We start from the raw sequence: 55,454 nt of genomic DNA, 5'->3' as shown, positions 1-55,454 counted from the left end.
ATGGGCGAGGCTGATTTCTCCGGGTTTGGGGTTGGCGCCACCGCCGACCAGTGCGGTGCTGGAGGCTGAGTGGTGAGGGTTGCGGAAGGGACGCTGGCGCCACAAGTCGATATCAAAGGGTTTGAGGATGGAATGGATGGCCGCGACCTCGATGGCCTCCTGTTCACTCAGTTCCGGCAGTATGCCCGCGAGTCGCTGGGCCAGCATGGTTTTGCCTGTGCCCGGTTCTCCAAAAAAGAGCAGATTATGGCCGCCGGCTGCGGCGATTTCCAAAGCACGTTTGGCCTGACTCTGGCCCCTGACATCCTGCATATCGAGAGTGGCACCCCGGGTTTGGGGTTGAAGGCCAGCGCTAATCTGGGGAGTTAAGGGCTGATTGCCGTTTAGATGGGCACAGACCTGCAAGAGATTATCGGCCGCCAACACCTCGGTACTGGCGCTAAGGGCCGCTTCGGCGGCATTGGCTTTGGGCACAATCAGTTTTCGCCCGCTTTGGCTGGCGGCCAGTGAGGCGCTCAAGCTGGCGGGGACTGCCCGCAGTTCGCCAGACAGGGCCAGTTCGCCCAGCAATTCGCAGTTACGCAGCTCGCCCTGGGGAATCTGTTTAGAGGCCGCCAGTATGCCGAGGGCGATCGCCAGGTCAAAGCGACCACCGTCCTTGGGGAGGTCGGCCGGGGCCAGATTCACGGTTATGCGCCGGGCCGGAAATTCAAAGTGGCTGTTGAGAATGGCGCTGCGTACCCGGTCTTTGCTTTCTTTTACGGCGGTTTCCGCAAGGCCGACGATGGCTAATTTAGGCAGGCCACCGGAGATGTGGGTTTCGACGGTGACAAGTGGCGCGTCAATCCCCAGGCGGGCTCGGCTGTAAACAACGGCTAATGACATGATTGGCTGTATCCCTGATTTTCTTCCCGTTTTTGACCCAAATAACCAAAAGGGCAGCTCTTCTTAAGCCTTTGCTTTCGAGAGCTGCCCTAAGGGCTTATTTTCTTTGGGGTAATGGGATCAGGCTAACAGCCGCTATTAATAGTCAGTATCGGGCAAAAAGCCGTATTAGCGCGCTTCCTTGATCAGGGCGGTCTAGTCGTTTTGCCGGGATTGTAATTGCTCCAGCTGGGCCTGCATCTCTTCGATTTGCTGTTCCAGGGCATCAATTTTTTCCCGGCTGCGCTGCAAGACAATGCTCTGGGCATCGAACTCGTCCCGCCCGACGAGGTTCAGGCGCTTAACAGCGGAGGTAATGATCTGCTGTATCTGGCTCTGTGCGGATGGGCCTTGTTCCATGGCGCTATGGATGTCTTTGGCGAGCTTTTGGGCGAAGTCTTGCAACATATTAATGGAATCTCTCGGTACTCAAACAGGCGCTAGTGTAAATCATGTAGCACAAAGATACATGAATCCTGTTTTTGCACCTTCTTGGCACACAGCGATTTGCACCAACTGTGAGCAAAGATTGGCGGCGAACAATATTTGCACCAGCCCTGTGCGAAAACAGCGAGCTTAAATGCACACATTTAGTTGATAACGCGCCGATACCGAGGAGGACAGGCGAATTTTAAAAGTTGGCCCGCTCTGTGCAAAGAGACATGAGTAGATTGGCGAGCAACTGGTTTCCCGAACAAAAACGGGCCTTGCCTGCCGAGTAAACACCATGAGCTATAGCTTCAGATTGGCGAGAGCCATTCGAAAGCGCTAAGAGCGGTGCCAAAACAGATAAAACATACAAGCACTTTTAATCTTGGAGAGAGAACTATGAAAAAAATGATTAGCTGCGTTTCCATGGCGGCATTAAGTATGGCAGCGGTAACCGCAAGCGCGGCCGAAATCAGTGCCAATGTTGCGCTAACCAGCGATTACAAATTTCGGGGTATTTCCCAAACCGATACCAGTCCGGCCATTCAGGGCGGTTTCGATGTGAACTTTGAAAACGGTTTTTATGTTGGTACCTGGGGTTCCAATGTGGACTTCGCCAACAGTCTTGAGCTGGATTACTACATCGGTTACAGCACCGATCTGAGTGAAGATGTATCTATCGATGTGGGTTATCTCTACTACGATTATCCGGGTTCACCTGACGAAGACGATTACGCTGAAGTTTATGGCAGTGTGTCCTTTATGGATTTCACCTTCGGTGCGAACTATTCCAATGACTACTATTTAGAGTCGGGCAAATTCTTGTACCTGTATGGCGACTATGAAATTTCTCTTCCCGAAGATTTCAGTATTGCCATTCACTACGGATTCAATGATCTGGATCGCAGCACCCGCAATGCCCGCCCCGGCGAAAACGCCTTCTTGACTGGCGGTGCGGATTCTTATGCAGACTACAACATTACCTTGAACAAATCCTATGGTGGTGTTGATTTCAGTTTGGGTTATTACGATACCGACCTGAACAAGGCTGAATGTTTTGACAATGACAGCCTCTGTGATGGTTCGTTTATTTTTACCGTTGCTAAATCACTGTAAGCAACACAGAAAAGTAAGGAGCCGGCTATGACCGGCTCCTACTCGGGGGAATTATGAAGTTAGTAACAGCAATCATCAAACCATTCAAATTGGATGCTGTACGCGAAGCACTTTCTGAAGCGGGCGTACATGGTATTACCGTGACCGAGGTAAAAGGTTATGGCCGGCAGAAAGGCCACACCGAACTTTATCGTGGTGCGGAATATGTGGTGGATTTCTTGCCCAAAACAAAAGTCGAAGCGGCGGTTGCGGATGGCGATGTCGATGTGGTCGTTGAGGCAATATCAAAAGCGGCACACAGCGGAAAAATCGGCGACGGTAAGATCTTTGTAAGCTCCCTGGAGCAAGTGATCAGAATCCGAACCGGGGAAACCGGCGAAGACGCTATTTAATCTCGCAGTAAATTCAAACTAGCAAATTTTTTTGCAGCTTTTTAGCTGTGACAGGATTCTTTTGTCTGGAGAAAACTGATGGAAACCCAAGTAACAGAGTTGGCTTACGCCCTCGATACCTTTTATTTTTTAATTTGCGGTGCCCTTGTCATGTGGATGGCGGCAGGTTTTGCCATGCTTGAAGCGGGTTTGGTACGCGCAAAAAATACGACAGAAATTTTGACGAAAAACGTCGCACTGTTTGCAATCGCTTGCACCATGTACATGATTTGTGGCTATACGATCATGTATGGTTCAGCCGATTGGCTGTTGTCCGGCATTACGGGGGACGGAGTTGCCGGAGCCGCCGAGCCTGCGAGCTATGCTCCATCGGCGGACTTTTTCTTTCAGGTTGTGTTTGTCGCAACCGCCATGTCGATTGTTTCCGGTGCTGTTGCCGAGCGCATGAAGCTGTGGGCATTCCTGGCCTTTGCTGTGGTCATGACGGGTTTTATTTACCCGTTGGAAGGTTCCTGGACCTGGGGCAGCAAAGATGTATTCGGTTTGTATAATCTGGGCGATTTAGGCTTTTCAGATTTCGCTGGCTCGGGCATTGTCCACATGGCGGGCGCCGCAGCGGCCTTAGCCGGTGTGTTGATTCTTGGCCCTCGTAAAGGCAAGTATGGCCCTGGTGATGTGATTACTCCCATCCCGGGTTGTAATCTTCCCTTGGCTACCCTGGGTACCTTTATTCTGTGGTTGGGCTGGTTCGGCTTTAACGGTGGTTCCGTACTCGCGACAGCCAGTGTTGAAAGTGCGAACAGTGTCGCGGTGGTCTTTATGAATACTAATGCGGCCGCTGCAGGCGGTTTAATTGGTGCTCTGGCGATTGCACGCTTCAAGTTCGGTAAGGCGGATTTAACCATGGCTTTGAATGGTGCTTTGGCGGGTTTGGTTGCAATTACCGCTGAGCCTTCTACACCAACGCCTCTACAGGCAACCTTATTCGGTATGGCTGGGGGGGTGATCGTGGTATTCAGTATCCTGACTCTGGATAAACTGAAAATTGATGACCCTGTTGGTGCTATCTCTGTTCACGGTGTCGTGGGCTTACTGGGTCTGCTGTTAGTGCCCATCACGAATCCTCTGACAGAAGATGGCGGTTCCAGCTTTACGGGTCAGCTTATTGGTGCAGCGACAATCTTTGGCTGGACCTTTATTGCGAGCCTGATCGTGTGGCTGATCATCGATAAAGTCTTCGGAGTACGCGTAAGCGAAGAAGAGGAATACGATGGTGTTGATCTGGCAGAATGTGGTATGGATGCGTACCCGGAATTCACCACAAAATAAGCATTTGCCGAAGAACGCAACACCTCAAGCAGGCCCCGGAATCCGGGGCCTTTGCTACTAAAGGGTATTTATTTGGATGATTTTTGAGGCTTTTCCGTGTATTGTTGCTGCCTCATAAAACAGCCAAAATCGCCTTAGCAATTCGAGCCAAACAGGAATACGGTATGAAGTTAATCACAGCGGTTATCAAACCATTTAAATTGGACGATGTACGAGCAGCCCTTTCCGAGGTTGGTGTGCAGGGTATGACGGTCACTGAAGTGAAAGGCTTTGGTCGCCAGAAAGGTCATACCGAACTTTATCGTGGTGCTGAGTATGTGGTGGACTTTCTACCCAAAGTAAAATTGGAACTCGCGCTTGATGATGCAATGGTTGAGCAGGCGGTTGAGGCGATCAGCAAATCCGCGCAGACCGGAAAAATCGGTGACGGTAAAATCTTTATTTCACCTTTGGACGAGATTATCCGAATCCGAACTGGCGAAACCGGCCCTGAAGCGGTTTAATTTATGTTTCCGCTACTGGCCATGCCGGTAGCGGATTTTATCCTTCTTTCCACTTTCCACTTTCCACTTTCCACTTTCCACTTTCCACTTTCCACTTTCCACTTTCCACTTTCCACTTTCCTCATTCTGCTCTCTTTATTTTCTTGCCTTCTGATTTTTGGCCGTTACTTTTTATTAAGCAATATTTGTCACTGCATTAAGCGAAATAAAAGCACTCTTTAAATATGATCGATCAGAGTTGCTCATAAAATTAAAAATTATAAAGGCGCGCTGTAAAGAAAATTTACGCCTGTCTAGTCTGCTGCTTTCGTAAAAGTTGACGAAAAAAGATGAAAAATGTGACGCACTGCTCTGTTGTTCATTGGTGAGCTTGTGTCGTTCAACTATACCTAAGTTAAAGGATGTGTTCTTAGGGTGTGAGACGACATGACAGTATTAAAAAGCCATAAAAAAGGTAAAGCAACTGCTAGCTTGAAGTCTGGAAAAATTCTAACAGGAGGTTTGGAATCTTTGGCGAAATTGGATAGGGAACATTCCTTCACGCCAAAATGTCGAGAGGGTATACGGGAAGAATTGGAGCGCCAGGTGCAGGAATTTCTAATGCAAGGTGGAGAAATTCAAGGGATCGCACCGGATGTTATGGCTGATCCACCGAGAAAGCCCCAAAGCAAATACGGTTCGAGACCGATCTAGCATTCGACATCGCTTAGCGTGATAAAGCGTCCTGCAGCTGCTTCACCGCTGCAGGTATTTTTTCCAAGGCATCAACTTCCAGACTGGCTTGATACTCTTTATGGGGCCAGACTTCCTGTTTACGGTTAAACCACAAACTGTGTAAGCCTGCTTGTTGTGCCCCCCAGATATCATCGTCCGGGTTATCGCCCACATGCAAGCATTCGTCGGCATTTACCTTGAAATGATTCAGGGTGTGCAAAAAGGGTTTGGCCTCCGGTTTGCCAACACCCAGCTCTTCGGCACTCACATGCAGGCTGAAATACTGATCCAATCCCAGACGTTCACTGCAGGCATTGCCATTGGTAATGGCGGCGAGATGATAGTGTTTTTTCAGTTCAGCCAGAGTCTCCAGCGCATTGTTAAAATAAACCGGCTTGTGTCGCCAATGCATAAAAAGCTCAAATACTTCTGCGCTAAGGCTTGAGGCATCATGCTCTGAAAAGTCGTAGTCCTGTAACAGCAGCGCAAGCGATTGCTGTCTGAGCTGGCTGACCTGATGTTTTAACTCCGGATTTTTTGCAAGCAGCACTTTCCATTTTTCCACGCGGGCGGCGAAAAGCGATTTCAAATCATAGTGTTCACACAGTACGGGGGCTTTTTCTTGCAGCATTGCATAGCAGTGTTTCTCGGCTTCGAGCATGACCTGTTTGGTTGACCACAGGGTGTCGTCCAGATCGAAGCAAATAAGCTTGAGTGTAGCCATGGTAAATTCTTATTCGTCTTTGGGTTTCAAGGCACGGGGGTGGGCTTTATCGTATACCTTGGCGAGATGTTGGAAATCCAGATGAGTATACACTTGGGTAGTTGAAATGTTGGCGTGCCCGAGTAATTCCTGAACGGCACGCAAATCGCCACTGGATTCCAACATGTGACTGGCGAAAGAATGCCGGAGCATATGCGGATTTACCGGATGGCCTTTGGCTAAACTCTGGCGATCGAAGCGGGCTTGAATGCTGCGCGGTTTTAAGCGGGTGCCGCGTTTGCTGATAAAGACAGCGGGCTCATCATCTTTTGCATGCAAGCTGCGCACTTGCAGCCAGTCTTGAAGTGCCCGCATTGCCAGTTTTCCAAGAGGCAGAAGGCGTTGCTTATTGCCTTTACCGCGAGCCAGAAGGGTGCCAGCTTTAAAATCAACATCGGAGAGATTCAGGTCAGTCAGTTCAGCCAGGCGCAAACCTGAAGAATACATGGTTTCCAGTATGGCGCCGTCGCGAGCCTGGAAAAAAGCATCTTCGTGATCCACGCTCATAAAGTCGGCGGTTTGATCGACGTCCATGGTTTTGGGCAGGGGCTTGCTGGTTTTCGGGGCGCTGATGCCAGCGCTTGGGTCTTGTTTTATCCATTGTTCTTTGATGGCAAAACGAAACCAGGACCGCAGTGCAGACAACAACCGCTGCAAACTGCGACCGCTTAACCCTTGCCTGTGCAGCTGGGCGACACATTGGCGAATATGGTGCGCCCTGAGAGGTTCCAAGCTTTCCAGATTTTGGCTCTCGCAGTAGCCAATAAATTTATTCAGGTCGCGGCGGTAGTTCGCCAGAGTATGGGGAGAAACCTGTCGAACCTGCTGCAAGTAATCGCAGAAGGCCTGGCTCTGTTGCGACAGGTTGTTCATGAATTATGCCGGCAGATGTTTGGGCACAATGCGATTGAGCATGTCGGCAATATAGGACAGGAACAGTGTGCCCATGCTCGAACGATAGTAATCAGAATCGCGATTACCAATGGCCAGCAGGCCAAAACAGTTGCCGTGAATCAAGGGGGCAATTGCGGCAGAGCCGACTTTGGCGGCATTATCTTCAAAGAGATAATGGATGGTGTTGCCATCGAAGTGACCGCAGCTGGCTTTGCCGGATTTGATGTGGGCGCCCAGCGGTTCACGGGCTTCGTTCAGAGTTACGATGCGGGCGGGGCCGGCATCGATATTGTCATCCTTACTGAACAGCAGCAGGGTGGTGTAATGAATTTTAAACTCGCTGTTAAAGCTGTAGAACAGAGCATCGACGATATCACCCAGGTCCTGGGCTTCCATCAGGGCGAGAACAAGGCGCTTGGTTTTATCAAACAGCTTGTCGTTGTCACGGGCATTTTCCAGCAGACTGCTCAAGCGGTGGCGCATTTCCATATTGCGATCGCGCAACACACTGACCTGACGTTCGATCAGGGAAATGGCGTTGCCACTGGCATGGGGCAGCTGAATGTCGGTGATCAGATTCGGATGGCGCAGGAAAAATTCCGGGTCGTTCTTCAGGAACTCGACAATGTCCTGCTCATCAATGGCACTTTCTATGTTGCTCATATCTTTATTTGTCCATGAAACGCCGTAATCGCGGGCCCTGTCATGATAACCGGATGATCTCGCCCTGGCCACTTGATGTTCAGGCTGCCACCGGGAAGGTTAACTTTGACCTCTTCATCCAGCAGGCCCTGCTCGCGACCACTGACCACAGCCGCACAGGCACCTGTGCCACAGGCCAGAGTTTCACCGACTCCACGTTCGAAGACGCGCAGATTGATCTCGTGAGGAGACAAAACCTCCATAAAGCCGGCATTCACTTTCTTGGGAAACTTCGGGTGGGCTTCAATTTGTGGTCCCCAGTCTTCAACGGGAGCGCTTTCACAGCTCTCGACCTGAAGAACCGCATGGGGATTACCCATGGAGACTGCACCCACTTCGATATTGCCGTGTTGCAGCTCCAGTGTGTAACGCGGTTGTTGCTGGTCGGCCTGGAACGGGATCTGGGCTGGAGCCAGCTCGGGTTTGCCCATATCAACAATGACATCACCATCTTCGTCGATCTCGGGTATCAGCACGCCGGCTTTGGTTTCTACGCGGATGATGTTTTTCCCGGTGAGCTTGCGTTCGCGGACGAACTTGGCAAAGCAGCGAATGCCATTGCCACAGTTTTCTACCTCGCTGCCATCGCAGTTAAAAATGCGATACTTGAAATCGGCATCCGGGCGGCTGGGGATCTCAACGATCAATAGTTGATCGCAGCCGATGCCAAAACGGCGATCGGCGATCTTGCGAATTTTCTCTGCACTGAGTCGGATGCGCTGGCTGACGGCGTCGATCATGACGAAATCATTTCCCAGGCCGTGCATCTTGGTAAATCTCAGTCTCACAACACTTTCCTTCTACGCTTTTAACACTCGGCTTCTAACAGGCTAACGCTCTGCGGCACAGGCAGGCTTACAGCAGCTGCTCCTGGGCCAGTAATTCGGCAATGGTTTCACGCTTGCGAACCAGATGTGCCGTGTCGCCGTCAACCAGAATTTCGGCGGCTCTTGGGCGACTATTGTAATTGGAACTCATGGTGAAGCCATAGGCTCCTGCGGACATCACCGCCAATAAATCTCCTTCAGTCAGCGCCAATTGGCGTTGCTTGGCCATAAAATCACCGGTCTCACAGACTGGGCCAACCAAGTCCCATTCCAACGTTTCTTCATGGCGTTCGGCGACCGGCAATACCTGCTGCCACGCCTGGTAAAGCGAGGGTCGGATATTGTCGTTCATGGCGGCATCAATAATGGCGAAGTTCTTGTGCTCGGTGGGCTTGAGATAGTCCACGCGGGTCAGCAAAATGCCGGCATTGGCAACAATGGAGCGCCCAGGTTCAAAAACCAGTTGTTCCTTGCGTCCGGCTGTCTTCTCGATAACCGCTTCGACAAGTTCGGCGATCGCCGGAGGCTGTTCGCCTTGATAGTTCACACCGAGGCCGCCGCCGAGATCCATATGCTCCAGTTCTATGCCCAGCGCTTCGAGCTTGTCGACCAATTGCAGGAGGCGATCCAGAGCATCGATAAAGGGAGCCAGCTCAGTGAGTTGGGAACCGATATGACAGTCGATGCCGGCGACTTTTAACGAAGGTTTGGCAGCGGCTCTCTTATACACCTCAGGTGCGCGCTTGATATCGATACCGAATTTGTTCTCTTTCAAACCGGTCGAAATATAAGGATGGGTCTTGGCATCCACATCGGGGTTTACGCGCAGGGATACGGCTGCGGTTTTACCCATCTCTTCGGCCACCTGAGCCAGGACATCCAGTTCGGCTTCGGATTCCACATTAAAACAATGGATACCCACTTCCAGAGCGCGACGCATTTCATGGGGTTTTTTACCAACACCGGAAAAGACGATCTTTTCCGCGTCGCCGCCAGCGGCCAGAACACGTTCCAGTTCGCCTTCCGAGACAATATCAAAGCCCGAGCCGAGCTTGGCGAGCTGTTGCAGAACGGCGATATTGGAGTTGGCTTTTACCGCGTAGCACACCATACCCCGGCTGCCCAGGGCATCGGCGTAGGCTTGGTATTGGCGGCGGATATGGGCCAGGCTGTAGACATAGCAAGGCGTACCGAATTGGTCGGCAATGCTGTCCAGACGGCACTGCTCCGCCATGAGCTGCTGCTCTTGATAGTGAAAATCTTGCATGATGCTATTGCTGTATCGTTATCGTTTGAAGGTATTGCCGGAATTACTCGCTTTCAGCGGGTTCTTCCTGCGGTGCGGGTTCAGGTGGAGGCAGAACCAGAGGACCTTTCTGGCCGCAGGCGCTCAGTCCGGCCAGGACCAGCAGAGCGAAAATCATTGCATAGGTTTTTTTCATAGTCGTTCTCTCAATGAGTCTATTAACGCTTCTTGCTCGCTGGCGGTAAGCGTTTGGTCATCGTCATGCCTTCTTTCTTCGCGACATGAGGCCCGTTCGCAATGTGCGGACGGGTTTTATTGTGCACGTCGCAGTATACGGTAAAGGCGGCGGTGGATATAGCTTTGGCAACATTGACCCTGTGTCTAATGTTCAAATTCGGTCATGCTACAATGCTTGGTCTGATCGAGTCGTTGATGCACGCCTTCACGGTGCAAAACGCAGAGTGCGAATTACAGAAAGACAAAAGAGACACATAGAGAGATAAGACCATGAATGAAGCTGAATTCCTAGCCGAAGCTGAAGCAACCCTGTTGGCCCTGGAAGATGCCATTGATGAGTGCGAAGGCGCCTTGGACTTTGAATCCAGCTCAGGAATTTTAACCATCGACTGTGAAGATACCGATACCCAGGTGATTGTTTCCCGCCAGCTGGCGATGCAGCAAATCTGGGTGGCTGCCAAATCCGGCGGCTTTCACTGTCAGTGGGACGATGGCCAATGGCGATGCACAACCACGGGTGAGAGCTTGCACGAGCTATTGAACCGCGTGCTGACGGAGCAATCTGACGGGCCGATAACCCTATAGACCTGAGACAAGGTCCAGAGATACAGAACAGGAAATTTTATGAGCGACCTCATCCACTACACTGAAACCGAGCACGCGATTACGCTCCGCTTCGACAATGGCAAAGTCAATGTGCTGTCCCCCGCCATGATCGCGGCCATCAACGAAGCGCTGGACCGCGCTGAAGCGGCACCGTTCAAAGCGGTTATTTTTACCGGTCGCGAAGGTATGTTGAGTGGTGGATATGACCTTGGTGTGATGCAGCAGGGCGGCATGGCGGCGGTACGGGATATGGTGGATGCGGGTTCCCGTCTGACTCGTCGTATGTTGGCGTTTCCTAAGCCGATCATTGCCGCCTGTAATGGTCACGCAATTGCCAAGGGCGCTTTTCTGTTATTAGCCTCGGACTATCGCATTGGTGTTGAAGGTGAATACAAAATCAGCTTGAATGAAGTTGCGATTGGTTTGACCATGCATCATGCGGGCATTGAGTTATGTCGAGGTCGTCTTGCGCCGGTTTATTTCAATCGTGCTATGATCAATGCAGAGGTATTTAATCCTGTGGCGGCTGTTGATGCAGGTTTCCTGGACAAAACAGTCGCCAATGAAGAAGCGCTGCAGCAAGAGGCTGCGGCCATGGCGCAGCATATGGCAACACTTAATGCCAACGCGTTTGCAGCGACAAAAGTAAAAGCGCGCAAACAGCACTTGGACGCCCTGGATTGGGCCATTGAGGAAGATAAAAAAGCATAATCAAAAGTCCATTGCTTTGCGTCGTCGTGATTACTGGAGGCAAAGCAATGGCAGGTTCGACAACCTTAAACGCTTCGCTAAAGTGGCTGCTGGTGTTCATGAGCAGCTGCTTCTTAGTGTCCTGCGGAGCGCCCCAGCATAATGTGCCCAAAGGTGCAGCAAGCACCGAACAGCTCGAAGCCTTTCTTGAAAACTATCCCGCGCTTGACGTTGAAGAAGAACTGAATAAATTTCTGTACATGAGCCCGGATATGAAAACCTTTGCCGATACCTATGTGCGGCGCAAAGGTGCAACAGGGCGTCGCCTGATTGAAGTTCACAATGCCATCAATCATCCGTCAACGGGTATGTCTTATCGGGCAGATGCCCACTACAGTGCTGAAGGGGCGTTCTCGGCAGGTGAAGCAAATTGCCTGTCTTACTCGGCGCTGTTTATTGCCATGAGCCGATACGTCAACTTGCGTGTTTCGTTTCAGGAGGTGGATTTACCACCCAGCTGGAGTCTGGGCGAAAAAGATTTATTGCTGCGTTTTCGTCATGTCAATATTGTTGCGACCCTGGCAACTGGTCGAAAGAAAATCGTCGATTTCCGTATGGACCGTTTTAGTCATTTTTATCCGAGTCGTGAAATCAGCGATCATGAAGCCCTGGCGCTTCAGTTTAATAACCTGGCGGTTGACGCCATGTTTGAAGACGATTGGCCCACGGTGTTTAAGTATCTCCACTCGGCGATTAAAGCCGACCCGAAAAAAGTGGTGGCCTGGGGCAATCTGGGTCTGGCGTTGCGGCGCATCAACCGTTTGGAATTGGCCGAGCGTGCCTATCTTAAGGCGTTGACACTGAATCGTCGGGACTACAGCGTCATGTCCAATCTGGCGAACCTTTATCGTATGACGGGCCGCCCTGACGAAGCGAGTATACTGTCCGAGAAATCATCGCGGCATCGTCAGCGTAACCCTTACTATCATTTTGCCAACGCCCAGAGAGATTATCGCGACAAGCGCTTTGACAGTGCTCTGGAAAACCTGAAAAAAGCCAAGAAACTTCAAGAGAAAGAAGGGAACTTTGAGCAGCTAACCGCTTTCATATATTGGGAGCAAGGCAAGCGCAAAGAAGCCATCTATGTGATGGAGCGCGCCTATGAATGGGAAACCAATCCACGTACCAGCGAGTTGATTGCCAAGCGATTAAAAGATTGGCAAAGGGTGCTGGACACGGGTGAGCCCGCCAAGGATTTGAGAGAACTTTAACGTCTGACCGGCACAGGAACGGTGCAGCCGCCTTCAGAATTAAGTGACACTTTATGATCAGCAAAGAAGCCCAGTATTACCCCAATGGCCATTGGCTCAGTGAAAAACAACTTCACAAGTTACGAGATTTATTGGGCAATTTCAGTTTTGAGGGCTCCGAGGCTGACAGTGACGATGTGGCCCTGTTAAAGCAACAGTATCTGAGTTTTTACAATATTGATTTCCCTGGTGAATTTCCTGAGTTGGAACTGCGCCATGACATGGGGAAAATTCACAGCGCTGAATTTGAGATTTTATGTCAGGCCTGGCGCCCATGGGACTTCAAAGCCTGGGTGGTTTTGGTTCACGGTTACTACGACCATATGGGCATTTACCAGCATATCATTCGCCATCTTTTGAAGGAGGGTTATGCGGTACTGGGCTTCGATTTGCCAGGACACGGATTAAGCACGGGTGAGCGAGCATCGATCGCCAGTTTCGACCAGTACAGTAAAGCCTTGCAAAATGTACGTGCCCTGCTCAATGAAGAGCAATGCCCCATTCATGTGTTGGGGCAGAGTACGGGCTGTGCGGCGATCATGAATGCTTTGTTGGCACAGCAAACCGATGATTTTGATAAGGTGCTGTTGCTGGCACCTCTGGTAAAGCCTTTCGGTTGGAACAGCGGGCAATGGCTTTTCAAATTACTGAATAATCGCATCAACAGTATGCCCCGCCGATTCGCCATTAACTCCCACAATATTCCCTTTATGAAATTTTTGGCGGAACAGGATGTCTTGCAGCCCAAACAGCTTTCGGTGACCTGGGTGGCCGCGATGAAAGAGTGGCTGGAGAAGGTTGAAGCGGTGAGCGAACCTTGTGACAAAGCTATCGTCATTATTCAGGGGACCGATGACAAGACGGTGGATTGGGAATTCAACCTGCCGCAAATTGAAAAAGCCTTTAGTCAGGTCAAAGTGGAGCTGATCGAAGAAGGCCGCCATCAACTGGTCAATGAAGCGTTGCGCTATCGCGAGCAAGTGTTTCGCCAAGTGAGCCAGCATCTGGCTTAAACGACCTGATTCACCATCAGCGCGACGATTCTCCCCCTGTTGCCTGGCTTTCTCCCGGGTTGATAATGGTTCTTCTACCAACGGCTCGGTCTGGCCAAACCTTCCAATAATAATCAAATGGAGGCCCTATGATTCAGTGGAGTGAGACGCATCAGAGTGTTCGCGATATGGTGCGGGATTTTGTCGAAAAAGAAATTGTTCCCCACCTCGATGATCTGGAGTATGAGGGCTTGCCGCCCTACGACATTCTTCGCAAATTCGTCAAAACCTTCGGCCTGGATGAAATGGCCAGAGCGTCTTTTGAACGTCGTATTGCGGAAGCCAATAATCCCGATAAAAAATCCGAGTCCGACAGCGGTCGCGACGCGGCCTTGAGTTTGATACCGACCATTGAGATCAGTCGTCACGCTCAAGGCTTGGTAACCGCCATGGGTGTCTCAATGGGCTTAACGGGCGGTGCCATTATGTCCAAGGGCACGTTGGAGCAAAAGAAACGTTGGGCCCTGCCTTTGCTGACCCTTGAAAAAGTTGGCGCTTGGGCCATCACCGAACCGAATTCCGGCAGTGACGCTTTTGGGCAAATGAAATCAACGGCCAAGCGCGTGGATGGTGGTTATCGTCTCAACGGCAATAAAACTTTTATTACCAATGGGCCCTATGCCGACACCATCGTGTTTATTTGTAAATTGGATGAAGAAGGTGTTCCCGCCGAGCAGCGTAAAATTGTTTCTTTTGTTCTGGATTCCGGCATGGAAGGTCTGGAGCAATCCAAACCCTTCCACAAAATGGGCATTGGTTCCTCGCCAACAGGTGAGTTATTTTTACAGGACGTTTTTGTTGAAGATGATCGCCTGTTGGGCGGCAACGTGAACAGTTATGGTCGCGGAGGGGCCAAGGCCACGTTCGCCCAGGAGCGAGCCGGTATAGCAGCGATGGCATTGGGTATTGTCGAGCGCGCACTGGAACTGTCTGTGGAATATGCCAAGGAGCGAAAACAGTTTGGTCAGGCCATTGGAGAATTCCAGCTGATCCAATTAAAACTCGCCAATATGGAAGTGGCACGGGTCAACATTCAGAATATGGTGTTTCGCTATATTGAAATGAGCCAGCAGGGTTTGCCGATGAGTATGGCGGAAGCCTCATCCATGAAATTGTACGCTGCGCAAGCTGCGATGGACGTCACAACGCAAGCGGTACAAATTTTTGGTGGCAATGGTTATATGCGCGAATATCGTGTGGAACAATTAATGCGCGATGCCAAGATTTTACAGATCTATGGTGGCACAGACGAAATGCAGGTGTTGGCGATTGCAAAAGATCTGTTGAGAGATTAACGCAAATTCCGTTACGCAGTTTTCGGTGTTGCTGCTGCATGCTCGCAGGCTGCGCACATCGTGTGCCCTTTGCTATATAATCCACCTAAAATTAAACAAAACCATAGCAAAGAGAAAACCATGTCTACATTCGAAAACGTAAGCGTTGTTAAAGCGGCCAATATCTATTTCGACGGAAAGGTTGTCAGCCGAACAGTCTTGTTCGCAGATGGCAGTAAAAAAACACTGGGTCTGATGTTGCCCGGTGAATACACCTTCGGTACGGAAGCCGCTGAACTGATGGAAGTGCTGGCGGGTCAGGCAGACATTTTGTTGCCCGGCCAGAAAGAATGGCAAACCGTAAAATCTGGCGATGATTTTAAGGTGCCAGCAGACAGCGAGTTTTCATTAAAAGTTGTTGAGCCTTTGGATTACTGCTGTTCGTATTTGTAATATCGCCCACTCATTGTTGAGGCAAGAAACAGAACCTTAAGTGGGTTTTGATTTTGGGGGTGTGAAAAGCAGGACAACCGGGGACGTAACGATCCCCGGAATAGAATGGCTCTGCTCAAGAGGCGGAGCCATTTAACATTAAAACAACACGCGACAACGCATTGTGCCTTCAATGCTCTTCAGCTGCTGCAGTGCCACATCGCTGTATTCCGCATCAATGTCCACAACAACGTAACCAACGGAATCATTGGTCTGCAAGTATTGACCAAGAATGTTGATATTGTTTTCAGAGAACACCGAGTTGATGGCAGACATTACGCCAGGCACATTCTGGTGAACATGCAATAAGCGATGAACGTCTGAATGCGCAGGCAAGGCCACCTCGGGGAAGTTAACAGCGGTAATGGTAGTACCGTTGTCGGAGTATTTGACCAGCTTCTCAGCCACTTCCAAACCAATGTTTTCCTGGGCTTCCTGAGTGGAGCCGCCAATGTGGGGTGTCAGCAGGGCGTTGTCGATACCGCGTAATGGGCTCTGGAATTCATCTGCATTACCGCGAGGCTCTACCGGGAAAACATCAATGGCGGTGCCGCCAAGCTTGCCGGACTTCAAACTTTCCGCCAGCGCTTCGATGTCGACAACCGTGCCGCGAGAAGCGTTCAAAAGAATAGCCTTGTCTTTCATTTGGGCCAATTCTTCGGGGCCGATCATCATCTTGGTCGCGGCCGTTTCAGGTACGTGCAGGCTGACGATGTCTGAACGGTTCAGTAACTCGTTCAGATTGCGAACCTGACTGGCATTACCCAGAGGCAACTTGGTGACCACATCAAAAAAGATGACCTTCATGCCGAGAGATTCAGCCAGCACACTGACCTGGGTACCAATCGAACCGTAGCCGATAATCCCCAGAGTCTTACCACGAATCTCATAGGAATCCGCTGCAGACTTCATCCAGCCACCGCGGTGACATACTGCGTTCTTCTCGGGGATGCCGCGCAACAGCAGAATGGCTTCTGCGATGACCAGCTCCGCAACCGAGCGAGTATTGGAGTAGGGTGCGTTAAAGACGACGATACCCAGTTCTTCGGCGGCCTTCAGGTCCACCTGATTGGTGCCGATGCAAAAACAACCCACGGCAATCAACTTGGGCGCCGACGCCAGAACCTTAGCGGTTAACTGGGTACGGGAGCGAATACCAACAAAGTGGGCGTCAGCCAGCTTTGCGATCAATTCATCCTCGGGCAGAGAGGTTTTCAGATATTCGATATTGGTGTAGCCGGCCGCCGTTAAAGTGTCGATGGCGGATTGGTGAACACCTTCAAGGAGCAGGAACTTAATCTTGCTTTTTTCCAGGGAAATACTGGCCATGTGAAACTCGTTACTTGCTATGGGTCGTTTTATGGGCTCTTGGCGTAAAGCGGTGGCCCTGTTTTAAGGCGCGCTATGATAGCATATGCAGCCCGTGGTGCTATTGATTTGGAGTTCTAAGCTTATGGCTGCTGAGATTATGCTGGATGGCCAGCCTTTTGCCCCTTGTGTGGAAAAGGGCGTGGGTAAGGTGGTGTGTGTAGGGCGCAATTATGCAGCCCATGCAGCGGAGCTGAACAACCCCATCCCCGAAGAACCCATCCTGTTTATGAAGCCGCCAACGGCGATCAGTCGAATCAGCCCACATTTCAGCATTCCCGGTAATCGCGGCGAATGCCATATCGAGACCGAGATTGCCATTCTGATTGGCGCCGAGATCGCCCGCGCCACTGACTTTCAGGCGAACATCGCCATTGCGGGCATCGGTATTGGTCTGGACCTGACCCTGCGCGAAGTTCAGAGCGCTCTAAAAGAGAAAGGTCTGCCCTGGGAGAAGTCCAAAGCCTTTGATGGCAGTTGTCCAGTGTCTGGATTTATCAGCCCGTCCGAAGATGAAGACTGGGCTGCCCTTGAGCTGAGCATGAAGCGCAATCATCTGGTGCAGCAGGAAGGTCGAAGTGCGGATATGCTGAATGGCATATTGCCGCTGATCGGCCATATCACCCAACATTTCACTCTGATGCCTGGCGACATAGTGCTAACCGGCACCCCGGCGGGCGTTGGTCCGATCGAACCGGGTGATCTGCTGGAATTTGAATTGAAAACCAAAGAGCAGTCGATTCAGCTGTCCTCGGAAGTGGTCGCCCGCACTTTCTAGCTGCTCACTCGGTGAGTTTATTTAACCGGGATATAACCCTGGTCGGTGAGAATGCCGCTCAGGGGGATGTCCCAGCTCTCCACTGGCAACTCGCTCAGTTCCTGCAAGCTGTGGGCGATACCTATCAGTGCTGGGCCACTACCCTCCTGTTCAGCTTTAAAAGCGAAACAGCGATCGTAAAAGCCACCGCCCATGCCCAGGCGTCCACCTGTTCGACAAAAGCCCACAAGAGGTAAAAGCACCAAGTCGAGATCTTGCGGGGCAATCGGTGTTACTTCTCCAGCAGGTTCGGGAATGCCAAAGCGGTTATCGACCAGCCGGGTGTTTCTCGCAAAGCTTCGGAATTCCATTGTCGTCGTATCCATCACTCGCGGAAGATAGCAACGCTTGCCGGCTTCAAGAATTCGCTCAATGCTCGGTTGTAAGCCCAATTCACCATCGCTGGCGATATATGCGGCAATATTCTGGCTATGCGCATAAAGCGGGAGTTTCACGAGTTGTTGTGCGACGTTCTGAGCTGCGGAGCTCTGCTGCTGCTGACTGAGTGCACGTCGTTTTTGGCGCAACGATTTACGCAGTTCTTGTCGGGTCGAAGAAATATCCTGAGACATGGAAAAGATTTGCGATTGGGAATTTTTGAAGGGGGTTAGGATTTAGGCCCCAGGGCGCCGCGGCTGACTTGGCCTTGAACCCGACGGTTCAAGGGGGGAAATTCTGCGCTGTATTAGGCTTTCCAACGTGTGGACGTGCACACCAACAGCGGCGAGAAAAACCCGATTTCTTCATTATCGGCTCGAGGACTCGTCAACGGGCGAACACCTCAGGGTTAAGCGAAGTATAGCCCATGGAGAAAGGCATACACAGGGATTTTTAGCGTGTCGAATTAAATAAAACGTTCGTATGGGGCTATTTTAAACAAACTGTAGAAGGGCTGTGCGAGGCGGGGAAATATTACTCAGCGGGCAGTTTGAGACACTGTCCGCCAAGCTTATTTGAGGGCTTTATCCAGTTTCTCAGCCAGGCGATTCAGCAGTTCATCATCCAGTCCGGCTTCGGCGGCCGACTGGCGTCGCTGCAGACTCAGCAGCTCGTGGCTGAGGTTAAGAGCAACCATGACCGCAATACGCTCCAGGCCGATAACATTGCCATTGGTGCGCACATCACGCATTCTGGCGTCGAGGTTGCGAGCGGCCTGCATCAGGGCGTCACGTTCCTCGGGAGTACAGGCAACCTGATACTCTTTGTCGAGAATTTTGACAAACTCTGTTGGGGTTGTGTTGCTCACTGTCCGCTCTCCTTGGGCTGACATAGGTTGGGCACTCATGACCAATATCTTTACCTGTCTCTTCTGTCTTGCTGCTGATCTATCTGCTTATCTTAGTCAATCCGGCAGGCACTTAAGTTGCACCGGCTTCCAATTCTTTCAAACGACCAATCATGGCCTCGACCCGACTGCGGGCTAACTCATTCTTTTCTATCAGGCGCGTTTTATCGCTATGCCATTGCTGGCGTTCCTGTTTGAGGACGTCATTTTCCTGCTGTAACAGCTGACAGCGCTGGATAAGCAAATCCAGTTTTTCTTCCAGTTTTTTTAGGTCTGCCATAGCGATATTAAGCCTAGTTGATCATGCCTACTATATTGTGCCAACGTAAATGGGTCAATGTGTTAAAGCAGTTTCTTAACAGTTTAGCCTATCCCTATAAACAGACGTGCTTTTTTGCTCATTCTTGTGAAGGGATCCGTTCCTCGAACCCGGGAAAGGCAAATCAATCGGACAAGCGTGTTAAAATGGCGCCGTTTTCACGTCGGCATTTAGAGAGATTATGTCCCAGTTATTGAGTTTTGATGAATATTGCGATTTTTTCGCTCCCATTGGTGCCCTGAACAGCCCAGCTGAATTGCATGGCATGCTGTGTGGCCAACTTAGTGGCGGTGCCCGCCCTGGGCTTGCCAAATGGCAGCAAATGGCCCTGGTGTTTCTTGATTTAGTCGACCTTGATGACAAGCTTATTAGTGCAGAATTGCGTCAGGCAATTGCCGAAATGTACAGCAACACTCTGCTGGCCTTGGAAGACGAGGCCATGGGCTTTAGTCTGGTGCTGCCCGATGAGGATACCGAGATGAGCCAGCGCCTGCAGGCTTTGTCCCAGTGGTGTCATGGCTTTCTGACCGGCTTCGGAAGTTCAGGCTTATCGGGCGAACAGAGTTTCAGCCCGGAATCCGCTGAGGCGCTCCGGGATTTTGCCGCTATCGTGCAAATCGGTACGGATGAAGATGACAGTGAGCAGTCCGAGTCCGATTTGTTCGAGGTGTGCGAATATGTTCGCCTGGCGGCAGTCAATCTGTTTTTGGAGTTTTCGCCACCCAGCGGCGAAGGGAAAAAACAGCCCGGCATTGTGCACTAGTCGTTTCAAACATTAAGGGAAGCTATGGCTATTGGCCCTGAGGAATATGCGCGCCGTCGACAGCGTTTGATGGAGTTGATGGAAGCGGACAGCATTGCAATTATCGCTGCGGCCAGTGAACAGCTGCGCTCCAACGATACCTATTTCCCGTTTCGCCAGAACAGCGACTTCTATTACCTGAGTGGATTCAATGAGCCCGATGCGGTTCTGGCACTGATTCCCGGCCGTGAGCAGGGTGAGTTTGTGATGTTCTGCCGTGATAAGCATCCGGAAAAAGAAATCTGGGACGGTTTTCGTTATGGCCCGGAAGGCGTGTGCCAACACTTTGCCGCCGATGACGCGTTCCCGATTGATGATATCGACGATATTTTGCCAGGCTTGATTGAAGGCCGAACCCGAATTTATTACGCCATGGGGCGTGATACGCAATTCGATCGCCATGTCATGGAATGGGTGAATGCTATTCGCTGTAACGAGCGAGGGGGTTCTACGCCGCCCGGTGAATTTCAGGAGCTTGATCATCTTTTGCATGAGCTGCGTTTGTTCAAAAGTGCCGCAGAAATAAAAGTTATGCAAAAGGCCGCGAGCATTTCTTCCCAGGCGCATCGTGAAGCGATGCAAGCCTGTCGCCCGGAGATGTTTGAGTATCAGCTCGAAGCTGTGTTACATCACCGTTTTGCGCAATCAGCGGCTCGTTTTCCTGCCTATAACAGTATTGTTGGCAGTGGTGCCAATGCTTGTGTGTTGCACTATGTTGAAAACCAGAAAAAAATGCGGGCCGGTGAGCTGGTGTTGATTGACGCCGGTTGTGAATATCAAAATTATGCGGCCGATATAACGCGGACGTTTCCTGTCAGTGGATGCTTCAGTGCCGAGCAGCAGGCAATTTATGAAATTGTTCTGGCCGCAAATGAAACAGCGATTGCAGAAGCAAAGCCAGGCAATCATTGGGACAAGCCCCACGAGGTATCGGTTCAGATCATTACTCAGGGGTTGCTGGATCTTGGTCTGTTGGACGGTGAACTCAATGAATTGATTGAAACGGCGGCCTACCGTCGTTTCTACATGCACAGAGTTGGCCATTGGTTAGGGCTGGATGTGCACGATGTGGGTGACTACCGAGTAGCGGATCAGTGGCGCTTACTCGAGCCCGGCATGGTCATGACCATTGAACCCGGTATTTATGTTTCTCCAACGGACAGTCAGGTCGATCAAAAATGGCGGGGTATTGGTGTTCGCATTGAAGACGACATTGCGATCAATAAACATCACTGCACGGTCTTAAGTGCCGAAGCGCCAAAATCTGTGATGGATATTGAAGCCCTGATGGCCGGACATATGCTTTAGCGCCACGAATGCAAAATAATCGATGACAGTTAAATGAGCAAAGAGAATTCGAATTTTTTCAATGTTGATATTGCCATTGTCGGTGGCGGGATGGTGGGCATCAGTCAGGCGCTGTTGCTGGCCGCTCAACACCCTGATTGGCGCATTGCTTTGCTTGAGCGATTCCCTTTTCCGAAAAATAACAATGAAGCGCTGTATCAACCAAGTTTTGATGCGCGGGCGACTGCCTTGTCGCTGGGCAGTGTACAAATTTTTCAGGCTCTGGGTTTGTGGCCAACGTTGGCGGAACATCATACGCCGATTAAAACGGTTCATGTTTCTGATCGTGGGCATTTTGCAGGCACGCAAATCTGCCATAAAAAACAGGGTGTTGATCTTCTTGGTGCGGTGATTGACAACGCTTGGTTAGGACGGGTTTTGCTTCAGGCCTTGCAGCGGGAAAATCAGATCCAATGGTTTGATGCCTGTGAAGTAGAGCAGGTTACGATGCGATCTGACGCGGCTCAACTTCAGTTTATTCGGAACAATGAAACCCAAACGATCGATACCAAGCTGCTCTGTTTGGCAGACGGTGGAGATTCCCTGCTTGCGCAGCAATTGGGTTTGCATCGTGAAGTACAAGACTATGGCCAGTCAGCATTGATCGCGACGGTAGAAACCACCAAAGCACATGGCGGTGTTGCCTATGAGCGTTTTACCGAGCAGGGTCCCATGGCATTGTTGCCTCTGGGTGAAAGTGATCAGGCGAATCGTTGTGCCTTGGTATGGACCTTACCCAGTGAAAAATTACAGGCAACTCTGGATTTGAGTGATGATGAATTGCTGGACTTGCTGCAGGAACGTTTTGGCTATCGCCTGGGGCGTTTCTGTAAAATAGGTTCGCGGCAGAGTTATCCCTTGCAGCTGCAAATTGTCCGTGAGCAGGTACGCAGTTCTCTGGTGGTTTTGGGAAATGCCGCGCACTATTTGCATCCGGTTGCCGGGCAGGGCTTTAATCTGGCTTTAAGAGATTGTGTGGCGTTGGCGGACACGCTTCGAACCGCCAGTAAAAGCAAGCGGTCATTGGGTGATCTCTCGGTGTTGCAATCCTATCTTTTGCAACAACAAAACGATCAGGATCTTACCGTTAATTTCAGCGATCAGATTGTCAAAGTATTCAGCAGCCAGAATTTACCCAAACAATTGTTTCGAAGTGCAGGCTTTGTGGCTCTGGCATTATTTCCAGAGGCGAAGCAGTTTCTTGCCAAGCAAACCATGGGGGTGGCAGGGCGCTTGTCACGTATTGCCAGTGTTGAATCTGAGAAAGCGAGTTGAGTCGTGAGCGACCATTCCCAACAAGAATTTGATATCGCCGTCGTCGGCGCGGGCCTGGTAGGTAGCACAGCTGCTCTTGCTCTCGCCAACGCTGTTCCGAATTTAAATATCGTTTTGCTGGATGCTGCCAAAGCCTGTATGGCATTGGCCGATCATAGCACCGCGACTTCGGTTGATGACTTTGATCCTCGTGTCGTCGCTCTGACGAGAGACTCCCAAACTCTGCTGCAAGAGGTGGGTGCCTGGCCGCTGCTTGAGGCCAAGCGCCTTTGCCCTTATACCGATATGCAAGTTTGGGATGCAGAAGGTACCGCGCGTATTGCCTTCGACAGCAGCGATATTCAGGAACACAATCTTGGGCATATCGTTGAAAACAAATTGCTGGTGTCGGCCTTATCCGAACGTTTGACCGGCGCGGAAAATATTACCCTATTGAATGAATGCCGTGTAAGCGAGATTCAGTGGCTTGATGGGCAACAAGAACTCAACTTGCAGCATGATTCCGATAAGCCTGTTACCCATGTGCGAGCAACACTGGTGCTTGCCTGTGATGGTGCTTTGTCTCCGCTACGTCAAATGATGCAGATTGCCACACGGGAATGGGACTATGGCCACGATGCCATTGTCACGACGGTTGAAACCGACAAAGCGCATCAGGGCATCGCTCGCCAGCGTTTTATCAGCACCGGTCCTCTGGCGTATTTGCCTCTGTCGAGAGGTGGTGAGGGGGATTCCGCTGATGAGCATTTTTGCTCCATCGTTTGGTCCTGTATCCCCGAGCGTGCTGAAGAATTGATGGCCCTGGATGATCGAGAGTTTTCCAAAGAGCTGGCGGCTGCACTGGAATTTGAATTGGGTGATGTCAAAGCGGTGGCCAAGCGTTTTCGAATTCCTTTACGCCAACGCCATGCACGGGAATATATCAAGCCCGGCTTTGCGTTGGCTGGTGATGCGGCACATACAATTCATCCATTAGCTGGGCAAGGTGTGAATTTGGGTTTAAAAGATGTCGCGGCGTTTGTTGAGCAGGTTCAATACGCTGTCACACGCGATGTGCCTGTCAGTCACTACTCTATCCTCAGACGTTATCAGCGCCAGCGCATGGCCGACAATTTGACCATGATGGCAACAATGGAAGGCTTTAAGCGCTTGTTCGGCAGCAAGAATATTTCGTTGCGTTGGTTGCGTAACGAAGGTATGCGCAGCCTGGATAAGGTAGGTGTGTTGAAAAATAAAATCGTACGTCAGGCGATGGGCTTATAGTTGGTTTGTACGCCAGCATCGCCCGACGTTTTTCTAATTGTGGCTTAGAAAACTGCGGCTTAGAATAAGCTGTAGAGTTTGTAGAGTCCGAGACAAGACACCAGAATCACCACAAAACCTCCCAGGCAATTGGCCAGCAATCCATTTTTGTAATTCCCGAGCAGGCGTTCCTGGTTCATCGCCAGCAATAGGAAAACAGCGATCAAGGGCAGCAATAAGCCATTCGCTGCCTGAGCGAAAATAATGGCCGCCAGTGGCTTGGTACCCGCAATTGCAAAGCCGGCGCCGCTCAGCAACACGGCAAACCAGATAAATTGAAAGCGTCGGTTTTTAAAATCGGTGGACCATCCCATTGCGCCACACACCGCAAACGCTGCTGCCAAAGGTGCCGTAATCGCGCTGGTCAAACCTGCCGCCAGCATACCCAATGCAAAACAATACTTAGCGGCTGGGCCCAATAGTGGTTCAAGCTGCTGGGCCAGTTGGCTTGCCTGAAAACTCTCACTCTGACCAAAAAAAGCGGTTGCCGAGGTGGCGATGATGGCCAAAGTGATCAAGCCGCCAAAGCCAATGGATAAGCCGGTATCCCAGCGACTGTGTGACAGCGCCTGATCAATATCGCTTTCTCCGGATTCCTTGAAGGCCTGGCTGACACTGCTGGCATGAAGGAAGAGATTATACGGCACGACGGTGGTGCCAATCAGGGCGATAACGATCAGCACGCTGCCATCGGGAATGCTTGGGGTGAACAAGCCCTTCAAAATACCGAGCCAATCCGGGCCGACCCAAAATAAGGTCAACAGAAAAACAATGCTCATTAAGACCACGAGGGAAATGAGGGCCTTTTCAATCAGCTTGTAATGCCCGCTGGCGAGTAAAGCAAAGGCCAGCAGTGCGATAATACCGGCGGCCAATTGATTGGAAACATCAATGGCACTGTTGATGCCCAGGGCCGCGCCGGCGATGTTGCCGGTTTGATAGGCTGCATTACCCAAACCAATCGCGGCAATAATCAAGAAGATACTCAGGCTTTTCAGTTCCGGACGGTGAAAGCTGGCGCGAACGGCTTCAGCGAGACCTTTGCCGGTAACTAACCCCAGGCGGGCGGCCATTTCCTGCAAAACTATCGTAGCGAATACCGAGAACAACAATGCCCAAAGCAAAGCGAAACCAAAGCCGGCGCCAGCTTTACTGGCGGTGGCAACGGTGCCCGGGCCGATAAACGCAGCAGCAACCAATAATCCTGGGCCAAATTTCTTCATAATTTAAGCCTTCAATAAGAATGGACTGGAAAAAGATAACCCCGGATTCTGTACGAATATACCGGGTAGTACCAGTATTAAAGAGGGAAGTTGGAAAGAAAGTGGATATGCCCCGGCTTTTTGTCGCCGGAGCAATATTCTTCGGAAGCTTGGATTAATTACAGCGTATGTAACAGGAATGGGTTGCCTGAATGCTGAGGTTCACTGCACATTTCACAGTGTTGGCCGGCGGTACGGCGAGATCAGCATTGGTGCATGTGCCGGGCAATTGAATGCTTTTTACTTCCAAAGTAATGCCGGTGTTGTTTTGAAAGGTGTTGATGTCACTTGCGTTGATTGTGTAGGAGGTGTCGCCGGTTGCCGTGATGCCCACCAGTGTGCCACTCGCGACACCTTTTTCAATAAGGCTGATGCCGCTGCCGGTTGCAATCAGTGTCAAGGCTCCAAAGGTCATTAAGCCGGTGTGTAATTTTCCGCGGCCAAGGGATTTAAATTTATAAGCCACATAAGCCAATACCCCGCCGAGCAGCACAAGCAATGGAGCACCCAGCACCGGAACTTCCTGCACAGGAGCGCCAATAACGATTTGGGCATGGGCAAAATTACTGCCAAGCAGAAGTACGAGTAAGCTCAGATTACGAAGTTTCATGATATACCCCATATTTGCAAAGCCCCGCCAGGGGCTTCATTCATTTATAAATTATGTATTTGATCTTGAATCGATCGTGTTTACGGTGTGCAATCGATTCGACAGGAATTCGTGTGTTGAATGCTTGCGCCAACGCTGCAGCGCTGTAAGCCGCCGACATTGGGAATAGGTTTGTCGCTACAGTTGCTGGCAGGAAGCGTAAGACTCTTCACTTCAAGGGTAATGCCAGTGTTGTTTTGGTAATTGTTGATCTGGCTTTGCAGGACGTTATAACTGGTGTCGGCCTGAGTATTAATGACAACAAAGTTACCTGCTGTTGCCTCTGAAGATTCGATCAGGCTGATGCCGCTTCCGACAGACAGCAACGTGGCAGACGTTGCGGCCAATAATCCCATTTTAACGCGGCTTAATTGAGCGCCTCGAAAGCGAAACGCGATGTAGCCCAGTAACCCACCCATAATCATCAAAATCGGTGCGCCCATAATGGGAACCTGCTGAGGGTCAGGTGTTCCGATAACCACCTGTGCATTGACCAATTGAGTTGAAAGGCTGAGACCGACAAGGATTGGGAAAAGGGCGGAAATGCGCGTTTTCATAGTACCCACTTAAGACACAAGGTTTAATTATTATTAGGATTCCGAACTCTATCAGATGCACTAAAGACTGTCGATGCTGGCGATATTAGTAAGCCTAAAGGATTGTTTTCTCGATCGTTCCGCAGATATTCCAGGCCGATTTCTTTTGTTTCGAGTTCGGCTTTGGGTAAATACTTTGCGGTACCGAAAAGGTGGTCGTAAAAAGAAAAAATGGTGCCGTAGTTGCTGTTCGTATATTGGCGTTCACTAAAATGATGGATGCGATGAAAGTTGGGTGTGGCCAGGACATACGACAGAGGCTTGTCCAGCCAATCCGGCAAAAGTGAATTCGAATGGTTAAAGGCAATGAGTACCATTCTGATTAATGGATGCCATATGGCGACCATAATAGGCACTCCGATTGCGACCAGAAAGGGCGCGCCTAAAAAACTGTTTACGACAATTTCCAATGGGTGGTGGCGGTGTGCGGTCGTGGCATCCACACGGGTATCGGTGTGATGAGTTGCGTGCAAACGCCATAGCCATGGCAGTCGGTGCGCAAATCGGTGTATTACATAATCCACCAGTTCGTACACCAATATGGCGGGAATAAAATAGACAATCCAGTGATACTCAGTATGCGTAAGAGGCGCTATCCAGCCCAGCTTATTGTGCAGCAGCTCGGCAATAAATTGGCTAACAGGTTTTAAGGCCGGCTCCAGAGCGAAAACGACCAATAAGGTATTGAGTGCCGCAAGAAACAAATTACCGGGCCAGCGCGTTTGAATATTTTGACTGGCTCCGGAACGCTTGTTGAAATCATCCCACAACAAAAACAGCATCATGCTGATCATGGTGCCAGCGATGAGTGCCAGTTGCTGATTGTGGAATAGATAATCGGACAAGCTCGCCTCCAATAGAATACGCAAACGATGAGCGGACTGAGCGCATTCTACCTAATTAATTCTCAGGCTTTAATGGCTTTTATTGCGTTGGAAGATGGATTTTAACCAGCCGAGAAAGCTGTTGTCCCGCATGACCCAGCGATCGAGATCAGCCTGGTTCTGTTGATAGAAGTCACCATCCTGAAACATGAGTTCGCGTTTCAGCATACGACGGTTCGGGTTAAGTGTTTTGATAACTTTGGCGGGGTTGCCACCCACAACCACATTGGCAGGTACGTCCTTGACCACAACGGCGCCGGCTGCAACTACCGAGTTCTCTCCGATGGTCACGCCTTTTCCGACTTTGGCGCCATGGCCAATCCAAACATTATCTTCAAGTACGATGGGCCTGCTACAGCGAAAAGGGCGCAGGCGATTGTAAAGCCCATGCCAGTCGCTATCGGCAATATAGCAGTCGGCTGCAAACATGCAGTTGTCACCAATGGTGATGGAAACGGCTGAGGTAATGGTAGTACCTGGTGAGAGCAGGCAGTAATTGCCAATGTTAATTTGGCCGTCCAGGTTTTTACCGCTCCAACTGGTCAGGCGTACCGGCTTGTATGAAGAGCTGATGATGTGAGCGTAATCGCCCACTTCGATGTTCCGCCCAAAAACCTCGATGCTGCGTGGCTCGAGAATAGCGGCGCCTTTGCCGAGGTGATCAAACTGTGGCCGCAGAAATTTTTCTATCCACCAGGCGTTAAACTGACTGCCGAGTTTCTTAAGCCAATAAGGGCGGTGCTCTTGTCTCACAATGATGTTCCAAAATCCAATGAGCGATAGTGGAAGAGCATAACATCTAAGCTTTCAAGCGTATGTGGTCACTTTGCACAAATACAGCGCGAAAATCCGGGAGTTTGAGCGAAGCTGCGATAGCCTGGTGCAGGTTTTGGAAAAGGGCGGGGTTTTAAGCTTGTTTTGTTTGGCATGCTTTTTGGTTAAGCCTATGGGTAAATGGATATTAAGAGGCAGACCATGAAGTACTTAAACCGTCGCGCGGTGAAACACGCAGACTTGAACCCCGCCGCCAAGCTTTTTGGTGGGGCTTTATTGAGTTGGATCGATGAGGAGGCCGGCATTTACGCCAGTTGCCAGTTGGGCACCAAGCGGTTGGTCACGAAATATATGTCGGAAATTAACTTTCTGTCTTCTGCGGTGCTTGGAGATATTGTTGAAATTGGAATCGAAACCGTCGCCGTTGGGCGAACCTCCATCAGCCTGGCGTGCGAAGTGCGCAACAAGGAAAACAAGCAGGGCATCATACGAGTGGAAAAGGTTGTTATGGTTGCGGTTGATGCCCAGGGCAAGCCCCAGGCACACGATTTTTCTTCGGAAGAAGGTTGAGCCTTTAATTGCAGTCGATTGCGCAAAAATCCCCATTGGCAATCGACAAGCCGACCGAGCATTGATTTGCAGTGGCACTGTTATTACAGGTTCCAGGCAGAGTGATACTTTTTACTTCCAGAGTAATACCACTGTTATTGTTGTAGCGGTTAAAGCCGTTGTTGCTACCACCGGAAATCAGAATGGCATGGCCATTCTGAGCATTTGTAGTGATGTTAATAATGTTGGGTGATGATGCGGTGCCAGCATGAGCTTCGGTAAGCGGGTAGAGCGCGCTGCCAATGCTGGCGATGCCCAACAGGCCTGCGAGCAAGGCAAGGCTGGATCGCCTCGCTTGCTTCGCTAAACCAAATTTATACGCAAGAAACATCATGAATCCCCCCAAAACCAGTAATAAGGGAGCTCCGAAAATGGGAATCTCCTGTGAGGCAGGAGGGCCGATAATAATTTGTGCGCTGGCCTGTTGGCCAAGGGTGAGAAGAGCAAAAGAAAAGAGTGCTTTGAAAAGTCCGTGGCGCGACATGATGACTCCCTCCCGAGGGGCTGGAATGGGTTCTGGGTTTATGGGTATACCTCTTCGTTTCCTGGCCGAGATTCTTACTCGGTAAGAAATGATCTTGTCAGCTATTGTCGCTTCGGTCTACGAACAAATTTGACGGTTTCGGGCATTGCTTTAGTCCTTTTTTAACTATTAAATGTGCCATCGAATAAACGCTGCAGCACGGCTATAGGAGAAAGAATGAGCATTGCATTGCCCGTTGATATTGATCAGATAAAAGGCTTTCTGGCCCAGGATGAAGGCGAAGCGCTTTATCAACACGCTCAGCAAAGCTGCAAGCTCGGCCCGGTGCTGGAAGTAGGCAGCTACTGTGGAAAATCTACGGTGTACCTGGGTGCGGCCTGCAAGGGCAGTGACAATATTGTGTACGCTGTTGATCACCATAGGGGGTCTGAAGAGCATCAACTGGGTGAGGAATATCACGATCCGGATCTGTACGACAGCAGTGTTGAGTTGATGGACAGTTTTAAAGTCTTTCGGGCCAGCATGCGTGCCGCTGGATTAGAAGAAACCGTCGTTCCAATCGTGGCCAGCTCTGCTGTGGCATCGAAGGGTTGGAACACCCCATTGGGCATGGTCTTTATCGATGGTGGTCATAGTGAAGAGGCGGCCCAAACTGATTATCGAAGTTGGGTAAGTCACATCAAGCCCGGCGGTATTCTGGCCATTCACGATATCTTCCCCAATCCCGCAGATGGTGGTCAGGCCCCTTACAATATCTGGAAGCTGGCCAAGGCTTCCGGGCTTTTCGAAGAACTGCCCATGGTGAACACTCTGGGTTTGTTCCGCCGTAAATAGGCGTCCCGGGCGCGGTTGGCGCCCGATTTCCTTCCTTTCTTTGACTCTCAATTTCCCAATGATATTGAAATACATTAGCGCTAATGTATTATCGGGATATGAGCTATCAAAGATCCCCTGGCCTGGGCGAGGCCCTTCGACAATTGCTGGAGATGACCGATGCGGACATGGACGATTGGTACAAACAGTTACCGTTTCCCTATCGCGCGCGCTATACCCCGATACTGAGAGAATTGGCCAGCGGCCCGAAAATTGTCAGTGCGCTCACCGAGAACCTTGCCCTGACCCAGGGAGCGGTAAGCCAAAGCCTGCGTTTAATGCTGGATGATGGTCTTATTGAGAAGCAAAGTGGCGAGGATGCTCGCCAGAGTGTCATCTCCCTTTCCAGGCAGGGTGAGCAAGCCTTGGAGGTGTTACAGCCTCACTGGCTGGGGGTTCTGAGCGCGGTTGGGCAGTTGGAAAAGGAGATACGCATTCCGCTCAGGGACACTTTGCGAAAAGCCCGCATTGCTTTGGCTGAGCAATCCTTTGCGCAGCGTGTTGAACAGTCCAAAAAAATCGCTGGTGAAACAACCGCGGTTAACACTGAAAACCCGTTTTCCATCGCCTCGGAAGATTATCGTAACTATCGGCCAAGCTATCCGGATCAATTGGGGGAAACACTGGCGAACTTGTGTCAGCAGCGTGATGTGGTGATTGATGTCGGTTGTGGCAGCGGTCAGTTAAGTGAGGTGTTGGCAAAGTACTTCAAACAGGTGATTGCTCTGGATAACAGCGCGGAGCAAATTTCGTCAGCATTTTCTCGTAACAATATCCAATACCAATTGGGTTCTGCCGAACGGCTCAGCGTCGGTGATCGCTGTGCCGATTTAATTGTTGCTGCACAGGCTGCTCACTGGTTTGATCTGGAACGCTTTTATCAGGAAGTTCGGCGAGTCGCAAAACCGCATGCTCTGTTGGCTCTGATCAGTTACGGTGTGCCGTATATCGACGACCCGGTCAATGCAGTGTTTCAGCAGGGCTATTGGCAGGATTGTTTTGGTTTCTGGCCTGAACAGCGTCGTCCGGTGGAAGACGGTTATAGCAATCTGTATTTTCCCTTTGATGAAATTGTACTGCCCAATGTCAGCATAGAAATGAGTATGTCTTTTGAGGCGTTGCTTGGCTATATCTCAACTTGGTCAGCCTACAAAGCTGCTGCCAAACGAAATGAGTTGGCAATATTTCACGACTGGTTCAAACGGCTCGGACAGCATTGGAATGCTGGAGAAGAAAAGAAAATCGTCTGGCCCATCGCTGCACGGGTGGGCACATTATAGTTGTGCGGTTATTTGAAGATGCGCCAGCTTAGGCCAGGCTGACGCTTTTCTTATTGCTAAGGGGTTTACGGTTTTGGTCGTCAATGCCCAACTGGGAGCACTGAAAGATATTCCAGGCGGGAGTGTGTTGAGTCAGGGCATCAGCTGCCAGCAAAATCGCACCGGCGGTCCAGGTCGTTTTCTCTTCAGGCCAGATAATATTTTCTTTGTATTGATAACCTGTCCAGTAAGCGCCATCTTTATTGTCGCGCCATTGATGCAGCCAGCTATACACTTGCACGGCTTTGGCATGTTCGCCGGCGGCCAATAGCGCCATGGTCAATTCGCAGGATTCAGCGATGGTAACCCAGGGCTCATCGCTGACACAGAGGCAGCCCATATTATCACGCACAAAGGTTTCCCAGCGTTCGGCGATACGTTGTTTAGCCGCATCACCTTGAATTGCACCTGCAAGAATCGGGTAAAACCAATCCATGGAAAAGCGCGCTTTGCTTTCCCAGGTGCGATCAAAATATTCAGGGTGTTCAGATAGGGCCAGCCCTAATTTTTTATAGGCTTCGATATAGTGGCCGCAATCCTGCTCGAGTTCTTCGGCAATGGCGATGGCGCATTCCAGGCTTTTGTAAACAGAAGAGCAACCGGTGACCAAGGCGTCTTTAAATGGTTGGCCATCTTCTTCAATGGCCCAGTAAATTTCCCCGGTAGGTGCTTGCATGCTGACTACAAGGTCAATGGCTTTTTTAACCGCCGGATACAGACGTTCCAAAAATTCCCGATTTCCGCTGATCCGATAATGGTGCCAAACGCCGGTAGCGATGTATGCAATAAAATTGGTTTCGCGTTTTTCTTTATAGAGCGCCTTGCCATCCTGGTAGTTGGCGTACCAGCTGCCGTCATCCAATTGATGGTCGGCCAGCCATTGATAGGCTTTTTCTGCAGCGTCAAATTCACCAGCAATCGAGAGGCCCATGGCGGCTTCAGTGTGATCCCAGGGGTCGGCTTTATGCCCCTCAAACCAGGGAATCAAGCCATCGTCCAGTTGCTGGCTTAAAATATAATCTACGGTTTTACGCAAAAATTGCTCGGGGAACAGACCTTTGCTCAGCAGTAAGCCGTCCATAATTATTTGCCCTGTTCCGTCGTCGGGTTTTTCTTGAAATACATAACAATGCTCTTACCCATTAGCGGATTGAGCATTTTATCCAGCACTCGGGTTAGCAGGGGTTGCTGCATTAGATCCCAAACCAGAAATTTATGATAATTGCGCAAAGCCCAAACCTGATCATCTTCCTGTCCCCAGTATTTGCACTTTAACCACCAATAGGGCACATGCAGTGCATGCGCCCAATGGCGGTAGTAACGTTGCCAGCCGAGGTCTTCCACTTCTCGACGAAGATGGGTGGCATTAAAAATTCGAATGTGTCCGCCCGGGGTTTTATGATATTCGTCGCTCAGGCGCCAGCAAATATCTTCCGGCCAGGCTCGGGGTACGCTGATGCCGATAACACCATCTTCTTTAACGACGCGCTGCAGTTCTTTGAGCACACCTTGAAAGTCAGGGATGTGCTCCAGCACCTCCGAGCAAATCACCTTATCGAAGCTGTTGTCCTCAAAGGGCAGTTCCAGGGCATTGGCCTGTTGGAAGCGAATGCTTTTTTCGGAATTGTCTTTGTCAATAAATTGCTCAACTCGTTCCCGGGCGATGTCGAGATCTTTCTCGCTCAGATCCACACCGATGGCTTCAACATTGGCGTGCAGATAAGCACCGATGGTGTGGCGGCCTTCGCCACAGCCAACATCCAGAAATCGCTCGCCGTCTTTAAGTTCCAGGCGCTGAAAGTTAATGGTTTGCATCGTTTAATTATTTCTCTTCGGCCAGCATCTGCAGATAGTATTGACCGAATTGTTCGGCGGCGACTTTCCAGCTAAAGCTTTGTTCAATTCGTTCCCGGCAGATTTCGCCCATGGTTTTTTGACGAGCCGGATCTTTTAATAATTCGGCAATGGCTTTTGCCAGAGCCGGAGCGTCCGCAGCCGCTACCGTGATGCCGGCATCTCCGACAATTTCGGGCAGGGCGCCGCCATCACTGGAAATCACCGGTGTGCCACAGGCCATGGCTTCACCTGCGGGCAAGCCAAAGCCTTCATACAAGGACGGAGAAACAGCGATGGTTGAGGCATTGTAATGTTGCACCAGTTCTTCTGTGCTGATGCCGGAAACAAAGCGTACGCGATCACCCAGGCCAAGCTTCTTCAATTGTTTGGCTGTGGCGCCATCTTCGCGTAATTTGCCAACCACCAATAATGTGAGCTGTGGAAATTCGTCGCCCAGCTCGGCCATGGCATCCAACAGATAACGCAAGCCCTTCAGGGGTTGGTCAGCGGAAGCGGTGGTAATCAGTTGAAAGCTTTCTTTCTCAACATCATCCCGGGGGCGGAACGTATCAGTATCAATGCCGTTGTAAATCAGACTGATATCTTTGCTGTCGATATCAAAGGCATCGGCGATGTCATGGCGCGACTGTTCAGAAACCGTAACAATGTGATTCAACTTCTGCACTACGCGCTTTTGCATGCGCAAAAAAGAATGCCAGCGTTTGACCAGCAATCGGTGTTTCCAGTTGGGCGCTGCGTCGAGAGCAAGTTGTCGATCCCGGGTAATTGGGTGGTGCACGGTGGCGACCACAGGCAGACCGCGTTTTTGAATGCTTAACAGCCCCCAGCCAAGACACTGGTTATCGTGCACTAAATCGTAACGATGACCGTGAAGTTTTAAATACTTCGCTACGCGTCGGCTGAAGGTGTAAGGTTCGGCAAAACCACCAGTGAGCATGCTCCACCATTCGAAGGTGTCACTGAAAGATTTCAAATGTCGCGGTCGTAACGCCGTCACGTGATTGGGCGCACTGAATAAATCCAGGCTGGGCATTTCAATCAGTTTCACCCGGGGGTCGAGATCGGGATAGGGTGGGCCGGAAATCACATCCACTTGATGGCCGGCGTCAACCAAGGCTTTACTGAGGTATTTGATGTAGATGCCTTGTCCGCCCACAAACGGAGCACTGCGGTAGCCCAAAAGGCAAATGCGCAATGAGCGTTGCGATGCTGACGGCGCCGCTTGAGAGCGGCCGGTTTCAAGGCTTGTCGTTAAGCTGTTCACGATAGATTTATTACGTTGTATTGGCTTGGCATTAGCGCTCATTTCGGGTGCCGGTAGGCGTGGATAAACGAGCCTGCAAATTGCTGAACAGTGTGACACAGCCTATAATCTCCCGGCAATTCCCTCATAGGTAATGACACTTACGGTCAAACCATATGGAGGGTGTCATTTTCGACCAGTTCTGTCAGGTGCGGGGGTAACATTGAGCCAAGATGAGCTCAACACGAAGTCAGACACAGAGCTGGCCGATGAAGAGGCTGCCTTCGGGCGGATGCTCAAGTTCTGGCGTTCCCAGATGGGGCTTTCCCAGGCCCAGTTGTCCGCTCGCCTTGGTACGTCAAGCCGCCATATCAGCTTTTTGGAAACCGGCCGCAGCCGCCCGAGTCGGGGTATGGTTCAGCGCTTGCAGCAGGAATTTGATCTGTCCTCCCGCGAAAGCAATCTGCTGTTGCAATCGGCCGGCTTTCTGCCCATTTCCACGGCCAACCCATCTGGCATGGGGAAGCGTCTGAAGCGACAGATGAGCTGGATGCTGTTAAAGCATGAGCCCTATCCCTCGTTTATCGTAAACAATCTCGGCGATGTGCTGATGTTTAATCGCGCCTGGTTGAGTTTAATGCGCCAAGCTGGGATGCGTGCCGGTGTTGCCTGCGAGGCTGGATTACAAATGAACATGTATCACCTGTTCTTTTCGGAAGAAGGGATGCGTCATTTGATCGAAGGTTGGGAAGATTTCAGCTGTGCCTTGCTCTTGCAGGTAAAAGAACAGCAATTGCTGACCAACGATGCCAAGCTGAATGAATTGATGGAGTGGCTGGAAGCCTATCCTGGTATTCCCGATAACTGGCCAGAGCGTGCTCGACAAGTGCGTTTCGATTCCAGCTACGATATCGAAGTGAAATTGCCGGAAAGCCGTTATCGCATGAAAACCGTTGTGACGGGAATTGAGCCGATGAATCTAAGCGCTGGGGGAACACTCAAGTTGCACAGCTATTTTCCGGGTGATGATGCGACAGAAGCCTGGTGGCGATCGGCTGCTGAAAAAGACAGCTATGAGAATCTACAGCATCCGTTATTGGCGCTCGCCACCGTTTAGTTTTGCCGGACAGGATCAGTGCTCACCGTGATCAACACGCGCATCAATCGCGTAGGCCAACAGAGACCCTACGGTCAAAATAGCAAAAATACCCGCTAAGAAGACGATCATTACAGCGGCAGTTACGGTCATTGTCTTATCCTCGACAGAGTTTCAGGGTTACTTTCTACTCTTCTAGATTACGCCGCTCGCCGGCGACTGATCTTGATATGCGTCAATAACTGTTTGGGTATCATTATTCTTTGCCTGCTGTCTTCGCTGACAAAGAATTGTGGGTGAAGTGGGGAGCGTTCAGAACACCCTGTTTCAGATTGCCCTGGTTTTTATTCATGGTCTTTGATGCGATAAAAATTACCGGCAGCGACCGCAACACAACCAGCACTATAAATAGTGCTGGTTGTGTTGCCTCGCGCGCGGTCAGTTTAGTTGGAGGTTGTGGGCGCGGGATGATGGATGGGGGATGATGGATGGGGGATTGCTTGAATTTGATCCCCACGGCTGGTGGCACAGGGTATACTGCCTGTTTTCATTGGCGCAGGCGTGAAAGAACGGTCAGTTGCCCGCCAATTCATAACATGCAATCTAATAAAAGCCCATAATATGTCTGTTGCCGAGTACCTTCCCCGAATTGAGTCTGCCCTGAACCAGTTTGCCGATGCCATGTGGAGCACGCCTCTGGTGGTACTGTTGGTGGGTGGCGGTTTATTTTTTGCCATCTACTCGCGCTTGCAACCCTATTTTTATTTGGGGCACAGCGTGGCGGTATTGCGTGGCCGCTATGACGACCCCAGTGCGCCGGGGCAGGTCAGCCATTCCCAAGCCTTGTCTACCGCGTTGGCCGGCACGATGGGGCTTGGAAATATTTCCGGTGTCGCGATTGCGATTGCTGCCGGTGGGCCGGGCGCCATTTTCTGGATGTGGGTAACGGCGGTGATCGGTGTAGCGACGAAGTTTTATACCGCTTCTCTGGCGGTCATGTTTCGCGGAAAAGACAGTCTGGGCGAAACCCAGGGTGGCCCAATGTACGTGATTCGTGAAGCCTTGCCTAAAGGCTTTTTACCGTTGGCCTATCTGTTTTGTCTGGCGGGGATGATTGGCACCTTGCCGGTGTTTCAAGCCAATCAGCTGATTCAGCTGTTGCGTGATGCCGTGGCAATCCCTTCGGGTTGGGCAAGCGCCGACTCCCATCTGGGTTTTGATTTTATTGCCAGCAGCTGTGTGGCGCTGTTGACCGTTGTCGTCATCATTGGTCGCATTCAGCGTATCGGTCGTTTGACTGTTCGACTGGTGCCGGCGATGGTCACGATTTATCTGTTGTTCACGGCTTTTGTCTTGTTCCAATACATTGAGCAGATTCCTGCGATGTTTGCGCTGATTGTCACAGATGCTTTTACGGGGCAGGCAGCAGCGGGTGGCGCACTGGGTACCGTGATTATGATTGGTGTACGACGGGGCGCCTTTTCCAATGAGGCAGGCATTGGCACGGAGTCCATGGCTCACGGTGCGGCCAAAACCGAGGAACCTATTCGTGAAGGGGTCGTCGCTATGATTGGTCCGGTTGTCGACACGCTGGTGGTATGCACGTGTACGGCCTTGATCATTTTGTTGACCGGGGTTTGGCAGGATCCCGATGCGGGTGCCGGTGTGACCATGACGGCAGCAGCGATTGAAAGTGTGTTCCCCAGTGGTGGAATTTATTTGCTGATCTTGATGGTGGCCTTGCTGAGCTTCAGTACCATCGTCACCTACTGGTTTTACGGCGCCAAGTGTTTGGGCTTTTTGATTGGTGCCGAGCGTCAGCACTACTACACACCCTGTTATATCTTTTTGATTGTTCTCGGTGCGGTGGTTTCTTTGGATGTGGTTAACGGTTTGCTGGTAGGTGTCTATGCCATCATGGCCATTCCAACAATGATTTCGAGCTTTATGCTGGCCCCGAAAGTGAACGCTGCAGCAAGGCACTATTTTAAGCGATTGCGCGAAGGCCAATTTGATTGATAGCTTGTAATAAGGTGTAACTGTCCGGTGCTTGATCTGGGCGGCATCTATCTCTACATTGGGCCTCTTACAGGGAGGTGTACTAATGGATTTGGTTTTTCACGCCAGTTTGCCGGCGTTATGGGCGGCATTGGCGAGTCCGCAGGGCATTATCGCCAGCTGCTTGTTTTGCCTGGGGGTGCTGGGTTTTCTTCTTTTGCAGGACATGGGTGAAAACCTGCGAGTTTCTCTTCTTTCTTTGGCCCTGTTCGGACTGATCGCACTTTGCTACGCCTATATTCAATACAGCCAGCCGGCTGTTCCCTTAATGGTTCAGCAAACCAAAGCCCCAAAAAATACCCACGTTTCCGCTCAAGCTCCCGGCATTATCACCCGCGGAGACGATGATCTTTCCCTGAAGGAATCCGGTTACATTTATATTGGTCGCTATCGTGACAAGCACTGGCAAAACGCGCTCTTTAATGATCCAACGGGGCCGCTCAGCACCGGCGATGTTTTACAGTTGAATAGCGCCCGCCAAATGTTTGCCTGCGCACCGTATCGCAAGGAGATGCTGGATTTGAAATTTACTTACTGCAAGGAAGTGATTGGTGAAGCGGAGGCCAATGACAATGTTCGCGTGGCCCGTCCACCGATTATTGTTGGTTTAAGCAATGTCTGGGTTTATGTCACCAAAGTGGAATCCTGAGCCGGCTTTTCACGCTGGCTCGGGTTCATATTGAAATACGGCTTCGAGAGGTTCATTAAAGGTCCGGGCTATTTTAAACGCGACTTCCAGTGAAGGTGAGTAGCGCCCGGCTTCAATAGCAAGAATGGTTTGCCGGGTAACCCCCACTTCCGTGGCCAGTGCCTGTTGGGTCATCTCGCCGTTTTCGAATCTTAAACGGCGGATCTGATTGTTAATTTTACATGTGCTCATAAGTCTCTCCGCCGGCCATTATACACCGCGGTACAGGTACCAGAGCTGTCGTCCGGCATTACTCAATTCCGCCAGAATCAATCCTATCAGCAGCAATAACAAAGGGTGCGCGAGGCTGAGTTCTTCCCGGGTGCCACCAAACTGAACCGTCAGGCCGAACTGCACCAGTGCCAGCACAATCGTGGTCTGACTGATGGTGGCGGACCAGTATGCACCCAATTGCGCCGCTTGTTGCTCGCGTTCGTCCCGGGCTTCTTCAGTATCTTTACTGGAGACGGCTGCGATCGCGATATGACAGAGCACATAGGCGACGATTGCCATATACAGCACGCTTGAAACAACGTCGTACGCTTGCTCCATATTGAACAACGCTTCATGCCCGCCCAGCAGCAGTTGCTTCACGGTGTAGCCAATCAAACCCAGCATAAGCAGCGCATCTACCCACAACACTTGTTCTCTATAAGACATCTGAATCTCCTCGCTCCTGTATGAAAATATTAACTAAATGTAAAAAATACTTAACATGCCCAAAGCTTAGGGCTTGCCTATAGCCATGTCAAATATCTTTTACATAGTGTTCGCAATATTTAACAATTCCAAAGAATGCTATTTCGGGTTTTAAAGGTGAATTTGCTGGAAACAGGCAAGGAAAGAGTACGATCAGGTGCAGAAAAAATACGGCGGGAAATGGAGAGAAAAGTGAAGAAAACAACAGAGGGCCCGCCACTGAAGGCAGGCCCAAGACCTGATCTAGGTTCGCTCGGCCAATAAGGCCAGTGCGCGTTTGGCGGCTTCGCGCACCTGATTTGGTGCTGTACCGCCGATATGGTTGCGGGCGGCAACGGAGCCTTCCAGAGTTAGTACTTCGAACACATCGTCGCTGATCTGATCGCTGAACTGTTGCAGTTCGCTCAAGCTCATTTCCGACAGATCCTTGTCGTTCTCCAGGCCATAGGCCACAGACTTCCCGACGATTTCATGGGCATCCCGGAAGGGCACCCCTTTGCACACCAGATAATCCGCCAGATCGGTTGCGGTAGAGAAGCCGCGCTTGGCCGCTTCGAGCATTACCTCTGACTTCGCCTCAATAGCCGGCACCATATCCGCGAAGGCGCGCAAGCAGTCTTTAACGGTATCCACCGCATCGAACAAGGGCTCTTTGTCTTCCTGATTGTCTTTGTTGTAGGCCAGTGGTTGTGATTTCATCAGCGTCAGCAGGCTGATCAGGTGGCCATTCACACGGCCGGTTTTGCCGCGTACCAGTTCAGGCACATCGGGGTTCTTCTTCTGGGGCATAATCGAAGAGCCGGTGCAGAAACGGTCGGGCAAATCAATGAAGTTAAACTGGGCTGACGTCCACAGCACCAGTTCTTCCGACATGCGCGACATATGGGTCAGCAGCAAGCTGGCAAAGGCGCAGAATTCAATGGCGAAGTCACGATCAGATACCGAGTCCAGGCTGTTTTCGGTGGGCTTGCTGAAACCCAGCAAAGATGCGGTCATATCGCGTTGAATCGCGTAGCTGGTACCGGCCAGAGCGGCGGCGCCCAGAGGTGACTGATTCAGACGCTTGCGGCAATCCTGTAAACGGCCAAAGTCGCGTTCCAGCATTTCATTCCAGGCCAGCAAGTGATGCCCAAAGGTCACCGGTTGAGCGGTTTGCAGATGGGTAAAGCCGGGCATGATCGTGTCGGCTTCGGAAGCGGCCAGCTTGATCAGGCCATCTTGCAAGCGGTTCATTTCCGTACTGATCAGGTCGATCTCGTCGCGCAGCCACAGGCGGATGTCGGTGGCGACCTGGTCATTGCGCGAACGGCCAGTGTGCAGCTTCTTCCCGGTGATACCAATGGCTTTGGTCAGTGCAGACTCGATATTCATATGCACGTCTTCGAGGGGAATCGACCAGTCGAAGCGGCCGGCTTCGATATCGCCCTGGACGGTTTTTAGCCCCTGAATGATGGCATCTCGCTCGTCTTCGCTCAGTACACCGGCTTCAGCCAGCATGGTAGCGTGGGCGATGGAGCCCTGAATATCCTGCTTATACATACGTTGGTCAAATTGCACCGACGCGGTAAAACGTTGTACAAAGGCATCGGTTGCCTCACTAAAGCGACCGCCCCATTGCTGATTGGTGGCGTCGTTTTGGCTATCGCTCATGGTTAAATCCTGGCTTTTTCATAATTAGTGTAAGCTGGTTGCCTGCCTTGCGGCCGGATTCCTGCTATTGGGGCTGGCATTATAGTGCCTGAAGCCGCCCATGATAACTGATCAACCATTGGACCTTTGAGCCCAGCCGAAATGTGATGAAAACCGTACAATCTTGCCTTGTTTATAGTGGCCTTCCCCGGGGGAGGGGTTGGGAGACGGTTTGTTTACGATAAAAAATAAAAAGCGCCAGCTGGAACAGGGGGTCAACGAGGCCCTGAATATCAAAGGCGATTTTTTACCGGATTTAAAAAGCCCGCCTGTGGCATTGGGCATCGTGCTCGTCTGCGAGCTGCTGGCGATTGTGCTCAGCCTGGCGGCTTTTGGCTTACAGGATTTCGATTGGCAGAAACTGGGCATGGTTTCTCTGGCGGTGCAGTGGATCGCGCTGGCGTCGCTTTTGGTGCTGGCACTGATGTCCAACTGGCTGAATCAGCGCCACCCGGCCATCGCGGGGGTAAGCTGCTTTTTGATTGTGCAGCTGCTGACCTTGAGTTTCTTTGGCTTTGTCATTGGTCAGTATGGCCACGTTTTGCAGCTCAATTACTGGCATTTGGGGCAATTTCTGCTGATTTCGATGATGATTACCGGCATTGGTCTGCGTTATATGTATTTACAGCAGCAGTACCGCAATCAACAACAGGCCCATCTGCACTCCCAGTTGCAGGCCTTACAGTCGAGAATTCAGCCGCATTTTTTGTTCAACTGCATGAATACCATTGCCTGTCTGATTGATGTTGATCCCGAAAAGGCCGAGCAGGCAGTTGAGGATCTGAGTGAGCTGTTCCGGGCCAGCCTGGCAGAGCCCAAGCTGGTGAGTGTGCGCGATGAGATTACCCTCTGTGAGCGTTATCTGGCGATGGAAAAGCTTCGCATGGGTGAGCGCTTACATACAGAGTGGGATGTGGCAGAAGAGGCCTGGCCTATGCCAATTCCGAGTTTGGTTTTGCAACCTTTGCTGGAAAATGCCATCAAACATGGTGTTCATCACCTTCCGGAAGGCGGCACTATCCAGATTCAGGTGCTGATGCAGAATGACGAGCTACACTTAATGATGAGCAACCCGCTCGCTCAAAATGCGCGTTCTTCCGGCAATCAATTGGCTCTGAATAATGTATTGGCCCGCCTGCGTGGGCATTTTGGCGACAAGGTGAAGTGGAATATCGAGCAGAGTGACGAACTTTACACAATTAATATTCGTTACCAATTGAAGAATTTATAAGCTGCTGCCGATAGCTATAATTCAACACAGTAAAAACAAGTGAGATCTAGTAATGAGCACAATCATGGATGTTTTGGTCGTCGATGATGAGGCGCTGGCCAGAGAACGGCTGGTTCGTATGATTTCCCGCATGGAAGAGTGTGAGGTCGTAGCTCAGGCAGCCGGTGCCGACGAGGCCCTTCAGGCGATTAAAGCGGCTGGCCCAGATGTTGTATTAATGGACATTTCCATGCCCGGCGAAGACGGTTTGTCCGCGGCGAAACGCATTTCCACCATGGAAGATCCTCCAGCGGTGGTGTTTTGCACGGCTTATGACAAGCACGCTGTTGAGGCTTTTGAGGCCCAGGCGGTGGGTTATTTGCTGAAGCCGGTGCGCCAGGAGCAACTGGAGCAGGTTCTGCAAAATGCGCGCAAATTGAATCGCATGCAGATCGCGGCGCTGGATGATATGAATAAAGCGGATCGTCCCAATGCCCGCAAACATATCAGTGCAAAGACTCGACGCGGTGTTGAGCTGATTCCCCTGGAAGATATATTTTATTTTCTGGCCGATCAAAAATATGTCACGGTCTACCACCGTGGGGGTGAAACCCTGATCGACGACACTCTGAAAGAGCTGGAATCCGAATTTGAAGCCAGCTTTATTCGCATTCACCGTAACGCTCTGGTTGCCCGTTCTTACATTGAAGGAATGGAGCGAGCGCCAGAAGGACATTATGTTATGCGTTTACGTGATAGTGAGGAGAAACCTGTCGTTAGCCGTCGCCACGTTAGTAAAATTCGTGCGATGTTAGCCGAGATGTAGTTTTTCTTTTTCGAATAAAAACATCACAGAAGCCTCGATTGTATCGAGGCTTTTTTGTTTTTAAAAAACGTAACTGCTGAAGCGTGACAGCAGTTGGATAACGTCGAAAACGTCGATCTTTTCGGGTGTTTTTAGGGTTTTAGTTTGCCAAAGCTGAAAAACAACCCAGTGTTTTATTTTCATTTTTGACAGTCTACTGTCTGTTTTTTGAGTGAATATTTCATTAGAGCATTTTATTTATAGCCAAAGGTTTATAAGACTTGTTTTTTTCTTGAATAAGGTCTCTATCCCTGACTTGAAATAATGTTTCGCCTAAATCCCTGTGTTAGTATCCGCGACAACAATCTGAATTCGACAGGGAGGCGAAACCAAAATGGCACGACCCAGTGTTAAAGCAGAACGCACAGAAGAAATACTCGATGCTTTCGAGAGATGTGTTGCTCGACTGGGCATCGAGGGTACAACTCTCGAGCGCATTGCTGAAGAATCTGGTTTACGCCGCAGTTTGTTGCGTTACCATGTTGGCAACCGTGACAAAATGGTTCAGGCCCTGGCGGATCGCTACATAAAAAACTCCCGCGAAGAGGCACGCAAATTTCTTGCTGCCATGCCATCTTCCAATACCAGCCTCGCCTTGCTCGATTATTTTTTTACTGACACCAGTGAAGAAGAACGACGCAGAGTTTTGGTGGCACAAGCGTTGGTTTCCGGTGTTGATTTGTATCCCGCCATCAAAGAACAAATGACCCAATGGCACCGTAACTTTGTTCTTGTGCTGTGCCAGGTTATTCGGGTTGATTATCCTGAGGCCAGCGATACTGATCGCAGTGAAGTTGCCTGGGGCATTGTCAGCTTGTTGTTCAACGTTCAATTGCTGGCGGCATTGAGTTCCAATGAGGAATTTCTCAATGATGGTCGTCGTGCGGCCGATCGTTTGCTGACAAGTCTGGCGTGCGAGCCGGTGCAAGCGAGTCAGCCGGTTGAGGAATTGGTTGAGGAGCCTTTTTAATAGGGTCTTTGTCGGTTTTTTGTACAGCCCTGTTTGGCCTTATTCGGCAAGTTAAAACATAGGAGCGAATTCTTCGCTCTGGTATTATGGGCGCTTGATTTGTTGATTAAGTGCCCCGTCCATGTCCCGATCCATTCGCATCGCTACCCGTAAAAGCGCCCTGGCCCTTTGGCAGGCCGAATATGTCAAAGCCGAACTTGAGCGTCATCACCCTGGACTTGAGGTCATCCTCGTTCCGATGGTGAGCAAAGGCGACAAAATCCTTGACGTGCCGCTGGCGAAAGTGGGTGGCAAAGGTTTGTTCGTTAAGGAGCTGGAACACGCCCTGCTTGAAAGCCGAGCCGATATCGCGGTGCATTCCATGAAAGATGTGCCAATGGAATTTCCCGAAGGCTTGGGGCTGGACGTGATCTGCCCCCGTGAAGATCCCCGCGATGCCTTTGTGTCCAACGATTTTTCCAAACTCGATGATCTACCAGCAGGTGCTGTAGTGGGTACTTCCAGCCTGCGCCGACAGTGCCAGCTGCTGGCAGCCCGCCCGGATCTGGATATTCGATTCCTGCGCGGTAACGTCAATACCCGACTCGCCAGGCTGGATGCCGGTGAATATCAGGCCATTATTCTGGCAGCGGCGGGGTTGATTCGCCTGGAAATGGCTGAGCGTATTCGCGAATTTATAGCCCCCGAGGTCAGCTTGCCTGCCGGTGGCCAGGGAGCTGTGGGTATCGAGTGTCGCGTTGATGATGAGCAAACTCGTGAATTACTGGCACCACTGCACGATGAAGATACCGCACGATGCGTCCGCGCCGAGCGCGCTATGAACCGCCGTCTGGAAGGCGGTTGTCAGGTACCAATTGCCAGCTACGCTATCGAACGGGATGGGAAGCTGTGGTTGCGCGGTCTGGTGGGCGATCCCGATGGCAGCAAAATGCTTTTCGAGGAAGCGGAAGGCGAGCACGGCAGTGGCGAGGCAATGGGTGTGGCGATGGCCGAACGTTTGCTGGAGGCTGGCGCCAAAGACATTCTGGATAAAGTCTACGGTAGTACCGTGCAGGCTTAACCCGGCCTAATTCAGCTTAGGTTTAAAGGTAATGAGCACAATGAACTTTACTGGCCTGGATGTGCTCTTATGTCGACCTCGGGGCGCCGCTTCGTCGCTGCCCCAACGAATTGAGTTGGCAGGGGGGCAGCTTTTCCATGTGCCCTGTATGCAGATCATTGCGTTGGACGAACCCCAGGCCGTGGCGGCGATCAAATCCCGGATTTTGGACTTTGATCACTACCCCTACGTCATCTTTATCAGCCAAAACGCCGTCAAATACGCAGAGTCATGGATTGATCAATACTGGCCGCAGCTCCCCATGGGGCAACAGTATTTAGCCATCGGCGCGGCAACGGCTGAAGCGGCAGCGAATATGGGGTTTGCAGAAATGGCCCAGGCCGAAGGTGCCATGGACAGCGAAGCGCTTCTGGCGTTGCCAGCGTTGCAGGAGTTAAGCGATAAAAAGGTACTGATTTTTCGAGGGCAGGGCGGCAGAGAGACCCTGGCCCGAGCATTACGTGAAAGAGGTGCTACAGTAGACTATTGCGAGTTGTACCGTCGCGCTTGTCCCGAGGGTTTGCCAGAGGCTTTGGCGGCAAGTCCCTTTGCAAAAAGCGACGGTCGCCGAGTGATAATGGTGCACAGTGGTGAGTCTCTGGAAAATTTGCACCAGGGGATTCAGAAGGCTGGATTGACCTCCTGGAAACACGATGAATTGATTTGCCCAAGCCAGCGTGTGGCTGAACTGGCCACAGGCCTGGGTTTTGACAGGGTTCACGCCGCCAGTAACGCTGGTGAGCCAGCCATGTTAACGGTATTGCAGCAACTCGCTGCTCAACAGCCGACATAAAGAGAATTATTTTTAAAACCCCGCTGCTAGGGTGACCTTGCACAAATGGAGTTCACATGAGCAATACAGACAACAAAGAACAATTGCCGGCCGATGACAAGGCCAAGGCTGAGGACAAACAGCCAGAGCTGGAAAATAAACCGTCCGAGCCCGAGAAGAAAGAGCCTCAGCCCCCAAAAGAATCTCAGCCCGAGAAAAAAGACGCCGAAGCGAAGAAGGCTAAGCCGGCCAGCAGCGAGAGTAAAAAATCTCAGCAGCCTGCGGCAAAGGAAAAACGCTCCGGCGCGGGCTTTTTTATCTGGCTAATCGTTTTATTGCTGTGTGGCGCCGTTGGCGCTGGCGGTTATTTCGGCTGGCAGTTTTGGCAGCAGGACAAAAGTCGACAAGCTGAAATGTCCGCTCTGATTGAAAGCCAGTCACAAAAACTGCAGCAATTGCAAAGTGAGCAACAAACGGTAACAGCCTCGGTTGCGGGTACTGATGAAGTCGCCCAAACGGTACAGGATTCCCTTCAGGCTGTTCATCAGCGCCTGGATGCTCACAACAAACGATTAATCAGCATCTCCTCAACCAGCCGTGATGATTGGTTGTTGGCCGAAGCCGAGTATCTGTTGCGACTGGCCAATCAGCGTTTGCTGACTGAGCGTGCTACCAAAGGTGCCCAGGGTTTGTTGGAAACCGCCGACAAGATTCTTGCGGAAATGGATGACGTTGATTTGTTCCCGATTCGCCAGGCCATTGGCGAAGATCTGGCAGCCTTAAAGCTTGCGCCTAAAGTCGATCGCGATGGTTTGTTTTTGCGTATGGCGGGTTTGGCAAAACAGATTGATAACTTGCCGACCTTACCGAAGCGTACGCCGATGGCTGAAAGAGACGTTTCTGTTAAAGAGTCTGAATTGCCTGATAACGTCACTTGGCAACATCGCGTTGAGGATGTGGCGACAAATGTATTCGACTACTTAATGCACTTTGTAGAAATACGCAGAAATCAACCTGTTAATAAACTGCTGCCTCCTGAAGCTCAAGCTTATGTGAAATTGAATCTGCGTTTTATGATTGAGCGCGCTCAATTGGCAATGCTCAGAGAAGAAAACGTTATTTACGAAACGTCTATTCAACAGGCGCGAGAATGGCTGCAAACTCAGTTTCCACCCAACAGTCAAATCGAAGCATTTATTGCTGAGCTGGATGAGTTGGAAAGCCAAGAAGTTGTTGTGCCTCTCCCTGATATCACGTCATCGCTCGAACAGTTAAGAGTTTACATTGAACGTTTACATAAGGTGAAATCTACTCAACCTCAAGCTCCACAGTCCAGTGCGACTGAGGAGGCGTAATATGAGAATTCGTTGGAAGCGCAAGCTGCTTATTATCTTTGCGATTATTGGTACGGTTGTTGGCTTGGATTATCTTGTTCAGCACGACAGTGGTTATGTGCTGATAGCTTATGGTGATTACAGTGTTGAGATGAGCTTTTGGGCTGCATTTATACTGTCTTTTGTCGTTATTTTTCTGGTTTGGTTGGTGATAAGGTTAACCAGAGGTAGCGTTAATCTTGTTAAAAAGAGCACCGGCTTTATTCTCTTCGGCAGTGCCGCCGCTGCCCAAAAGCGCACGGAAAAAGGCTTAGTTGAATTTATCGAGGGTGATTTCAAAGCCGCTCGTAAAGATCTTTTGAAGTCTGCACATAATGTTCAAGCACCGGTACTAAACTATCTGGCTGCAGCTCGCAGTGCCCACGAGCTGGGTGATGAAACCCAGGCCAATGAGCTGTTGCTCAAAGCGGAAGAGGTTGCGTCCGAAGACAGCCTGGCGATTATTATTACCCAGGCCCGCATTCAGTTCTCCGCCAAAAACTATGAAAAGTGCGTAGCAACGCTTGAAAAAGCACGCAAGATCTCGCCGCGCAATGTTTTGGTGTTGGAATATTTACGCAATGTGTACACCGAACTGGAAGATTGGGAATCTCTGGAGCGCTTGCTGCCCGAATTGAATCGCAATAAAGTGGGTAGCGAAGAAGAACGCCTTGCGCTCTCGGACACCTTGTATCTGGCGTTGATTGATTTGGCCGGTGAGCAGGCCAGTCGCATGCAAACCAAAAACGCCATCGCGCGTTTGCAGGAAGTTTGGGAAGACTTGCCAAAAGACGTGAAGAAACGTCCAGCCATGGTTGCCGCATATGTGCAGCAATTGCGTCGCTACGATGGCGATGCCATTGCCGAAAATCTGCTGCGCCGTCACTTGCAGAAAGACTGGCAGGATGAGTTGATTACCCTCTACGGTCTGGTTGCAGGTGAAGATTTGGATCGCCAACTGATTCAGGCCGAAAACTGGCTGAAACAACGTCCTGCCGATTCGGCTTTGCTGTTGAGCCTGGCGCGTTTGAGTTTGCGCAATGAACTTTGGGGTAAGGCCAAGGAGTATTATCAGAGTTCAATCAAACAGAAGCCTGGTCCGGAAGCTTGTGCTGAATTGGGCCGTCTGTTGGCCGCCATGGGCGAGCATGAACTCAGTACGCAATACTATCAGCAGGGTTTAAAAAGCGCTGCGAATGTTCAGTCGAAGTTGCCGCTGCCCAAGCCGGCTTAATGTCTTTGCTTAATACCTTTGCTTAATACCTTTATAAAAATCTTGCGGTTTATTCAGGCCGCAAGATTTTTGTTTCTGCGTTAAATCAGTTTATTATCTTTCTCCGGCAGCTCAATGCCCAGCTGATCCCAGAGTTCATCCACTTTATCTTTTACGGCCTGATCCATGGTGATTGCCTCGCCCCACTCACGATCAGTTTCCCCGGGCCATTTATTCGTGGCATCCATTCCCATTTTGGAGCCCAGACCGGAAACCGGTGACGCAAAATCCAGATAGTCGATGGGTGTGTTTTCCACCATAGTGGTGTCGCGGGCCGGGTCCATACGAGTGGTGATTGCCCAGATGACATCCTTCCAGTCGCGGGCATTAACGTCATCGTCAGTTACAATCACAAACTTTGTGTACATAAACTGGCGAAGGAAAGACCAAACGCCCATCATGACACGCTTGGCATGACCGGGATATTGTTTCTTCATCGTCACCACCGCAAGACGGTAGGAGCAGCCTTCGGGAGGCAAGTAGAAATCTACAATTTCCGGGAATTGTTTTTGTAAAATAGGCACGAACACTTCATTCAGTGCCACACCCAAAACAGCGGGTTCATCGGGCGGTCTTCCGGTGTAGGTGCTGTGATAAATCGGTTGCTTGCGATGTGTGATGGTTTCTACCGTGAACACCGGAAAACGATCCACTTCATTGTAGTAGCCGGTGTGGTCACCGTAAGGGCCTTCGTCGGCCATATCATCCGGGTAGATAAACCCTTCGAGTACAAACTCGGCGCTGGCGGGCACTTGAAGATTATTGCTGGTGGACTGGCAGACTTCCGTTTTATCGTCGCGCAGTAAACCGGCAAAGGCGTATTCACTCAATGTGTCCGGGACCGGCGTCACCGCACCAAGAATGGTGGCCGGGTCGGCGCCCAGTGCAACGCTGACAGGAAAGGGCTCACAGGGATGCTGTTCCTGCCACTCGCGAAAGTCCAAAGCGCCCCCACGATGGCTCAACCAGCGCATGATCAGTCGGTTTTTACCCAGCTTCTGCATGCGGTAAATGCCGAGGTTTTGTCGTTCTTTGTTGGGACCGCGAGTAATCACCAGTGGCCAGGTGATCAAAGGTGCCGCGTCGCCCGGCCAACAAGTTTGAATAGGAATCTCATCAAGATTGACATCTTCACCGCGTTTGATCACTTCCTGACAGGGCGCCTTGCTGAGCACTTTGGGGCCCATATTGAGCACCTTTTTAAAGATGGGCATTTTGCTCCAGGCGTCTTTTAAACCTTTCGGTGGTTCGGGTTCTTTTAAAAAGGCAAGCAATTTGCCCACTTCCCGAAGCGCTTCGACGCTTTCTTCGCCCATGCCCAAGGCAACGCGCTCAGGCGTGCCAAAAAGATTGGCCAGAACCGGGATGTCAGAACCTTTGGGGTTTTCAAACAACAGCGCTGGACCACCAGCGCGCAGGGTGCGATCGCAGATTTCGGTCATTTCCAGCTTGGGGTCTACGGGGACGGTGATGCGCTTCAGCTCGCCACGTTTTTCGAGCAGCTTGATAAAATCGCGCAAATCTTTGTATTTCATTGGGCTTCCGCAGTAAAAAAGCTAACTTTAACATGAAAGCCAGTCCTGTTAAGGTTTGACTAAGGTGGCTCTGAACAAAGACGCATTATTCAGAGGCGCCCTAGATTCATATTCAGGCATTTATGACTCTTTGCGATACGGTGCGACCCACCACAGTTTCATGGTGACCGTTTAACAATAACAAGAAGCGGAGTTTAGTGATGAAAAAAGTTCTTATGGCCAGCGTTGTGGCTGGCATCATTATGTTCTTCTGGGGCTTTGTCTCCTGGACGGTTTTATCCTGGCATCAGGATGTATCCCACAGGTTCAGCGATGAAGCGGCCATGGAAGCCAGCATTAAAGCCCAGGCCCCGGAAGCCGGCATCTACTTTTTGCCCTTTGAGGAAGAAGGCTTTAAGGAAGGCGGCGCGTCCATGTTCGCCAGTATTGTCCCGGAATATCATCTCAATATGCCGGTCACGTTGGGTGTGGGCTTACTGTGTTACATCATCTCGGCCTTTCTGGTGGTGATGGCGCTGCGCATGACCCATGGCCTGTCCTATGGCCAGCGATTGGGCTACATCTGTTTACTCGGGCTGATCATCGGTTTTGTGGGACATTTCCCATACTGGAACTGGATGAATTTCTCGACCCCGTATGTTTTGGTGATGATTGTAGATTCCGTAATCAGTTGGCTGTTGGCCGGTCTTGTCATTGCGAAATGGATTGAGGGAAGCCAGGCAGACGAGTAAGTGATTGCTGCCGCTCTTGCTCAGGGCGGCAGCAGCTATCACAATAGAGGGCTATTCCAACAAAAAGTAAGCATGGAGTTTACATGAAGCCCGAAACCATAGCATTGCACGGCGGATACGAAGGCGATCCGACCACCAATTCCGCTACCACCCCGATTTACCAAACCACTTCCTATACCTTTGACAGCACCCAGCACGGTGCCGATCTCTTTGATCTGAAAGTTCCCGGGAATATTTATACCCGCATTATGAACCCGACCACTGACGTATTGGAAAAGCGTCTGGCGGCTCTGGAAGGTGGTATTGGTGCTTTGGCCCTGGCCTCGGGTATGGCAGCAATTCGATACGCGATTGAAGCGATTGCGGAAGTGGGCAGCAATATTGTCAGTACGTCACAGCTATATGGCGGTACTTATAATTTATTTGCGCACACTTTTCCTCGTCAGGGCATCGAAACGCGTTTTGTTGATGCAGATAATTTCGACGCAATTGAAGGCTTGATTGATGAAAATACCAAGGCCTTGTTTTGCGAATCCATCGGTAATCCGGCGGGCAATGTTGTTAACTTGAAGCGTTGGGCGGATATCGCCAATGCCCATGGTGTCCCGTTAATTGTGGACAATACTGTGGCCAGCCCAAGTCTGTGCCGCCCCTTTGAGCTGGGTGCGCATATCGTTGTACATTCCCTGACCAAATACATCGGTGGTCATGGCACCACAATTGGCGGTGCGATTGTGGATTCCGGAAAATTCGATTGGGCGGCTCACAAAGAACGCTTTCCGGTGATGAACACTCCTGATCCTTCTTATCATGGTGTGGTGTATACCGAGGCCCTGGGAGAAGCGGCCTACATCGGTCGTTGTCGAGTAGTGCCCCTGCGCAATACCGGTGCCGCCATTTCTCCTCACAGCGCTTTCCTGATCATGCAAGGGCTGGAAACCTTGTCTCTGCGTATGGAGCGTCACTGTGAGAATGCGCAAAAGGCGGCAGAGTTTTTACAGCAGCATCCAGCAGTAAATTGGGTGAATTATGCCGGTTTGGCCGATAGCCCCCATCATGTCAACTGTCAGGAAATCTGTGGCGGTCGTGCGTCCGGTATCTTGAGTTTTGGCATTAAAGGTGGCCGTGAAGCCGGGGGTAAATTTATCGATGCCCTGCAAATGATTTTGCGTTTGGTAAATATCGGGGATGCCAAGTCTCTGGCCTGTCACCCCGCCAGCACCACTCACCGTCAGCTTTCGCCGGAAGAATTGGCCTCGGCGGGTGTGAGTGAAGAAATGGTTCGTCTGTCGATTGGTATTGAACATATTGACGACATCATTGCCGATATTGATCAAGCGCTCAAAGCGGCACAATAAGATTGTTCTTCAGAACATTGAAATGAAGAACAGGGTAAACAGTAAAAGGATCTGACTATGGCTAAACTGGAATCGCTTTTAGCCCAACTTCCCGGTTTATTATTGCCGCTTTTGCCACTGTTGGCGGTGGTGGCCATTGCCGGGCTTTTACTGTTCTACCTGAGCAAAAAAGGTCGTGAGCCATCAGAGGGGGCACGTTACCGCAGCCAGTGGATGACCTTGTTGGTGGTTCTGGTGGCATTGTGTGGTGCCATCATCGTTCTCCCGGTGAGTGACAGTCTGCAGGGTAATTTGTTGACTATGCTGGGTTTGTTGCTCACGGCGATTATAACGCTGTCTTCGACAACCATCGCGGCCAATGCCATGGCGGGGTTGATGATTCGTTCTCTGGAAAACTTCAAGCCCGGTGATTTTATTCAGGTCAATAATTATTTTGGCCGCGTTACTGAGCAGGATTTATTTCATATTGAAATTCAAACCGAAGATCGTGATCTGTTGACGCTCCCCAATGTCTATGTGGCGGCGAATCCGGTTAAGGTCGTCCATGCGAGCGGTACGGTGGTTACGGCGGAAGTGACTCTTGGTTACGAGCTGGACCATCATGCGATTGAAAAACTGCTAAAAGAAGCGGCTGTTGATGCCGGTCTGGAAGAGCCCTTTGTGTATGTCATGGATCTCGGGGATTTCTCCGTTTGTTACCGTGTGGCGGGTTTTTTGCAAAATGTTCGGCAATTGCTTTCTGCACGCAGTAAATTGCGCAAGCATATGTTGGACAGTTTGCACGGTGCTGGTGTGGAGATTGTTTCGCCGAATTTTATGAATCAACGTCAGGTCGGCGAGCAAAGCTTTATCCCCCAACCTCGTTACCGTGCGAAGGTCAGTGAAGAGCCCGAGCCGGAAGCCATTGTTTTTGATAAGGCTGAACGTGCCCAGTCCCTGCAGGAATTAAAAGACGACTATGAGGAACTCAAGCAGGAATTGGCCAAACTTGAAGCTGATACCGGCAAGGATGATCAGAACGAGCAATTGGAAAAAATGCGTCGTCGGAAAAAAGCAATTCGCTTGATGATCCAGCGCCTGGAAGATCGCAAGGAATCTTGATATGTACGATTCTCAACCTCTATGGCCTTGCGATCCTTCCCAATGTTTGTTTTAAATCAGCATTGCAATCATTATAGATAACTAGTTAAGCCCCATGACTTCGGCCAACAATAGTGTCATCACATAACCCGCTGTATACGCACAGCTCAGGGCGGGCAAATAGCGCAGATAACTCACAAAGCTCAAGCTCTGAATTTTGCTCATGGCGATAATGCCAGCGGCAGAACCTATGGCGAGCAGCGAACCGCCCACACCCACCGCATAGGTCAGCCCCAGCCAGTTTTGGGTATCCAATTCAGGCGAGGCCTTCAATAGGGCCGCTGTCAGTGGCACATTGTCCAGCAGAGCGGACCCAGCACCGGCCACATAATTTGCGTACTGCGGATCAAAGTTTCGATACAGTGCGGCCAGATCATGTAACACACCAATTTCCTGCAGCATACCTACCAGCAAGAGAATGCCCAGAAAGAACAGCAGCGTGTCGTACTCGATTTCTCGAATGTATTCCAGAATGCGAGTCTGCTCTGCGTCGGTTTTAATACTGCGTCCCACCAGAAACATCAGGGAAAGGCCACTCAGAAACGTCAGCACTGGCGGCACGCCGTAGAATAAATTGAGCAGCATGGTTGCACCGATGGTGCTGAAAAAGATTGCAGCAATAATAATATCGAGGTTGTGAAAATGTGCAGCGATCGGAGTGGCGGACACCCGACCTTGGGCGCCGAAGCTGAGCAGCAAGGCCAGCAACAGTACGCTGATACTGGCAGGGATCAACAAGACAATCAGTTGCTGCATGCTCAAGTGACCATCCAGGAAAATCATCAGGGTGGTTACATCCCCAGTGATCAATGCAACGCCCCCGGAGTTTACGGAAAATACCACCAGCGCTGCCAATTTGATCTGTTGTTTGCTCTCCAGTTTGAAAGCCTGCAGCAAACCCAGGCTGACCAGAGTTGCAGTAACGTTGTCGCAGATGGCTGAGAGCAACAGGGCAAACATCGCCACGATAAACATCAGCGCTCGCAAGCTGAGTTCCTGGGGAACGACTTTCTGAACCAGGTTTTGAATCAACCCCTTCGCATTTAAATAGGCCACAAAGGTCATGGTCGACATGAGAAACAACCACAGTGTGGCAATTTCCAACAGGTTTTCATTGAGTTGCTCCTGAACCAATGCAGAAGCTTCTTTGGTGTCGGCGGCGATAAACAGAATCAGCCAGGACAGGCAGCCGAAAAACAGGGTGGTTTTGGCTTTGTTGACGTGAATAAGGTCTTCGAAAACAATGCCCAACAGGGCCAGTATGGCCAGAGCCAACAGGCAATACTCTAACATTTTGCGCTCTCAATAGTCGGTTGAAACAAGGGCTAAGGTGTTTATGGACTATTGTTGTACCTCGGCAAGCTGCGCATAAAAACACAGAACCTTTTCAGGGGCAATTAGTAAATAGTCGAAGGCGCAAATCGCAAGTGGTTTGGTGAAGCAAGAATGTAGAAGGAAGCGGCCAAAGGCAGGAGCAGGGAATTGGGAAGCCTGTATCAGGCCTCCCAAAATAGGTCTTTTAAATCAGTCGACCTTGTGCAGATGTACATCCTGCTGAGGGTAAGGAATGGAAATTTCCTTGGCGTCGAAGGTTTTCTTAACTTGTTCCTGCATCGCGAAGAACACACCCCAGTAATCGGCTGAGTTCACCCAGACACGAACCGTGAAGTTCACAGAGCTGTCGGCCAGTTCTGCAACCACAATCAAGTGAGCTGGGTCTTTCAGAATGCGATCGTCTGCAGCGATGATTTCTTCCAGAGCAGCGCGTGCGCCGTCGATGTCATCGTCATAGCCAATGCCAAAGCTCATATCAACACGACGAGTTGCTTCGGTCGAGTAGTTAGTGATGCTGCCATTGGAAATCGGACCGTTTGGAATGATGATGGTTTTGTTGTCACCGGTTTTCAAAATGGTATTAAAAATCTGGATAGACTGAACAACACCGGCGTGACCCTGGGTTTCGATAAAGTCACCCACTTTGTATGGCTTGAACAAAATCAACAAAACACCGCCAGCAAAGTTTGACAGGCTGCCTTGAAGCGCCAAGCCAACGGCTAAACCTGCGGCACCTAAAACGGCGATAAATGATGTGGTTGCAATACCCACCATGGACGCCACGCTGATGATCAGCAGCGCTTTCAAACCGATGCCAATGATACTGCTCAGGAAGCGTTGAAGGGTGACGTCTAATTCGTTTTTCTCCATGGCTTTAACGGTCAGATTGACGACCTTGCCAATCAACCACCAACCAACAACGAGAACGACAAGCGCCAGGCCGATTTGCGGGGCCCAAGCGGCAACAAACTGGGAAACAGCGTCCATAAAAATCTCCT

60 protein-coding genes and 1 other RNA gene (1 of these 61 cut by a window edge) are annotated in these 55,454 nt (G+C 50.7%); 32 read left to right on the top strand and 29 right to left on the bottom strand.

Going from position 1 to position 55,454, the window contains the following annotated elements:
• On the bottom strand, positions 1-885 hold the 5' portion of the coding sequence (locus tag G8768_RS01255; RefSeq protein WP_166852633.1) for a YifB family Mg chelatase-like AAA ATPase. The gene continues 633 nt to the left of window position 1, outside the view; the window shows 885 of its 1,518 coding nt (coding positions 1-885); its start codon is at positions 883-885; its stop codon lies off the left edge, out of view.
• 195 nt (positions 886-1,080) lie between these two features.
• Positions 1,081-1,332 (bottom strand): accessory factor UbiK family protein, encoded by a 252-nt coding sequence (locus tag G8768_RS01250; protein WP_166852637.1) that lies wholly within the window; start codon positions 1,330-1,332, stop codon positions 1,081-1,083.
• Between the two features lie 420 nt (positions 1,333-1,752).
• Between G8768_RS01250 and G8768_RS01245 the strand changes: the two genes are divergently transcribed.
• The 5 genes from G8768_RS01245 to G8768_RS01225 all read left to right on the top strand — a co-directional run bounded on the left by G8768_RS01245 (position 1,753) and on the right by G8768_RS01225 (position 5,386).
• Positions 1,753-2,469 (top strand): TorF family putative porin, encoded by a 717-nt coding sequence (locus G8768_RS01245; protein WP_166852640.1) that lies wholly within the window; start codon positions 1,753-1,755, stop codon positions 2,467-2,469.
• A 53-nt stretch (positions 2,470-2,522) separates the two neighbouring features.
• Complete coding sequence (locus G8768_RS01240) at positions 2,523-2,861, top strand: P-II family nitrogen regulator (RefSeq protein WP_166852643.1); 339 nt, start codon at positions 2,523-2,525, stop codon at positions 2,859-2,861.
• Between the two features lie 78 nt (positions 2,862-2,939).
• Positions 2,940-4,190, top strand: a complete 1,251-nt coding sequence (locus tag G8768_RS01235) for an ammonium transporter (protein WP_166852646.1) — start codon at positions 2,940-2,942, stop codon at positions 4,188-4,190.
• Between the two features lie 164 nt (positions 4,191-4,354).
• On the top strand, positions 4,355-4,693 hold the full coding sequence (locus G8768_RS01230; RefSeq protein WP_166852649.1) for a P-II family nitrogen regulator: 339 nt from the start codon (positions 4,355-4,357) through the stop codon (positions 4,691-4,693).
• A 426-nt stretch (positions 4,694-5,119) separates the two neighbouring features.
• Positions 5,120-5,386: a hypothetical protein gene (locus G8768_RS01225; RefSeq protein WP_166852652.1), complete on the top strand. Its 267-nt coding sequence runs from the start codon at positions 5,120-5,122 to the stop codon at positions 5,384-5,386.
• 13 nt (positions 5,387-5,399) lie between these two features.
• Here G8768_RS01225 and G8768_RS01220 read toward each other — a convergent pair whose 3' ends face one another.
• The 7 genes from G8768_RS01220 to G8768_RS01190 form a co-directional block, all read right to left on the bottom strand.
• Complete coding sequence (locus G8768_RS01220) at positions 5,400-6,131, bottom strand: HAD family hydrolase (protein WP_166852655.1); 732 nt, start codon at positions 6,129-6,131, stop codon at positions 5,400-5,402.
• Positions 6,132-6,140: 9 nt separating this feature from the next.
• Positions 6,141-7,043: a tyrosine recombinase XerC gene (gene xerC, locus G8768_RS01215; protein ID WP_166852658.1), complete on the bottom strand. Its 903-nt coding sequence runs from the start codon at positions 7,041-7,043 to the stop codon at positions 6,141-6,143.
• 3 nt (positions 7,044-7,046) lie between these two features.
• Positions 7,047-7,727 carry a DUF484 family protein gene (locus G8768_RS01210; protein ID WP_166852661.1) on the bottom strand — a complete coding sequence of 227 codons (681 nt, stop codon included), beginning with the start codon at positions 7,725-7,727 and terminating at the stop codon, positions 7,047-7,049.
• Entirely contained in the window at positions 7,724-8,554 is an 831-nt protein-coding gene (gene dapF / locus G8768_RS01205) for a diaminopimelate epimerase (protein WP_166852664.1), read from the bottom strand. The genes G8768_RS01210 and dapF overlap by 4 nt, the downstream gene beginning before the upstream one ends.
• Positions 8,555-8,621: 67 nt before the next feature.
• Positions 8,622-9,860 (bottom strand): diaminopimelate decarboxylase, encoded by a 1,239-nt coding sequence (gene lysA, locus G8768_RS01200; RefSeq protein ID WP_166852666.1) that lies wholly within the window; start codon positions 9,858-9,860, stop codon positions 8,622-8,624.
• A 43-nt stretch (positions 9,861-9,903) separates the two neighbouring features.
• Positions 9,904-10,035: an LPS translocon maturation chaperone LptM gene (lptM, locus tag G8768_RS01195; protein ID WP_166852669.1), complete on the bottom strand. Its 132-nt coding sequence runs from the start codon at positions 10,033-10,035 to the stop codon at positions 9,904-9,906.
• A gap of 22 nt (positions 10,036-10,057) precedes the next feature.
• Positions 10,058-10,231, bottom strand: a complete 174-nt coding sequence (locus G8768_RS01190; RefSeq protein WP_166852672.1) for a hypothetical protein — start codon at positions 10,229-10,231, stop codon at positions 10,058-10,060.
• Positions 10,232-10,346: 115 nt separating this feature from the next.
• Between G8768_RS01190 and cyaY the strand changes: the two genes are divergently transcribed.
• From cyaY to ppnP, 6 genes are all read left to right on the top strand, one after another.
• The gene (gene cyaY / locus G8768_RS01185) at positions 10,347-10,661 is read left to right on the top strand and encodes an iron donor protein CyaY (RefSeq protein ID WP_166852677.1); all 315 of its coding nucleotides are present in this window, start codon (positions 10,347-10,349) and stop codon (positions 10,659-10,661) included.
• 39 nt (positions 10,662-10,700) lie between these two features.
• Positions 10,701-11,393: a crotonase/enoyl-CoA hydratase family protein gene (locus G8768_RS01180; RefSeq protein WP_166852680.1), complete on the top strand. Its 693-nt coding sequence runs from the start codon at positions 10,701-10,703 to the stop codon at positions 11,391-11,393.
• A gap of 47 nt (positions 11,394-11,440) precedes the next feature.
• The gene (locus G8768_RS01175) at positions 11,441-12,643 is read left to right on the top strand and encodes a tetratricopeptide repeat protein (protein ID WP_166852683.1); all 1,203 of its coding nucleotides are present in this window, start codon (positions 11,441-11,443) and stop codon (positions 12,641-12,643) included.
• A gap of 53 nt (positions 12,644-12,696) precedes the next feature.
• Positions 12,697-13,695, top strand: a complete 999-nt coding sequence (locus G8768_RS01170; protein ID WP_166852687.1) for an alpha/beta hydrolase — start codon at positions 12,697-12,699, stop codon at positions 13,693-13,695.
• A gap of 128 nt (positions 13,696-13,823) precedes the next feature.
• A complete protein-coding gene (locus G8768_RS01165) occupies positions 13,824-15,029 on the top strand; it encodes an acyl-CoA dehydrogenase family protein (protein ID WP_166852690.1) in 1,206 nt (401 codons plus the stop codon).
• A gap of 120 nt (positions 15,030-15,149) precedes the next feature.
• Positions 15,150-15,461 carry a pyrimidine/purine nucleoside phosphorylase gene (gene ppnP / locus G8768_RS01160; protein ID WP_166852693.1) on the top strand — a complete coding sequence of 104 codons (312 nt, stop codon included), beginning with the start codon at positions 15,150-15,152 and terminating at the stop codon, positions 15,459-15,461.
• 138 nt (positions 15,462-15,599) lie between these two features.
• Here the strand turns inward: ppnP and serA are convergent, their stop codons facing one another.
• A complete protein-coding gene (gene serA / locus G8768_RS01155) occupies positions 15,600-16,829 on the bottom strand; it encodes a phosphoglycerate dehydrogenase (RefSeq protein ID WP_166852697.1) in 1,230 nt (409 codons plus the stop codon).
• A 124-nt stretch (positions 16,830-16,953) separates the two neighbouring features.
• On the opposite strand from serA, the gene G8768_RS01150 reads away from it, so the two are divergent.
• Positions 16,954-17,646 (top strand): fumarylacetoacetate hydrolase family protein, encoded by a 693-nt coding sequence (locus G8768_RS01150; RefSeq protein ID WP_243749342.1) that lies wholly within the window; start codon positions 16,954-16,956, stop codon positions 17,644-17,646.
• Between the two features lie 17 nt (positions 17,647-17,663).
• On the opposite strand, the gene G8768_RS01145 is transcribed toward G8768_RS01150, so the two are convergent.
• From G8768_RS01145 to G8768_RS01130, 4 genes are all read right to left on the bottom strand, one after another.
• Positions 17,664-18,257 carry a 5-formyltetrahydrofolate cyclo-ligase gene (locus G8768_RS01145; RefSeq protein ID WP_166852701.1) on the bottom strand — a complete coding sequence of 198 codons (594 nt, stop codon included), beginning with the start codon at positions 18,255-18,257 and terminating at the stop codon, positions 17,664-17,666.
• 42 nt (positions 18,258-18,299) lie between these two features.
• Positions 18,300-18,476: non-coding RNA, 6S RNA (gene ssrS / locus G8768_RS01140), on the bottom strand.
• A gap of 158 nt (positions 18,477-18,634) precedes the next feature.
• The gene (locus G8768_RS01135) at positions 18,635-18,955 is read right to left on the bottom strand and encodes a cell division protein ZapA (protein WP_166853486.1); all 321 of its coding nucleotides are present in this window, start codon (positions 18,953-18,955) and stop codon (positions 18,635-18,637) included.
• A gap of 88 nt (positions 18,956-19,043) precedes the next feature.
• The gene (locus G8768_RS01130) at positions 19,044-19,250 is read right to left on the bottom strand and encodes a TIGR02449 family protein (RefSeq protein WP_166852704.1); all 207 of its coding nucleotides are present in this window, start codon (positions 19,248-19,250) and stop codon (positions 19,044-19,046) included.
• A gap of 220 nt (positions 19,251-19,470) precedes the next feature.
• On the opposite strand from G8768_RS01130, the gene G8768_RS01125 reads away from it, so the two are divergent.
• From G8768_RS01125 to G8768_RS20910, 4 genes are read left to right on the top strand one after another with little or no spacing between them, the layout of a single operon-like run.
• Complete coding sequence (locus tag G8768_RS01125; RefSeq protein WP_166852706.1) at positions 19,471-20,052, top strand: UPF0149 family protein; 582 nt, start codon at positions 19,471-19,473, stop codon at positions 20,050-20,052.
• 24 nt (positions 20,053-20,076) lie between these two features.
• Complete coding sequence (gene pepP / locus G8768_RS01120; RefSeq protein ID WP_166852709.1) at positions 20,077-21,399, top strand: Xaa-Pro aminopeptidase; 1,323 nt, start codon at positions 20,077-20,079, stop codon at positions 21,397-21,399.
• Between the two features lie 33 nt (positions 21,400-21,432).
• The gene (gene ubiH / locus G8768_RS20915; RefSeq protein ID WP_243749341.1) at positions 21,433-22,713 is read left to right on the top strand and encodes a 2-octaprenyl-6-methoxyphenyl hydroxylase; all 1,281 of its coding nucleotides are present in this window, start codon (positions 21,433-21,435) and stop codon (positions 22,711-22,713) included.
• Between the two features lie 3 nt (positions 22,714-22,716).
• A complete protein-coding gene (locus tag G8768_RS20910) occupies positions 22,717-23,976 on the top strand; it encodes a UbiH/UbiF/VisC/COQ6 family ubiquinone biosynthesis hydroxylase (protein WP_341800953.1) in 1,260 nt (419 codons plus the stop codon).
• Between the two features lie 59 nt (positions 23,977-24,035).
• Here the strand turns inward: G8768_RS20910 and G8768_RS01110 are convergent, their stop codons facing one another.
• From G8768_RS01110 to G8768_RS20905, 5 genes are all read right to left on the bottom strand, one after another.
• Positions 24,036-25,238, bottom strand: coding sequence for an Nramp family divalent metal transporter (locus G8768_RS01110; RefSeq protein WP_166852712.1), 1,203 nt, complete (start codon positions 25,236-25,238; stop codon positions 24,036-24,038).
• A gap of 154 nt (positions 25,239-25,392) precedes the next feature.
• A complete protein-coding gene (locus G8768_RS01105) occupies positions 25,393-25,887 on the bottom strand; it encodes a midcut-by-XrtH protein (protein WP_166852714.1) in 495 nt (164 codons plus the stop codon).
• 80 nt (positions 25,888-25,967) lie between these two features.
• Entirely contained in the window at positions 25,968-26,483 is a 516-nt protein-coding gene (locus G8768_RS01100) for a hypothetical protein (protein ID WP_166852717.1), read from the bottom strand.
• 23 nt (positions 26,484-26,506) lie between these two features.
• Positions 26,507-27,367 (bottom strand): sterol desaturase family protein, encoded by an 861-nt coding sequence (locus G8768_RS01095; protein WP_166852722.1) that lies wholly within the window; start codon positions 27,365-27,367, stop codon positions 26,507-26,509.
• Positions 27,368-27,436: 69 nt separating this feature from the next.
• Complete coding sequence (locus G8768_RS20905; protein ID WP_341800952.1) at positions 27,437-28,159, bottom strand: acyltransferase; 723 nt, start codon at positions 28,157-28,159, stop codon at positions 27,437-27,439.
• Between the two features lie 222 nt (positions 28,160-28,381).
• On the opposite strand from G8768_RS20905, the gene G8768_RS01085 reads away from it, so the two are divergent.
• On the top strand, positions 28,382-28,750 hold the full coding sequence (locus G8768_RS01085) for an acyl-CoA thioesterase (protein WP_166852725.1): 369 nt from the start codon (positions 28,382-28,384) through the stop codon (positions 28,748-28,750).
• Between the two features lie 4 nt (positions 28,751-28,754).
• Here the strand turns inward: G8768_RS01085 and G8768_RS01080 are convergent, their stop codons facing one another.
• Entirely contained in the window at positions 28,755-29,273 is a 519-nt protein-coding gene (locus G8768_RS01080; protein ID WP_166852728.1) for a midcut-by-XrtH protein, read from the bottom strand.
• A gap of 216 nt (positions 29,274-29,489) precedes the next feature.
• Here G8768_RS01080 and G8768_RS01075 point away from each other — a divergent pair, with 216 nt between their 5' ends.
• Both G8768_RS01075 and G8768_RS01070 read left to right on the top strand, forming a co-directional pair.
• Positions 29,490-30,107: a class I SAM-dependent methyltransferase gene (locus G8768_RS01075; protein WP_166852731.1), complete on the top strand. Its 618-nt coding sequence runs from the start codon at positions 29,490-29,492 to the stop codon at positions 30,105-30,107.
• Between the two features lie 98 nt (positions 30,108-30,205).
• Positions 30,206-31,426 (top strand): methyltransferase domain-containing protein, encoded by a 1,221-nt coding sequence (locus G8768_RS01070; RefSeq protein ID WP_166852733.1) that lies wholly within the window; start codon positions 30,206-30,208, stop codon positions 31,424-31,426.
• Between the two features lie 28 nt (positions 31,427-31,454).
• Here G8768_RS01070 and G8768_RS01065 read toward each other — a convergent pair whose 3' ends face one another.
• The 3 genes from G8768_RS01065 to G8768_RS01055 are packed head-to-tail and all read right to left on the bottom strand — an operon-like array spanning position 31,455 to position 34,628.
• The gene (locus G8768_RS01065; RefSeq protein WP_166852734.1) at positions 31,455-32,546 is read right to left on the bottom strand and encodes a prenyltransferase/squalene oxidase repeat-containing protein; all 1,092 of its coding nucleotides are present in this window, start codon (positions 32,544-32,546) and stop codon (positions 31,455-31,457) included.
• A gap of 2 nt (positions 32,547-32,548) precedes the next feature.
• Positions 32,549-33,280: a class I SAM-dependent methyltransferase gene (locus tag G8768_RS01060; RefSeq protein ID WP_166852736.1), complete on the bottom strand. Its 732-nt coding sequence runs from the start codon at positions 33,278-33,280 to the stop codon at positions 32,549-32,551.
• A gap of 7 nt (positions 33,281-33,287) precedes the next feature.
• Positions 33,288-34,628: a glycosyltransferase family 4 protein gene (locus tag G8768_RS01055; RefSeq protein ID WP_166852738.1), complete on the bottom strand. Its 1,341-nt coding sequence runs from the start codon at positions 34,626-34,628 to the stop codon at positions 33,288-33,290.
• 160 nt (positions 34,629-34,788) lie between these two features.
• Here G8768_RS01055 and G8768_RS01050 point away from each other — a divergent pair, with 160 nt between their 5' ends.
• The 3 genes from G8768_RS01050 to G8768_RS01040 all read left to right on the top strand — a co-directional run bounded on the left by G8768_RS01050 (position 34,789) and on the right by G8768_RS01040 (position 38,368).
• Complete coding sequence (locus G8768_RS01050; RefSeq protein ID WP_166852740.1) at positions 34,789-35,682, top strand: helix-turn-helix domain-containing protein; 894 nt, start codon at positions 34,789-34,791, stop codon at positions 35,680-35,682.
• Positions 35,683-36,282: 600 nt separating this feature from the next.
• The gene (locus G8768_RS01045; RefSeq protein WP_208020049.1) at positions 36,283-37,680 is read left to right on the top strand and encodes an alanine/glycine:cation symporter family protein; all 1,398 of its coding nucleotides are present in this window, start codon (positions 36,283-36,285) and stop codon (positions 37,678-37,680) included.
• Between the two features lie 85 nt (positions 37,681-37,765).
• Entirely contained in the window at positions 37,766-38,368 is a 603-nt protein-coding gene (locus G8768_RS01040; protein WP_166852742.1) for a hypothetical protein, read from the top strand.
• Positions 38,369-38,377: 9 nt separating this feature from the next.
• Here G8768_RS01040 and G8768_RS01035 read toward each other — a convergent pair whose 3' ends face one another.
• The 3 genes from G8768_RS01035 to argH all read right to left on the bottom strand — a co-directional run bounded on the left by G8768_RS01035 (position 38,378) and on the right by argH (position 40,756).
• Complete coding sequence (locus tag G8768_RS01035) at positions 38,378-38,599, bottom strand: helix-turn-helix transcriptional regulator (RefSeq protein ID WP_166852744.1); 222 nt, start codon at positions 38,597-38,599, stop codon at positions 38,378-38,380.
• 18 nt (positions 38,600-38,617) lie between these two features.
• On the bottom strand, positions 38,618-39,067 hold the full coding sequence (locus G8768_RS01030; RefSeq protein WP_166852746.1) for a hypothetical protein: 450 nt from the start codon (positions 39,065-39,067) through the stop codon (positions 38,618-38,620).
• Positions 39,068-39,349: 282 nt separating this feature from the next.
• A complete protein-coding gene (gene argH, locus G8768_RS01025) occupies positions 39,350-40,756 on the bottom strand; it encodes an argininosuccinate lyase (protein WP_166852748.1) in 1,407 nt (468 codons plus the stop codon).
• Positions 40,757-40,967: 211 nt separating this feature from the next.
• Here argH and G8768_RS01020 point away from each other — a divergent pair, with 211 nt between their 5' ends.
• From G8768_RS01020 to G8768_RS00990, 7 genes are all read left to right on the top strand, one after another.
• Complete coding sequence (locus tag G8768_RS01020) at positions 40,968-42,026, top strand: sensor histidine kinase (protein WP_166852750.1); 1,059 nt, start codon at positions 40,968-40,970, stop codon at positions 42,024-42,026.
• Between the two features lie 52 nt (positions 42,027-42,078).
• Entirely contained in the window at positions 42,079-42,831 is a 753-nt protein-coding gene (locus G8768_RS01015; RefSeq protein ID WP_425328652.1) for a LytR/AlgR family response regulator transcription factor, read from the top strand.
• Between the two features lie 373 nt (positions 42,832-43,204).
• Positions 43,205-43,840: a TetR/AcrR family transcriptional regulator gene (locus G8768_RS01010; RefSeq protein ID WP_166852752.1), complete on the top strand. Its 636-nt coding sequence runs from the start codon at positions 43,205-43,207 to the stop codon at positions 43,838-43,840.
• A 121-nt stretch (positions 43,841-43,961) separates the two neighbouring features.
• Entirely contained in the window at positions 43,962-44,900 is a 939-nt protein-coding gene (gene hemC / locus G8768_RS01005; protein WP_166852754.1) for a hydroxymethylbilane synthase, read from the top strand.
• A 31-nt stretch (positions 44,901-44,931) separates the two neighbouring features.
• A complete protein-coding gene (locus tag G8768_RS01000; RefSeq protein WP_166852756.1) occupies positions 44,932-45,732 on the top strand; it encodes a uroporphyrinogen-III synthase in 801 nt (266 codons plus the stop codon).
• Between the two features lie 56 nt (positions 45,733-45,788).
• On the top strand, positions 45,789-47,066 hold the full coding sequence (locus tag G8768_RS00995) for a uroporphyrinogen-III C-methyltransferase (RefSeq protein ID WP_166852758.1): 1,278 nt from the start codon (positions 45,789-45,791) through the stop codon (positions 47,064-47,066).
• Position 47,067: 1 nt separating this feature from the next.
• A complete protein-coding gene (locus tag G8768_RS00990; RefSeq protein ID WP_166852760.1) occupies positions 47,068-48,318 on the top strand; it encodes a heme biosynthesis HemY N-terminal domain-containing protein in 1,251 nt (416 codons plus the stop codon).
• Between the two features lie 80 nt (positions 48,319-48,398).
• On the opposite strand, the gene ubiD is transcribed toward G8768_RS00990, so the two are convergent.
• Positions 48,399-49,892, bottom strand: coding sequence for a 4-hydroxy-3-polyprenylbenzoate decarboxylase (gene ubiD, locus G8768_RS00985; RefSeq protein ID WP_166852762.1), 1,494 nt, complete (start codon positions 49,890-49,892; stop codon positions 48,399-48,401).
• A gap of 200 nt (positions 49,893-50,092) precedes the next feature.
• On the opposite strand from ubiD, the gene G8768_RS00980 reads away from it, so the two are divergent.
• The 3 genes from G8768_RS00980 to G8768_RS00970 all read left to right on the top strand — a co-directional run bounded on the left by G8768_RS00980 (position 50,093) and on the right by G8768_RS00970 (position 53,082).
• Positions 50,093-50,623 carry a hypothetical protein gene (locus G8768_RS00980; RefSeq protein WP_166852765.1) on the top strand — a complete coding sequence of 177 codons (531 nt, stop codon included), beginning with the start codon at positions 50,093-50,095 and terminating at the stop codon, positions 50,621-50,623.
• Between the two features lie 83 nt (positions 50,624-50,706).
• Positions 50,707-51,981 (top strand): O-acetylhomoserine aminocarboxypropyltransferase/cysteine synthase family protein, encoded by a 1,275-nt coding sequence (locus tag G8768_RS00975; RefSeq protein WP_166852767.1) that lies wholly within the window; start codon positions 50,707-50,709, stop codon positions 51,979-51,981.
• A gap of 57 nt (positions 51,982-52,038) precedes the next feature.
• The gene (locus tag G8768_RS00970; protein WP_166852769.1) at positions 52,039-53,082 is read left to right on the top strand and encodes a mechanosensitive ion channel family protein; all 1,044 of its coding nucleotides are present in this window, start codon (positions 52,039-52,041) and stop codon (positions 53,080-53,082) included.
• Between the two features lie 81 nt (positions 53,083-53,163).
• Here the strand turns inward: G8768_RS00970 and nhaD are convergent, their stop codons facing one another.
• The gene (gene nhaD / locus G8768_RS00965) at positions 53,164-54,414 is read right to left on the bottom strand and encodes a sodium:proton antiporter NhaD (protein ID WP_166852771.1); all 1,251 of its coding nucleotides are present in this window, start codon (positions 54,412-54,414) and stop codon (positions 53,164-53,166) included.
• Positions 54,415-54,645: 231 nt separating this feature from the next.
• A complete protein-coding gene (locus G8768_RS00960; protein WP_166852774.1) occupies positions 54,646-55,443 on the bottom strand; it encodes a mechanosensitive ion channel family protein in 798 nt (265 codons plus the stop codon).
• Between the last annotated feature and the right edge of the window lie 11 nt (positions 55,444-55,454).

This window comes from Pseudoteredinibacter isoporae, assembly GCF_011602085.1.
In the GTDB taxonomy this organism is placed as follows: Bacteria; Pseudomonadota; Gammaproteobacteria; order Pseudomonadales; family Cellvibrionaceae; genus Pseudoteredinibacter; species Pseudoteredinibacter isoporae.
The sequence above is the reverse complement of the archived record's forward strand: the minus strand, read 5'-3'. Positions and strand labels throughout refer to the sequence as shown.

Coding starts and splice junctions, on each gene's coding strand:
- G8768_RS01130 (WP_166852704.1), bottom strand. CDS start 19,250: ATGGCAGACCTAAAAAAACTGGAAGAAAAACTGGATTTGCTTATCCAG.
- G8768_RS01175 (WP_166852683.1), top strand. CDS start 11,441: ATGGCAGGTTCGACAACCTTAAACGCTTCGCTAAAGTGGCTGCTGGTG.
- G8768_RS01240 (WP_166852643.1), top strand. CDS start 2,523: ATGAAGTTAGTAACAGCAATCATCAAACCATTCAAATTGGATGCTGTA.
- G8768_RS00960 (WP_166852774.1), bottom strand. CDS start 55,443: ATGGACGCTGTTTCCCAGTTTGTTGCCGCTTGGGCCCCGCAAATCGGC.
- G8768_RS01150 (WP_243749342.1), top strand. CDS start 16,954: ATGGCTGCTGAGATTATGCTGGATGGCCAGCCTTTTGCCCCTTGTGTG.
- xerC (WP_166852658.1), bottom strand. CDS start 7,043: ATGAACAACCTGTCGCAACAGAGCCAGGCCTTCTGCGATTACTTGCAG.
- argH (WP_166852748.1), bottom strand. CDS start 40,756: ATGAGCGATAGCCAAAACGACGCCACCAATCAGCAATGGGGCGGTCGC.
- G8768_RS01070 (WP_166852733.1), top strand. CDS start 30,206: ATGAGCTATCAAAGATCCCCTGGCCTGGGCGAGGCCCTTCGACAATTG.
- G8768_RS01060 (WP_166852736.1), bottom strand. CDS start 33,280: ATGCAAACCATTAACTTTCAGCGCCTGGAACTTAAAGACGGCGAGCGA.
- G8768_RS01015 (WP_425328652.1), top strand. CDS start 42,079: ATGAGCACAATCATGGATGTTTTGGTCGTCGATGATGAGGCGCTGGCC.
- ubiD (WP_166852762.1), bottom strand. CDS start 49,892: ATGAAATACAAAGATTTGCGCGATTTTATCAAGCTGCTCGAAAAACGT.
- G8768_RS00995 (WP_166852758.1), top strand. CDS start 45,789: ATGAGCAATACAGACAACAAAGAACAATTGCCGGCCGATGACAAGGCC.
- lptM (WP_166852669.1), bottom strand. CDS start 10,035: ATGAAAAAAACCTATGCAATGATTTTCGCTCTGCTGGTCCTGGCCGGA.
- G8768_RS01045 (WP_208020049.1), top strand. CDS start 36,283: ATGTCTGTTGCCGAGTACCTTCCCCGAATTGAGTCTGCCCTGAACCAG.
- G8768_RS01230 (WP_166852649.1), top strand. CDS start 4,355: ATGAAGTTAATCACAGCGGTTATCAAACCATTTAAATTGGACGATGTA.
- pepP (WP_166852709.1), top strand. CDS start 20,077: ATGGCTATTGGCCCTGAGGAATATGCGCGCCGTCGACAGCGTTTGATG.
- cyaY (WP_166852677.1), top strand. CDS start 10,347: ATGAATGAAGCTGAATTCCTAGCCGAAGCTGAAGCAACCCTGTTGGCC.
- G8768_RS01110 (WP_166852712.1), bottom strand. CDS start 25,238: ATGAAGAAATTTGGCCCAGGATTATTGGTTGCTGCTGCGTTTATCGGC.
- G8768_RS01180 (WP_166852680.1), top strand. CDS start 10,701: ATGAGCGACCTCATCCACTACACTGAAACCGAGCACGCGATTACGCTC.
- G8768_RS01000 (WP_166852756.1), top strand. CDS start 44,932: ATGAGCACAATGAACTTTACTGGCCTGGATGTGCTCTTATGTCGACCT.
- G8768_RS01075 (WP_166852731.1), top strand. CDS start 29,490: ATGAGCATTGCATTGCCCGTTGATATTGATCAGATAAAAGGCTTTCTG.
- G8768_RS01145 (WP_166852701.1), bottom strand. CDS start 18,257: ATGTCTCAGGATATTTCTTCGACCCGACAAGAACTGCGTAAATCGTTG.
- G8768_RS01210 (WP_166852661.1), bottom strand. CDS start 7,727: ATGAGCAACATAGAAAGTGCCATTGATGAGCAGGACATTGTCGAGTTC.
- G8768_RS01220 (WP_166852655.1), bottom strand. CDS start 6,131: ATGGCTACACTCAAGCTTATTTGCTTCGATCTGGACGACACCCTGTGG.
- lysA (WP_166852666.1), bottom strand. CDS start 9,860: ATGCAAGATTTTCACTATCAAGAGCAGCAGCTCATGGCGGAGCAGTGC.
- ubiH (WP_243749341.1), top strand. CDS start 21,433: ATGAGCAAAGAGAATTCGAATTTTTTCAATGTTGATATTGCCATTGTC.
- G8768_RS01245 (WP_166852640.1), top strand. CDS start 1,753: ATGAAAAAAATGATTAGCTGCGTTTCCATGGCGGCATTAAGTATGGCA.
- G8768_RS01040 (WP_166852742.1), top strand. CDS start 37,766: ATGGATTTGGTTTTTCACGCCAGTTTGCCGGCGTTATGGGCGGCATTG.
- G8768_RS00970 (WP_166852769.1), top strand. CDS start 52,039: ATGGCTAAACTGGAATCGCTTTTAGCCCAACTTCCCGGTTTATTATTG.
- G8768_RS00990 (WP_166852760.1), top strand. CDS start 47,068: ATGAGAATTCGTTGGAAGCGCAAGCTGCTTATTATCTTTGCGATTATT.
- G8768_RS01250 (WP_166852637.1), bottom strand. CDS start 1,332: ATGTTGCAAGACTTCGCCCAAAAGCTCGCCAAAGACATCCATAGCGCC.
- G8768_RS01100 (WP_166852717.1), bottom strand. CDS start 26,483: ATGAAAACGCGCATTTCCGCCCTTTTCCCAATCCTTGTCGGTCTCAGC.
- G8768_RS01065 (WP_166852734.1), bottom strand. CDS start 32,546: ATGGACGGCTTACTGCTGAGCAAAGGTCTGTTCCCCGAGCAATTTTTG.
- G8768_RS01170 (WP_166852687.1), top strand. CDS start 12,697: ATGATCAGCAAAGAAGCCCAGTATTACCCCAATGGCCATTGGCTCAGT.
- G8768_RS01030 (WP_166852746.1), bottom strand. CDS start 39,067: ATGTCTTATAGAGAACAAGTGTTGTGGGTAGATGCGCTGCTTATGCTG.
- serA (WP_166852697.1), bottom strand. CDS start 16,829: ATGGCCAGTATTTCCCTGGAAAAAAGCAAGATTAAGTTCCTGCTCCTT.
- G8768_RS01035 (WP_166852744.1), bottom strand. CDS start 38,599: ATGAGCACATGTAAAATTAACAATCAGATCCGCCGTTTAAGATTCGAA.
- G8768_RS01235 (WP_166852646.1), top strand. CDS start 2,940: ATGGAAACCCAAGTAACAGAGTTGGCTTACGCCCTCGATACCTTTTAT.
- G8768_RS01225 (WP_166852652.1), top strand. CDS start 5,120: ATGACAGTATTAAAAAGCCATAAAAAAGGTAAAGCAACTGCTAGCTTG.
- G8768_RS00980 (WP_166852765.1), top strand. CDS start 50,093: ATGAAAAAAGTTCTTATGGCCAGCGTTGTGGCTGGCATCATTATGTTC.
- nhaD (WP_166852771.1), bottom strand. CDS start 54,414: ATGTTAGAGTATTGCCTGTTGGCTCTGGCCATACTGGCCCTGTTGGGC.
- G8768_RS01010 (WP_166852752.1), top strand. CDS start 43,205: ATGGCACGACCCAGTGTTAAAGCAGAACGCACAGAAGAAATACTCGAT.
- ppnP (WP_166852693.1), top strand. CDS start 15,150: ATGTCTACATTCGAAAACGTAAGCGTTGTTAAAGCGGCCAATATCTAT.
- G8768_RS01125 (WP_166852706.1), top strand. CDS start 19,471: ATGTCCCAGTTATTGAGTTTTGATGAATATTGCGATTTTTTCGCTCCC.
- G8768_RS01085 (WP_166852725.1), top strand. CDS start 28,382: ATGAAGTACTTAAACCGTCGCGCGGTGAAACACGCAGACTTGAACCCC.
- G8768_RS00975 (WP_166852767.1), top strand. CDS start 50,707: ATGAAGCCCGAAACCATAGCATTGCACGGCGGATACGAAGGCGATCCG.
- G8768_RS01105 (WP_166852714.1), bottom strand. CDS start 25,887: ATGAAACTTCGTAATCTGAGCTTACTCGTACTTCTGCTTGGCAGTAAT.
- G8768_RS01135 (WP_166853486.1), bottom strand. CDS start 18,955: ATGTCAGCCCAAGGAGAGCGGACAGTGAGCAACACAACCCCAACAGAG.
- G8768_RS01080 (WP_166852728.1), bottom strand. CDS start 29,273: ATGTCGCGCCACGGACTTTTCAAAGCACTCTTTTCTTTTGCTCTTCTC.
- G8768_RS01055 (WP_166852738.1), bottom strand. CDS start 34,628: ATGAGCGCTAATGCCAAGCCAATACAACGTAATAAATCTATCGTGAAC.
- G8768_RS01165 (WP_166852690.1), top strand. CDS start 13,824: ATGATTCAGTGGAGTGAGACGCATCAGAGTGTTCGCGATATGGTGCGG.
- hemC (WP_166852754.1), top strand. CDS start 43,962: ATGTCCCGATCCATTCGCATCGCTACCCGTAAAAGCGCCCTGGCCCTT.